Source organism: Paenibacillus sp. J22FR83 (assembly GCF_059691955.1).
Window position 1 is genome coordinate 1 of sequence record NZ_JCAUAM010000018.1, and the last position, 57671, is coordinate 57671.

A 57671-nucleotide genomic window follows, 5' to 3' on the forward strand; every position below is an offset into this window, starting at 1 on the left:
GGGAGAAGTGGCAGCTGCGTTGTTGGCAAGCCATGCGAGTGTAAAGGCGGATGGTGGTACGATTGCAGTGCCGGTAACAGCGTGGGTAGACACGGATGGCTACAATGCATCAGTTGCGGGGAGCTATACATTTACGGCAACGTTGGGTAGTTTGCCGGCGAATACGACTAATACAAATGGCGTTATAGCGACAGTTGAAGTAGTTGTGTCGCCAGTGATTACAAACATCACCGCATTTGATGCGATCACGGATGTAGCTGCTGGGACTGCGGGAGCGGCAACCTATGCGAATGCGAGTGAAGTGACGGCAGCATTGTTGGCAAGTCATGCGAGTGTAACGGCGGATGGTGGGACGATTGCGGTGCCAGTAACGGCGTGGGTAGACACGGACAGTTACAATGCAGCTGTAGCTGGGAGCTATACATTTACGGCAACGTTGGGTAGTTTGCCAGCGAATACAACTAATACAAACAGTTTGACAGCGACAGTAGAAGTAGTTGTGTCGCCAGTGATTACAAATATCACAGCATTTGATGCGATAGGAGATGTAGCGGCAGGTACGGCCGGCTCGGTAAGCTATGCAAATGCGGGAGAAGTGACAGCTGCATTGTTGGCAAGTCATACGAGTGTAACCGCAAACGGCGGCACAATCACAGTACCGGTAACGTCGTGGGTAGACACGGATGGCTACAATGCATCGGTTGCGGGTAGTTATACATTTACGGCAACTTTGGGCAGCTTGCCTGCTAACACAACCAATACAAATGCCCTGACCGCGACAGTTGAAGCAATTGTGTCGCCAGTGATTACAAATATCACAGCATTTGATGCTATAGGAGATGTAGCTGCTGGTACGGCCGGGGCGGCAGCTTTTGCAAATGCAGAAGAAGTAACAACGGCATTGCTAGCAAGCCATGCAACAGTAGCCGCAAACGGCGGCACAATCACGGTGCCGGTAACCGCATGGCTAGATACGGACAGCTACAACGCCTCCGTTGCCGGTAGCTACACCTTCACGGCAACGTTAGGCAGCTTGCCTGCTAACACAACTAATACAAGTGGATTAACAGCGACAGTTGAAGTAGTTGTATCGCCATTAATTACAAACATCACCGTATTCGACGCCATTGGGGATATATCAGCCGGAACTGTAGGCTCAGCAACCTACGCGAATGAGGCAGAAGTAACAACGGCATTGCTAGCAAGCCATGCAACATTAACCGCAAACGGTGGAACGATTACGGTGCCGATAACGTCATGGCTAGATACGGACAGCTACAACGCCTCCGTTGCCGGTAGCTACACCTTCACGGCAACGTTAGGCAGCTTGCCTGCTAACACAACTAATTCAAGTGGATTAACAGCGACAGTTGAAGTAGTTGTATCGCCATTAATTACAAACATCACCGTATTCGACGCCATTGGGGATATATCAGCCGGAACTGTAGGCTCAGCAACCTACGCGAATGAGACAGCAGTAACAACGGCATTGCTAGCAAGCCATGCAACAGTAACCGCAAACGGTGGAACGATTACGGTGCCGATAACGTCATGGCTAGATACGGACAGCTACAACGCCTCCGTTGCCGGTAGCTACACCTTCACGGCAACGTTAGGCAGCTTGCCTGCTAACATAACCAATACAAGCGGATTAACTGCGACTGTTGAAGTAGTTGTGTCTCCAGTAATTACAAACATCACTGCATTCGATGCCATTGGGAATATTTCAGCTGGAACTGTAGGCTCAGCAACCTACGCAAATGCGGCAGCAGTAACAACGGCATTGCTAGCAAGCCATGCAACAGTAACCGCAAACGGTGGAACGATTACAGTGCCGGTGACCGCATGGCTAGATACGGACAGCTACAACGCCTCCGTAGCAGGTAGCTACACCTTCACGGCAACGCTAGGCAGCTTGCCAGCTAACACAACCAATACACGCAGCCTCACAGCGACAGTCGAAGTTGTCGTAGCAGCTCAACTTCCTCCATCGGGTGGCAGTGAAGGTGGCGGGAATTCAACTTCACCTATAACCACTGACAACCCCGTAACCTCAACAGATGGTACATTAACGCTTCCTGTTGGCAGAAGAGGTATTGTTAGCTTGGGTAATGAGGCCATTGTCTCAATTCCGGCCGATGCTACAGACCAATTACTGCAATTAACAATAACTAAAGTGTTAGAAACGCAGCAGTTGTTGACGAATAAAACTACACTAGCTAGTCCGATTTTTGAGATTTTGAAAAACTTCGCGGAGAACTTCAAAAAACCGGTTACCTTGACGTTTGCTTTTGATAGAGCCAAATTGAGTAGTAACCAAACAGTAGTTGTACGCTACTATGACGAAGTGAAGAAGGAATGGGTAGAGGTTCCTGGCGGCAAAATCAATGAGGATCGCATTACTGTAGAAGTGAATCACTTCACGAAATATGGCGTATTCATTGTTAACACGAATCTAACCAATAACCTAACGGATATTGCTGGACACTGGGCAGAAACAAACATTAAACAAGCGATAAGTAGTGGAATCGTTGTTGGTTATCCGAATGGAACGTTTGCACCGGATCAAACAGTAACGCGTGAGGAATTTGCTGTGATGGCGATGAATGCCTTACAAATGAAAGGTGAAGGAGTAACGCTCACTTTCACAGATACAGCGAATGTTGGAAATTGGGCGAAGCAGGCAGTTGCGCAAGCTGTACAATCAGGTATGATTCAAGGCTATGAAGATGGTACTTTCCGCCCAAGCGTAAAGATTACGCGGAGTGAGATGGCGGTTATCATTGCGAAGGCAATGAGTCAGTCGATTCCGGCAACCATCACGACCGGCTTCGCCGATGACAAGCATATTCCTGCATGGGCCAAGGCAAGTGTTGCTTACGTGAAGCAAACAGGTGTTATGCAAGGAGGGGGCAATCATCTATTCGCTCCTCAAGACTATGCAACAAGAGCAGAGGCGGTAACCGTGCTGCTGAATATGCTGGCGTATAAAAGCAAGTAAAGGCTTGGAAATCACAAAACCGATGCCCTCCTAGTTGGGGAGCATCGGTTTCTTTTGCATTCATTGATATTAATCACATGAAGTCACAAACGTCTGTACCATTTTATATTACCATAATATGACTATAATATGACTTTGCACACCTGTTTTTATGATGATGAAAAGCTATAATAAATCCTGATCAAGAAAACAAAGAATTGTCAATTTTAGGTTATTTATTGCAAATTAATTCCAAGTAAGATGAAAGAGTGAGTAGTAAGAGTGTAAGCATTAAAGCTGGTGATAGGGGAGAAGTGAGCATGTCCAAATTAACTGAGTTTTCAATGAAAAATGTGGCAGCGATTTTCATCGTCATGCTGCTGTTGGTTGTAGGAGGAACCTATTCTACTACCACATTAAAGGTAGAAAGTATGCCTGACATTACATTTCCGGTTGTCATTATTAGTACGACTTACGTAGCACCTCCAAAGGATGTCCTTGATGAAATTACGAAACCGCTCGAGAAGGCTGTTGCAGGCTTGGACGGACTCAAGACTTTAAGTTCCGGATCGCAAGACAATTACTCTCAGATTATTTTGGAATTAGACCAAGATAAGAAGCCGGAAGATGTGAAGAAAGATGTGGAGAGCTTGATTTCCAATGTTAAGCTGCCACAAGGCTCTGAGAAGCCTAAAGTATTAACAGCGGGTTTTGCTTCTGAACCTGTCTATTATTTGGCAGTTTACGGTGAAGCAGGGATGAACCAAACTGAGCTGGATAAAGCTTACAAAGATACGATTCTTCCCGGCTTTAATGGGCTGAAGGGTATCGACCATGTAGACTCCGTAGGGAATCAGGATGCAGTACTTACCATTAAGCTCGATGCGCCTGCGATCAATAATTATGGTTTAACGCCATCCGACGTTTCAAGCTTGATCAAAGCCTCATTGGTATCTAGCCCAGCAGGTACGGTAGATTTCAATGGAAATACACAAATGGTTCGTGTCAAAGGTGAGCTTGATACCATTTATAACTTAGATAATTTAAAAATTACAACGAATTCAGGCGACACCTTACTTCTCAAACAAATTGCCAAAGTGGAAGCGATCAGCGAATCCAAGTTCATCGCCAGATTAGATGATCTGCCAGCCATTGGCGTATTGCTTTACAAAACGAAAGCCGCGAACGCTGTTGAATTTGCAGATAGTGCGGATAAGTTGATGACTGACTGGGGCCAAACGCTGCCTGGCGTGAAATTCCACAAAATCTATAATTCGGCCAACGATATTAAAGATTCCATCCACGGAATGGTGCAAGAGGGCGGATTAGGTGCCATACTTGCTTCCTTAATGATTTTGCTTTTCCTACGTAATGCTCGTATGACAATCATTGTACTCGTATCAATTCCTCTCTCGATTCTTGTTACCTTATTATTCATGGGCCCACTAGGTATTTCCTTAAACATCATGACATTAGGTGGAATGGCCATAGCAGTCGGGCGTGTCGTGGACGACAGTATCGTCGTTATTGAGAATATCTATAGTCAGCTTCAGAAAGCGCAAGATCGCAATGAATCGGTTATTAAATTAGCAACGAAACAAGTTTCAAGTGCAATTACCTCTTCTACCATTACAACAGTCGGTGTATTCGGTCCTATTGGATTCGTAAGCGGCGTTGTTGGAGAAGTATTCCGTCCTTTTGCAATAACACTTGTCGTAGCGTTAATGTCCTCTTTACTCGTTGCCTTAACCGTAATTCCAATGCTAGCGAAGATTATGGTGCTCAAAAGCAAGAAACTTGCAAGTCACGACGAGAATCACGTTGGGCCTATGGGAGTGAAATATAAGAAGGCACTGATCTGGTCGTTGAACAACCGCATCAAGACATTGTTGCTGGCTGGCGTTGCCCTTGTGATCTCAATCATCATTACTGTTCCTAATTTAGCGGTAGCTTTCATGCCGGATAGTGAAGCGGTCAAACAAGGTGTGATTGAGATTAAAATGCCGCGCGAAACCTCCATTGAAATGATGAATGAGAAGTCCAAAGAACTGGAGAAAGCGTTAAAGGTACATACAGACGAAGCTGGCAAACCTGCATTCAAGTACATTGAATCATTGGTTGGCTATAACCAAAGCAGCGATCGATTTGCTTATCGAGCCATGATGTTCTTCGAACTAACAGCTGAAACGAATGCGAATGAGGATGTCAAAACGTATAAGGAAGACATGTTGAAACTGATGCCAGACGGGTCAGATGCCAATATTACACTCTTTACTGGAGGACCTCCCACCGCTACAGGAGCTGATTTCTCATACTCACTAAAAGGGGATGACCAGCTTTACTTGAAGCAAGCGTCCCAGTTGGTCAAAGACAAAATGAAGGAATTCCCTGAGCTGAATGATATTAAAGACAGTTTGAGCGATTCCAAAACGGAAGTCGAGATCGTTGTCAATCAAAATAAAGCGCGATTGTATGGTCTCTCAAGTGCTCAAATTTTGCAATCAGTCAACGCTTGGATAGCCGAAGAGAAGTTAGGAGATTTGAAATTCAATAACATTACTTACGCCACGAAAGTTATGTTGAATCCGATGTACAAAAATTCGGTGGACAAAATGGGTACTTTTTTAATCAAGACGCCTACTGGTCAAACCATACAGTTAAATGAAGTAGCACGTGTTGAACAGATTGAAGCCCCTAACAGCATTAGCCGTGAGGATCAAGAGCAAATTGTGAGTGTTAGTGCCAAAATTAATGCTACGGATAAAGGTGGCGTCAGCAAGAAAATTACGGAGGAACTGGCTAAGTTAGAACTTCCTTCTGGCGTCACTCGTGAAGTAAAGGGTGTATCCGACGATATTCAAAAGAGTTTCATGCAAATGTTTATGGCCATCATTGCTTCGATTTTCATTGTTTACATGGTAATGGTTATCGCCTTTGGTAACGCAAGAGCACCACTTGCTATTCTGTTTTCACTGCCATTAGCAGCGATTGGGGGCCTTCTAGGACTATTGTTAACGGGCGAATCGATCAATGTAACGTCACTAATCGGCTTCCTGATGCTGATCGGTATCGTGGTAACCAATGCAATTGTACTTGTAGACCGCGTACAGCAGCTAAGAGAGCAAGATTACTCGATTCGTGACGCACTGATTGAAGCTGGGATTACGAGATTGAGACCTATTATCATGACTGCGGGCGCAACGATACTGGCACTTATGCCGTTAGGACTTGGATTATCCAAAGGAACGATTATTTCCAAAGGTTTAGCTGTTGTCGTTATTGGCGGCCTTACAACTTCAACACTGTTAACGCTCGTAATCGTACCTATTATGTATGAGATCCTATTTAAGAAAAGAGAAGGCGGTTTCTTCAAGAGAAATCGTAAGCCGAAAGCCACACATTCCGAGCAAGCTGCATCTGCACGATAACTATCTAAATAGGGGAAAAGGGGAAAAGGACTATGAAACGTCAGTTGTTTATGATCAAACAGAGTACCAAGATATTCGGTGTTCTCGCGCTTAGCGCGGCGATAGCCGTGGGATGTTCCGCATCTCCAGCGGTAAGTCCTGCAGCAACAACAGCCACTGAACAAGGGGCGAAAGTAGTGAAAACAGCCAAAGTCGCGAAACAAAAGATTGGTGAACCGATTGAACAAGTGGGTGATGTAGTATCATCCGTTCAATTAGACATTATCGCCAAGTCAGGTGGCGAAGTCATTGAAATTTTGAAGAAACGTGGAGATATCGTGGAGAAGGGGGAAGTGCTTTTCAGATTAGATCCGACGGATGTGCAGATACAAAAAGATTTAAATGACGTAAGTATTAGAGGAGCACAGGCTGGACTTACGGAGGCAAAACAGAAGATTTCGAACGGGATTGAAGATGCCAAAGATGGTGTTTCTAAATTAGAAACCGCCGTTAGTGATTTGGAGAAAGCTTATAACACGGCTCGCAATGAATACGATCTAGGAACAGCCACAAAATCTCAACTAGAAAAGGCGGAGACGGCGCTTAGTAATACTAAGAAAGATTTAGCCAGCGCTCGTAGATCACTAAAGACATTACAAGAGACGAACTCATTGGCGCAAGCGGAATCCGGTTTGGAAACGGCGCAAGTCAGTGCCAAGAGTATCGATAGAGCCCTTAGCAATCTGGAGGTAAAAGCACCAGCTTCCGGTAAATTGACGGATTTAAATATTACAGTCGGTCAGACCTTAGCGCCAGGCGGACGTGTAGGGGAAGTGCAACAAACGAATCCCGTTAAAATCAAATCTCAATTAAGTGAAGAGGCAGCTAACCTTGTTAGAGGAAAGAGTGAACTGACTTTCTACATTCCAGGTGTAACGACGAAAGCAGGGGCTAAGGTAACCTACTTATCCGATGTTATTAACGGTCAATCCAAAGCGTATGATCTGGAGCTAGAAGTTCCGAATCCGGATGGCAAGTTGAAACCAGGATCTAAGGCACAAGTAGAACTAACCAAAGATGATGATCAAAACGTACCTGTCATACCAAGCTTAAGCATCGTTCGTGAAGGTGGAAATAACTTTGTCTTTGTCCTGAATGGCGAAACGGTACAAAAGCGTAAACTTGAACTTGGTCGATTGAATGAGACGAATCAGGAAGTTATTTCTGGGGTCAAAGAAGGAGAGATTCTGGTCATCTCTGGACAACATCAACTGAAAGATCAAGACAAAGTTAAAGTAGGGAACTAATCATATCAAATACGTTTGAGGAGGAGCAATAAGTGAATAAGAAGATGAAAAGATCTCTAGCAACGCTTGTTCTATCAGCTGCCCTATTATCAGCACTATCTTTACCTGCAATGGCTGCGGATAGTGAGAACTTAGCAGCAGTTACTTCTGCAAGTTCGAATGTCAGCTATTCGCTTTCAAATAAAATCGAGGTTGAAGTCAAAAGCATTATAAATGAGCACCAATCGGACCAAACCAAACTCGGTACAGTCATTCGCATTAAAAATACGAGTGATCGAATCACACGCGTTCCTGATTTTGAACTACGCGGCCTCATGTCAGATGGCATTGCATATACACTGCAACCAAGTGCTAAGAACGTGAAATCGATTCAACCCAAGAGCCAGGTGGAACTCAGCTACTTGTCGAGCGTTGATCGCAGTGACGAAGTTGCGCTTACAAGCCTCGATTTTATCGAAGTGAATATGGACGTGTATCCGAAAGCAGAAACCACACTGCTTACAATACCTGTAGATACAGGTGACGTATGGAGTGGCAGTGATGGTATCATAACGAATTCATCTGCAATTCTTAAATGGGGAGAAACTTTCACGTTACCTTCGCTGCGTTCGCCTCTTGGCTTCACTCCTGTAGATATGCATAAGGAAATTACAGTCAAAGGCGTGTCTACGGTTGTTCAAATTAGAGTGAACAATCCTACCAAAGAGCGTCAAACTGTACCTAACTTTGGGATCGATGGGAAATCAGAATCGAAAGTCTATTCTGGAAGTCGTGCTGAAGCCGCAGTTACACTAGATCCAGGAGAGAAGAAATACATCCACATTGTCATTCCAACAGATCTGGATACGGAATTTACAAGCTTGAATGTCGTTACACCAGAGAGTTTTGCCGTGTCAGTGGGTGAAGGCAAGTCCTTGGAAGACACCTACCGGGTAGGACGTGTCAACATTCTTCTTCCTACTGGTGCTGCGACGCAAGGAGTCATCCCGGTACCCGAATATACATTAGGCACGCCAGTTAGACTCGACGCAACGAATAAATTCGTTCCTTCGAATGTCGATCTTTCTTTAGTTGAATTACATGTAACTAGCAATGAAGATGATGGCTTCAATACGGCCGTCGCCAAGTTTAAATTGACGAACAACAGCGAACGTCCGATACCGATTCCAGCGATACAGACGGAGCTTGTTAGTGCAGATGGTTATGCGTATGGCGGAAGAAGACAGGGAGCTACAGCACTGACCGTTGTTCCGAATGCTTCGTATGTCGTTAGTTATTCGTATGCACTCCCAGCTTCAGAGACAGGCGAAGGTCTCAAAATGAACCTTTACAGCCAACAATCAAATGGAGAAGTAACTTATAAATCACTGCTCGCCTCGGCAAAGGTACCTGTTCAGAAGAACGATGTGACGGGTAAAACTCTTAACGTGTATCCATATGAAATTACGATTAAAGATTGGTCAATAACAGCGATTTTCCAAGCTACTATGATTTATGATTATAAATTGAAACTAGATCTGAACATTAAAGCAGATAAAAATGTTACGGTTGATAGGTTTAATAGTATGCTCTCATTCGAATTATTCGATAATGTTGGCAATCCGATTGGAAAATCAGTTGAAGCCTTGTCGGGTGAAGGTCGTTTGTACAGCGGTACCAACACAATAGATTTAAATGCGAGATCCAACCAACTGGATTTCCCGATTCAGGTCAAAGTATTTGAGACTTTCACGAATGAAAATGGTGAATCCGTTAAGCGGTTGTTGACCACGTTCAAGCAATAGATATCAATAACAAAACCGATGTCTCCTCAACCAGGAAACATCGGTTTTGCTTTATTTTGAAGGAAAATTAGCGAGAAAATGAAAAATGTTGTTATAATATCGTTTAAGGCTAGGTCACTTATAAACAAAGGGGTAAATGAGATGCTGTCCTGGATTCGAAATGTACTTATGATTAATCGCAGCTTCAGGGTGAAACTTATTCTCAGTATATCCATTATTATTTTATTGGCATTTTGCTTGACCGGATATTTAACGTATCGCTATAATTTAAACCTGTTCGAGGAAGAGATCAGCAAGCAATTTACAAGCACGAATGAAGAAGCGTTAGCGAAGTTGGACCTCAAGGTACAAGAAGTGGTGCGTATTTCGCAAACGGTTGTGTTCAATCCATCCATCGAAAAGTTAATTTCCCGCATTAATTTAAATGAGAGTTCGGATGCCTTTGATCGCTATTATGATAAAAAGCAAATCGAGGATCAGGTTTATCAGCTCAAATCGGATGCACCTTACATTACGGGGATGTATTTATATGACTTAAATGGAAACGCTTCCTATTTCAGTTATACGACTTCTGCGATTAATGCTCCAGATGAAAATGTATATAAAGTGATTCGTTCCAAAATTAATGACACCTCTGGCGACCTCATTTGGATTAGTCTTCCGATGGCCTCTTCTATTGAGCCTAGTGGATATAGAAATACGATTATCGTGGCTCGGTTTATGAAAAATAGTAGTTTAACGACATACGGTGTACTTGTGATGGCTTTCGACGAATCCTTCTTCTCAGGTTCACTTAAGGAGCTGACCAAAGCAGGTCAGGGTCAAGTGTATTTGTTTAATAGGAATAGAGAATTGTTATTTACGAATTCGCCTGTTCCTAACGGACAATTAGAACTGCTTCAGAATATGGAGCAAACACAGATGATGGAGCATCATTTATACGTGCAAGGCGAATCGGAAGTAACCAATTTCAAGCTTGTGAGTGGTACTTCGTTAACAGAAATTCAGTCTAGAAGTCGTGATGTGTTCAAAATGATCGTGTACTCAGGATTGGTTAGTATTCTACTTGCCAGCGTTTTGATTGTCCTTTCCACGGGTAACTTACTTCGTCCGCTCAAGGATTTAATGCTTGGACTACGTAAGGTTCGCTCTGGTGATTTCGATGCACGCATTGAAATTCGAACCCACGACGAGTTAGCTTATATGGGAGAAAGTTTTAATGCGATGGCCGAACAGGTCGGACGATTAATCAAAGAAGTTTATCTTACGCAGTTAAGTGAGAAAGAAGCGGAGCTTAAAGCATTACAGGCGCAATTGAATCCTCATTTTCTGCACAACATGTTCAATGAAATTTATTGGAAGCTATATCTGCAAGATCAAACCGAGACTGCCGACTTAATCGCTGCCGTTTCGGAGATGCTCAAATATTCCTTGATGCCTGTTCGAACGCTGACGACGGTGAGGGAAGAATTCCAGCAGATTCGCAACTATTTGAAAATACAGAAAGAACTGTTTGAAACGGATTTGGAAACTATCATTCAAGTGGATGAGGATGTCATGGATGTTCAAGTAATGCGCTCGCTGCTTCAACCCTTGGTTGAAAATGTCTTCATGCATGCTTTTCGCAACATGGTTTCCCATAAAGTATTGATCATCAAGGCTAGCAGCCGCGCCGACTTCCTCGAGATTGATGTTACCGATAACGGGTGTGGCATGGATGAGAAGTCTATTGCACAAATATTGGGGGTCCAGGGCTCATCGTTGCCTTATCGTACGGACGGAAGAGAAAGTCTAGGTGTACGAAGTGTTGTGAGAAGGATTGAGTTGGTGTATGGGCCTCCATTCCGAATGGAAATCGCTAGCGTCCTAGGAAGCGGAACGAATATGAGGCTTATTCTGCCTCTTCTACCCCATGATGAAAGGAGATCACTCGAATGAGAAGCGGAAGAGTGTTGATTGTCGAAGATCAGCCCAATTTTAGAAAAGGGTTAATTAAAATGCTGCAAAGTGGCGATTTAGGTTGGCAAGTGGTCGGCGAAGCAGGTAATGGGCAAGATGCCTTGGTACTGCTTGAAGAGCTGCAACCCGATTTGGTTTTGACGGATATTCGGATGCCTATCATGGATGGTATCGAATTCGTTGGACATTTGCGGAAAAATTATCCGGATATGATTGTCATTATTTTGACCGGATTCAAAAATTTCGAATACGCTCAAGCCGCAGTAAGGCTCGGTGCTTTAGATATTCTAATCAAGCCGTGCACGGAAGATGATGTTCGGCAAATCATGAACAAAGCGTCCGAGCGGTTCTATGAGAAGTATGCGCAGCAGCAGAAACAACTTCTGCAAAGACAGCTGCAACAAGATCAAGAGCTTCGTGCGGTATTACTGGATCTTCCTTATGAAATGGGCATATTGCCAGGATTGAATCAAACATTGTCTGGTAAAGAATTATGGTTTCTGCATATGAATAACGAAGATCTAGCGAATAAATCGAATGGCAAAAGAGACATGAGCTTGTTGCAATTTGCTTTCTCCAACATTGTAGAAGAGCTAGTGAAAGGAGCGGGTCTGGAAGCTCGCCTCTTATTAGTGGAGCACGACACGTTCCTCTTATTGGCTGAATGGCACCAGGTGGATGAAACGCTGCAAGATAGTATTCAAACGGCTTCCTTTGAATATTTGAAAATTCGTACAAGCTTAGTCTCAATGGGGCTAGCGCCTCCCGCAATTGAGTTGGCACAACTGTATCTGGTAACGAAAGAGGCAATCTCCGATCCGATTAGACTTCCTACAGTAAGTGGAAATGAAGCAGGATCGGGCATCATGCTCTCGCTTAACCAAGCAAGGGTCAGGGAGATGGAAGTTCAGCTCATGTCGGCTATTCTAGTGGGACAAGAAGACAGTTTACTTGTCTTGTTGAACCGCGTGATTCATGAGCTAAGTCTCACATCGCCGGAAGAGATGCGACTCGGCGCATTGTCACTTTCTATCGCGTTGCACGGAACCATTCAGAAGCAATTCGATCCTGAGGATCAGAATTCGCTGGCTAGGTTGCCGAACGAAATGCCGCAGAACCAGTGGACCCCGAAGGAGGTCCTGGATTGGGCACAAGAGCAAGTGAAGCACTTCCTGCTTCAGTTTAATCAATGGCAGGCGTCCAAGAGTGATAATGTGGTCGAACGAGCCATTAAATATATCGAAGAGCATTACAATGAGGAATGCCGCTTGACGGATGTGGCCACACACATTCATTTAAATCCAAGCTACTTTAGTGTTGTTTTCAAGAAAGCCACAGGAGAAAGTTTTACACGCTTCGTCACTCGCGTCCGTATGGATAAAGCGGCATTACTCTTGAGGAATACGGATATGAAAATATTCGAAATTGCTTGCGCCATCGGGTTTGATGAACCGAATTATTTTACGAATGTATTCAAGCAACAGTTTCTTATGTCGCCGAAGGAATACAGAAGCAGTAAATGATGTGAAAAAACTTGCTCATCGTGAGCAAGTTTTTTTGTTGGGAGAGATAGTCGAAAAAGTCGACTATCTCTGCAGGCGCCACCGGCAATCACCCGTAGCAGCGAATCTCATAAATGGCTGCTGAGGAATCTCCATTCGTCGCCGTGACTGTCAAACGAATACGATCACTCTGGATCGGTTGATCCAACGTATGCTTAACTAATCGTTGGTAGTTCCCTTCAATTTTTACAATGGCAACCCATTGTTCTTGGATATACGCCTCTATTGTATAGTCTTTGGGACATTGCGGATCCCGATAGAATGGCTCATAGCGATGATATTCTTGCAGCAAATGCCCTGGGAACGTGGCATGAATTTCACGAATCGTTTGTGAATCACTCCACTGCAGCTGCACATATTGTGGCAGTGGTTGCGTAGGATCAGACATCCACATATTGGTGAATTGGTGAGGACGGGTCACACCGCTAACAACATTGTCTGCACCATAGCTTTGTTGAGCTGGGGTGATCCGGTAGCTAAGCGTGCCGCCATCATTGAGATAGCGGCGCATTTTCCCGCTGCCCATATCGAAAGCAGAGATATGGCCTGGCAGGATATGGTTAGCCGAATGCCATTCCACCGATGGATTAACACCTAGTTGGAGCTGAATGTAACGATTGCCAACCGCAGGATCATGCCAATTCAGCGGCCATTCCACCCATATGCGCTGACCAACGGGCACCGTCAATGTCGTTTCTGCATAAACGACGCCTGTGTCTGTTCGATAATCCCAAATGTGATCGACCGGAATTATTTTCGCTGACAGCTGCTGGGGAAGATCCGAGTTGTTACTTAAACAAACGGAAATGGTTGCAATACGTCCATTCTCAATAGCAATCCATTGCCCGCGCTTGTAAGTAAGCGGCTCCGCTTTATGCTTTCTAGCTTCCTGCTCAGCTCTCGAACGGAAGCCGAATGTGAAATCGCGGCTTTCAGGTCCGACACCATGGATTGCGGCTGTACTACTGGCACTAGTCGTTGCTTGTTTGGCCAGATCTTCAGTATCTTCATTCTTATAATTTGGAAGGAAACAGCCATCGCGGAGCAGCGTTTGCTGTACATTGACAATATGTTCCCCTGACATGTCAGACAGGTTTACTTGATTTCTGAGCGCATAAGCAGCACCTGTGCCTGCCGCTTGCCCCATCAAGGCTGTCGTTGACATCACTCGGACAGTACCGAGTGCAGCGTGGGTAACGCTGACATTACGCCCCGCCATCATCAAGTTAGTGATATCTTTGCTAACCATGATACGGAAGGGAATTCCGTAAGGTCCGCAGTAACTTTTTTGGGCATATTCGCTAGTTTCGTTATAGCCTTCAGCACTTGCTGGTTCTGCGGTTGGAGCCAGAAGTCCACCAGGCGTGTGAAGATCGACGAACCAGCCGCCATAAGCAATTTCATCTTCGAAGACGGTACGTTTTTGAATGTCGTGTTCGGTCATGAAGTAGCGGCCCATAATTCGACGGCTCTCTCGCTTACCTGGAACTTGACCGATCCAATCAAGTGCAAGATTAGCCGTTTGTTCTTTCAGGAGCGGGTCGCGGTTCTTCATCCAATCCCAAATACCAAGAGTATGTCGCGTCAGTTCGTGACGGATTTGTTCATTGTCATAAACGGTGTTGTAAGGAACACCGATCTCAATCCACCAGTAGCCGGATTCTGAGTCGTAGAAAGTGCGGCCTTGTTTATAGAAATAGTCCGCATCTTCGTGTTGAATGGCCCAGTCAGGTGCTTTAAACGGCACGGGACGTCCCATATCTTTGGCACGGAAATGGATGGAGTTGCCCATAGTATCGGAACTGGCAACAAGTGGAGCATGAGGTTCATTGAACTCATCTCGACCTTCGGAACCCCAACGCCATTCGCAGCCTGCCATGTCCGCAATGACACCGTCACCTGTGCAGTCGATGAAGATATCTCCTTTGATTTCAAGCTCCGTCTCCGCATTGGCGATGACGGCCTTAATTGAAGTGAGTTTGCCGTCGGTGACTTGAGCGCTGTTGACAGTGGTATTCAAATGGAAACTCAGATTCGGCGTTTTGACAGCCATGTCATACATAACCATATCCCAAACACTATTCGTCCAACCGTTTTCGCGAATTTTCTCATGATTGACGGCACGTTCTTCAATAAGCAGCTCCGAGATAATACCTGTTTCTCTGCCATAGGCATGAAAAGCAGCGGCACCATGGGGGGTTACCCGAATTTCTGACGAGCTGTTGCCGCCAAAAACGGGTCTATCTTGAATCAAACACGTCTTCGCCCCTTGTCTTGCCGACGCGACAGCGGCACAAAAACCGGCAAGTCCTCCGCCGCTAACGACAACGTCAAATGCTTGTTGAATAGATTTCATTGTAGTAGTCTCCTTTAAATTTACTCGAGTAAATTTCTTTCTTGAGCACATTGTAGCATCCCTTTTATTGCTTGCCAAGCGTTTTTTGCGTATAATTTACACGAGTAGAAATATCGGAGGGGAACATGGGATGGCTAGTCGTCAAGAAGTAGCAGAACGTGCAGGAGTCTCTGTTGCTGTCGTATCATATGTGTTAAACGGCAAGAGCAACGTCAAGACGGAGACGCGAGTAAGAGTGCTAGCAGCTATGAAAGAATTAGGTTATGAGCCTAATCTTCTAGCACGAAGTTTAAAGACGAAGAAGACGGGACAATTGGCAGTATTGGTTAACTATCTCGGAAATCCTTTCGAGGCCGGCTTATTATTGCATATTGAATCTGCTGCGAGAGAAGAATCGTACCTAGTGTTCTTCCAGAGCTATACACCGGAAACGGAAGAGCAATTAATATCATCACTGCGAGGACGGGTAGATGGTATTATCCTACTTGGACAACAGCTAATGGCGGAGACATATGACCGGATTATGGAATGGGAAGTTCCTATCTTATCTGTGACCCAGAGCCCGAACGCCCAAGAACGGGGCATACCCTTTGTGGATATAGACTGGACTGATCTATACAGGCAGGCTATTCAACATTTGAAGGACAAAGGGCATACAAGAATCGGATACATGACGGACACCGATTCATCATCATATCATGTCAATAGGCTGCGCTATTTTCAGGAGGCTATGTTGGCAGAAGGATTGGAATTGCAAGAAGAGGCTTTGCTCAGCGGTCACGGGCGATTAGAGAATGCATCGGAGATCTTCCAAAAGTTTGTGGACAACCACCGGGCAGGATTGCCATTCAGCGCAATGATCTGCTCCAATGATTTGATGGCAGCAGGTATTCTAGATACATGTAAGAAGAATGGCATTCTGATTCCAGATCAACTAGCTATTCTAGGTTCAGAGAATATTCTAATGACGACGCTGACCGAGCCCAAATTGAGCGTTATCCATTACCCGAGGAACGAGGTAGGGAAACATACGATGGAGATGATGAAGGAATTAATGGAGAAGAGGCAGGTCGCTTCGCGAACACTTACTGGACACCTAAGGATTCGGAGCTCGAGTTGAACGCACTGAATACATGGGGGTGAAAAAAAAGGATTGCGAGTGAATTGGAAATATTGTATGATCGGATTAAGCGCTTAACCCATTCAGGGGCGAGCGCTTAACATTTAGCGGATTAAGCGCTTAACCTCTGAACGGAAGGGAGATTTACATGCGAACAATTCGACTTACAATGGCACAAGCTTTGCTTCGCTTTCTAGACCAGCAATACATTTCTATCGATGGACAGGAGACTAAATTTGTTCAAGGTGTCATGGGAATATTCGGCCATGGCAATGTAACTGGGATTGGAGAAGCGTTGGAGTATAGCGCGGGTGACCTTACGTATATACAAGGCAAGAATGAGCAAGGGATGGTCCACGCTGCAACCGCTTACGCGAAACAGAAGAACCGCAAGCAAATCTATGCCTGCACGACATCAATTGGGCCAGGTGCACTGAATATGGTAACGGCTGCGGCAACGGCGACTGTCAACCGCATTCCGGTGCTGCTGCTGCCGGGAGATAATTTTGCTTCGAGACAACCGGACCCCGTCCTGCAGCAGCTTGAGATAACTAGCGATTACACCGTATCAGCAACAGACGCTTTCAAGTCGGTGAGCAAATACTGGGATCGAATCGTTCGTCCTGAGCAATTGATCAGCGCAGCAACTCAAGCAATGCGCGTGCTTACAGATCCCGCCGAGACAGGAGCGGTGACCTTAGCGCTGCCCCAAGATGTGCAGGCGGAGGCGTATGATTATCCGGAAGCTTTTTTTGATAAGAAGGTTCATTATATAGATCGCCGCCCAGCGGCGCAGGAAGCTGTTCAAAGAGCAGCAGCTGTAATCTTAGGCAAGAAACGCCCGTTGCTTATTGCTGGCGGCGGCGTTCTTTACTCGGAAGTGACGAAGGAACTTGCAGAGTTCGCGGAAGCGTTCAGCATCCCCGTTGCCGAAACGCAAGCTGGGAAGAGCTCTATGGCTTGGAACCATCCGCTGTATGCGGGTGCGATTGGTGTAACAGGTGCACTCGCTGCGAACAAGCTGGCGAAACAGGCTGATTTGATTATCGGTGTAGGCACGCGGTATTCCGATTTCACGACAGCGTCCAAATCAGCCTTTGCCCATGACGAAGTGCAATTCATTAATATCAATATTAGCGGTTTTGATTCCACGAAGCTTGGCGGTATTTCGATTACGGCTGATGCGAAGGAAGCGCTGCACTTGCTGCGCGAAACACTGTCTTTCCTAGATTATTCAAGCGAGTATGAGACGGGCTACATAGCAACTTTGAAAGACGAATGGGATCGTGAAGTGGATCGTTTGTACAATGCTGAGTGTGACGAAGGTTTTGCTCAGACGAAGGCACTTGGTGTTATTAACGAAACGATTGACCCTTCCTCCGTGGTCGTATGTGCGGCGGGAAGTCTTCCAGGTGATTTGCACCGCCTTTGGAGATCAACAGAACCCAAAACATACCACATGGAATACGGCTTCTCTTGTATGGGATATGAAGTCAGTGGGGCCTTCGGGACAGCGTTGGCAGAGCCGAATCGTGAGGTGTATGCGATTGTCGGAGACGGCAGCTATTTAATGCTTCACTCGGAATTAGTGACGAGTTTGCAAGAGGGTCAGAAATTCACGATTTTGCTATTTGATAACCACGGCTTCCAATGCATTCATAATCTACAGCGCAGTCAAGGGAGCGAAGGCTTCGGGAATGAATTCCGTTATCGGGAAACAGGGACACGCAGGCTGACAGGAAGCTATATGCCCATTGATTTCGCAGCACATGCGCGCAGCTTGGGAGCGAAATCGTACAAAGCAACCAATCCCGAAGAGCTTAAGTCAGCATTGCTCCAAGCGAAAGCAGAAACAGTGACGACGTTGATTGAAATTCCCGTTGTACCTGGCACGAACACAGGCGGTTATGAGTCTTGGTGGAATGTTGGTGTACCTGAGGTTTCGGAGAGTGCCAAAGTGTTGGCAGCACATAAAGAAATGAAGAAAAACATACAAGCGGCAAAATCCATATAAATTAGAAGAGGTGGCCTAACGATGGAAGAACTACCGTTTAAGCTAGGCATTCATCCGATTAATTGGGTGGGAGAGGACGTCAAGGAACATGGCGCTGATACGACATTTGAACAGATCGTAGATGAGATTCAGAAGTTAGGATTGACGGGTACAGAGATGGGGCGCAAATATCCAACCGATATCAATGTGCTCAAAAAAGAACTAGCGGACCGCGGCATCTCTCTCGTATCCCAATGGAAATCCGTCCTGTTCTCGGATCCCGCCTATCGAGAAGAAGAATTGGAAGCGTATCGCAAACACGCGCAATTTCTGAAGGAAATGGGCAGCACGGTTATTTCTACAGCGGAAGTTGGCGGCTCGCTCCATTTTGACCCGCGTCGGACGCCGAACGAGAAGGAAGTGCTTCGCCTTGATGAAGCAGGCTGGCAGAGTTTAGCGGAAGGTCTAAATCGCGCGGGTGCAATTGCGCAAGAATATGGGCTGAAGCTGACCTATCATCATCACGGCGGAACAGTAGTTGAATCACCGGAAGAGATCGATCGATTAATGGAGCTAACGGATCCATCCTTGGTCTACTTGCTGTTTGATACGGGACACACCTACTACGGTGGTGGAGATCCATTGTCGGTATTGCGCAAACATTACAACCGAATTGCTTATATGCATTTGAAAGATATTCGTCAGGATGTATTAGATGAAGCGCGCGCTGAGCAGGTAGATTTCGTAACTTGTATCCGCAAAGGTGTGTTTACCGTACCAGGGGATGGCTGCCTTGATTTTGCCCCGATTTTCAAAGAGTTATTGGATCGTGACTACAGAGGATGGGCGATGCTCGAAGGCGAGCAAGACCCTGCCACACATAATGCGTACGAATATGCATCAAACGCGCTGAACTATATTCATTCTTTATTAATCAAAGAAAGCAGGTAACGAGGCCATGACATATGTGACGTTTCCAGAAGCGAAAGAGCTTGATTTTGTAGCCATCGGCAGATTATGCATCGACTTAAATGCGAACGAAATTCACCGCCCCATGGAAGAGACGATGACGTTCACGAAATATGTTGGCGGGTCGCCAGCGAATATTACGATCGGCATGTCCCGATTAGGGATGAAGACAGCTTTTATCGGCAAAATCGCAAATGATCAAATGGGCCGTTTCATCGCTTCCTATCTAGAGCGCAATGCGATCGATACCAGCAATGTTGTAACAGATCGCACGGGAGCTGTGACAGGGTTAGCTTTTACAGAAATTAAGAGCCCGACGGACTGTAGTATCCTCATGTATCGCGATAATGTGGCTGATTTGAAATTAACGCCTGATGAGGTTCAGGAATCTCTGATCGCAGGTGCGAAAGTGTTGCTGATTTCCGGGACAGCTTTGGCACAAAGTCCATCACGCGAAGCGGTATTTCAAGCACTGAACTATGCGAAAAAGCATGGAGCAATCATCGTATTTGATCTCGATTATCGTCCCTACACATGGACATCTCCTGAGGAGACGGCTGTGTACTATAATCTAGCCGCTGAGAAATGCGATATCATTCTGGGTACGCGCGAAGAGTTCGATATGATGGAGAAATTCGAGCATAATCCGGAGAAAGATGATCACATCACGGCTGCCAAATGGTTCGATTATTCCGCCAAAATTGTCATTATCAAGCATGGTAAAGAGGGTTCTATCGCGTACACACAGGATGGTGTCGGTCATCGTGCGAAGAGCTTCCCGGCGAAGGTGGTTAAAACTTTTGGAGCTGGTGATTCGTATGCGGCAGGCTTTATCTATGGCGTTATGCAAGGATGGACGCTGGAAAAAAGCATGGAGTACGGAAGCGCAGCTGCTTGTATCGTTATTTCCAGCCATAGCTGTTCGGATGCCATGCCAACTGCTGCTGCTGTGGATGATTACATTGAACGCTGCAATCGCGGAGAAATCACGGCCTCATAATATCGAATCTACCTTAAAGGAGCGAAATCCTAATGACACATACATTGAAAAACTGGATTGGCGGCGAATGGGTCGCATCATCCGCAACACAAACAGAGCCCGTATATAATCCTGCAACAGAAGAGATTCTTGCCTATATTCCAATTTCGACCAAAGAAGAAGTCGATCAAGCCGTTCGCAATTCGCAAGAAGCTTTCCAATCATGGAGCCGCACGCCAGTACCGAAGAGAGCAAGAGTCTTATTCAAATACCAACAGCTTCTCGTTGATCACTGGGAAGAGCTTGCCCGCATCGTGACGCAAGAGAACGGTAAAAGCTACTCCGAAGCTTATGGCGAAGTACTTCGCGGTATCGAATGTGTGGAGTTCGCCGCTGGCGCGCCGACATTGATGATGGGCAAACAGCTGCCAGACATTGCGTCCAATCTGGAGTCTGGCATGTACCGCTATCCAATCGGTGTTATTGGCGGCATCACGCCGTTCAACTTCCCGATGATGGTGCCTTGCTGGATGTTCCCACTTGCGATTGCTTGCGGCAACACGTTCGTATTGAAACCATCGGAGCGTACGCCTCACTTGGCGAACCGCCTTGCTGAATTGTTCCACGAAGCTGGATTACCAGCAGGTGTTCTGAATATCGTTCATGGTGCGCATGATGTGGTGAATGGTCTTCTCGAGCACAAAGAGATTAAAGCCATCTCCTTCGTTGGCTCCCAGCCAGTAGCGGAGTATGTATACAAAACAGCAGCTGCGAACGGGAAACGCGTTCAAGCTCTTGCAGGTGCGAAGAATCACTCCATCGTTATGCCGGATGCGAATTTGTCCATTGCGGTGAAAGAAATCACGAATGCGGCTTTCGGTTCTGCGGGCGAGCGCTGTATGGCATGTTCCGTCGTGGTAGCTGTAGGCGATGTAGCGGATACGTTAGTCAGCAAACTTCTTGAAGCGGCAGATGCCATTACGATTGGCAACGGCAATGATGAAGGTGTGTTCTTAGGTCCTGTCATTCGCGGATCGCATAAGGAACGTACATTGAAGTATATCGAAATTGGTGAAAATGAAGGTGCCATTATGGTGCGCGATGGTCGTAAGGACGCTGCGGCTGGGCAAGCTGGCTACTTCGTAGGACCGACAATTTTCGATGGCGTACAATGTGAGATGAAAATTTGGGAAGATGAAATTTTTGCTCCTGTTCTATCGATCGTTCGCGTGGCTACTTTGGAAGAAGCGATTGAACTTTCCAACCGTTCGGAATTCGCGAATGGCGCTTGTCTCTTCACACAAGATGGCAGCAATGTGCGTCAATTCCGTGAAACTATTGATGCGGGGATGCTTGGTGTCAATCTGGGTGTACCAGCTCCAATGGCATTCTTCCCGTTCTCGGGTTGGAAGAAATCCTTCTATGGCGATTTGCATGCCAATGGTACGGATGGCGTGGAATTCTATACGCGTAAAAAGATGGTAACCGCTCGCTGGTAACAGCGAGTTTCCGCTAGAAAGGAGCGATTGGCATGGCACTCGTCTCGATGAAAAACATGCTCCAGACGGCATTAGAAGGGAAATATGCTGTTGGGCAATTTAATTTAAACAATCTTGAATTCACACAGGCGATCTTACAAGCGGCTCAGCTCGAACAAGCGCCAGTTATTCTTGGTGTAAGCGAGGCTTACATTCCTTATATGGGCGGATTGCCCTGTATCGCTGGCATGGTGAAAGCCTTGATCGAGCACTACGGGATTACAGTGCCCGTAGCTCTTCATTTGGACCATGGCAGTTCGTACGAAGTATGTATCAAAGCGATCCACGCTGGATTTACCTCCGTGATGATCGATGCTTCGCATCATTCCCTCGAGCATAATATCGAAGTTACGCGTCAAGTGACGCAAGCTGCGCATGTGCTTGGTGTATCTGTGGAGTCTGAACTTGGTCGAATCACAGGACGCGAAGATGATCTGGTCGTAGATGACGCAGATGGGATGTATGCAGTAGCTGAGGATTGCGTGACGATGGTCCGGGAAACAGGCATCGATTGCTTGGCACCTGCGCTGGGATCGGTCCATGGTCCCTATCGTGGACAACCCAAGCTTGGTTTTGAACGGATGGCTGAAATTAAGGAACTGACAGGTGTACCCCTCGTGCTTCATGGGGGAAGCGGTTTGCCGGATGACGAAATTCGTCAAGCCATTGCCTGCGGCACAGCCAAAATCAATGTGAATACAGATAATCAGATCGCTTGTACCGCGACGATTCGTACTTTTTTGAATGATCATCCAGATGCCTACGATCCTCGGAACTATTTAATTCCAGCAAGAGAAGCGATTATCGCGTCGGTAAGGTCCAAAATTCAGTTATTCGGCAGTTCAGGTAAAGCAGGAGGTCATGTAGGATGAAAAAAGTAAGAATTGGCATTATCGGCGCTGGCCGAATTGGTAAAATTCACGCGGACAATTTACTGCGGAACCCGCAAGTTGAGATTGTGGCCGTAAGTGATCTGTTTGCAGGTCCAGAGCTGGAAGCATGGGCCGCAGCGCGTAATATTTCACTCGTCACAAAGGATAGCAACGAACTTATTCATCATTCCGATATTGATGCGATTTTCATTTGTTCCTCCACAGATACGCATGTTCCTTTGATTAGTCAAGCCGCACGCGCGGGTAAACATATTTTCTGCGAAAAACCGATTTCCATGGAGATTACGCAAACACAATCAGCCATTGATGAAGTAAATAAAGCAGGTGTGAAGCTGCAAATTGGTTTTAACCGTCGCTTTGATCATAATTTCAAACGTGTTCAAGAAGTCGTGCAAAGTGGTGGGATCGGCGATCCGCATATCATCAAAATTACTTCCCGTGACCCGAACCCACCTCCGATTGAGTATGTCAAAGTTTCTGGCGGTATCTTCATGGATATGATGATTCATGATTTCGATATGGCACGATTCGTTTCGGGCAGCGAGGTCGAGGAAGTGTATGCCCTGGGGAATGTTCTGATTAACCCTGATATTGGCCAGCATGGCGATGTGGACACAGCGGTTGTTACTCTTCGTTTCGCAAATGGTGCATTAGGTGTAATCGATAACAGTCGTCAAGCTGTCTATGGTTACGATCAACGTGTAGAAGTGTTTGGTAACAAAGGCAGTGTTGTCGTTGCGAATGATCACCCGAACACGGCTGTCATTTCCACCGCTGATTCCATTGTGAGTGATAAACCGCTTCATTTCTTCCTCGAGCGTTATCAAGCTGCTTACGTTGAAGAAACTCACATGTTTATTGATGCGATTGTGAACGATAAAGCTGTTCCTGTAAGTGGAGATGACGGCGTACAAGCCGAGCGCATTGCATTAGCTGCGAAATTATCTTCACGTTTGGGCAGACCTGTGAAAGTTAGCGAAGCTTTGGAGTTGCTCAAGGAAACCGCGGTATCCTAGGAAGGGGAGGGAGACGTTACGATGTCCAAATTAATTGTAACACCTGCATCTTCTCCGAATGAAGAAGGCAGCCTTTTACAAGTGACGCCGGAATCGGCAGGATGGCAGTATGTTGCTTTCGAGGTTGTCCAGCTGGCTGAAGGCGAGTCTTTGCGACGTGAAACTCTCGATCAGGAGGTATGCCTCGTATTGTTGAGCGGCAAAGCCGATGTGCGTACGAAGGAGGAGCAATGGCTCGGAATTGGTCAGCGTATGAGCGTGTTTGAGCAAATCCCTCCGTATTCCGTTTATGTGGCGAGCAACGATAGTTATGAAGTAACGGCGTTAACCTCGCTAGAGCTTGCTGTTTGCTCAGCTCCAGGGGCCGGGAACCACCGTTCACGCTTGATTGCTCCTGCGCAAGTAGGCGTTGAGACACGTGGATATGGGAACATCGAGCGTTATATTCATAATATTTTACCTGAAAGTGAGCCTGCAGATAGTTTGCTTGTTGTTGAAGTATTTACACCGAATGGCCATTGGTCCAGTTATCCGCCGCACAAGCATGATCGTGATGCCCTCCCTGATGAGTCCTTTCTGGAAGAAACGTATTATTTCCGTGTCCAGCCAGAACAAGGATTTGCGATTCAGCGGGTCTATACGGATGATCGTTCACTCGATGAGACGTTAGTTGTTAAAAGCGGCGAAGCCGTGCTAGTTCCGCGTGGTTATCACCCCGTGTCAGCGCCTCCTGGCTATGATGTGTACTATTTAAATGTCATGGCCGGACCTACGCGGATATGGAAATTTCATAATGACCCCGACCATGCTTGGATCATGACGAAGCCGAGCGAGTCGTAAGACGGTTGCAAGTTCTGGGAAGCCCCGTCATAATGGGGGAATAACTGTATTCTTCAAGAAAAATGGGGTAGTACGATGAAAGCGACCATTTACGATGTGGCTCGAGAAGCTGGTGTATCGATAGCAGCGGTTTCGCAAGTCATGAACGGTAAAGGGAAAATAAGCGAAGAACGACGCATTGAAATTCTGAAAGTGATGGAGAAGCTCAATTACCAGCCGAGTGTCATCGCATCAGCACTTACGGGGAAGAAGACCTATACGTTAGGCTTGCTTGTCCCTGATATCTCCAATCCCTTTTTTGCGGAAATTGCTAGGGCTGTGGAGGACCAAGGTCACAATTTGGGATACAGTCTCGTCATCTGCTCCACCGATAATAAAGATGAACGTGTAGAACGCTATCTGAACTTGCTTCAGCAGAAAAGTGTAGATGGGATGATTATCGGGACTGGGATGGATAATAAGGACATGCTTACACCACTCATGGAACGCTCGATTCCCGTTGTCATGATTGCGCGGGAGATGTCGGACTTGGCTGTACATACCGTTGTTGTTGACGATTTCGTTGGCGGCACGTTATCTGCTAAGCATCTCTTGGAACTTGGACATACTCGCATGGCGATACTTGCCGAACACACCAAAGTTAGAAGTAGTCGTGAACGGGTAAAAGGTTTCATGACTACGCTTGCGGAAGCCGGTATCGAGATCCCCGTAGCAAGTGTTCGTAATTGTAGTTATACCGTAGAAGATGGCAAACGCGAAGCGATTGAACTTCTAGTGAAACCTGCAGGCGATAGGCCGACTGCGCTTTTCTGTTGTAATGATATGCTTGCGATCGGCGCTTTGCAGGCGGCGAAGCAACTAAAGCTTCGTGTTCCTGAGGATATCTCTGTCGTCGGTTTCGATAATACGATCCTAGCTTCGGTAACGGATCCTCCACTTACTACGATTGCGCAGCCGATTGAGCCGATGGGCAAGCAAGTCGTCGATCTGCTCATTCTCGAACTGAAGAAGAAATCACAAGCCAAGCAACGCATCGTTATGCGTCCAGAACTCATCATCAGGCAATCCACAGCAGCTCCGGCAAGGTAATCGTATATGGAAGCGAAGACTGCTTTCCCTTAGGGGAAGCAGTTTTTTATTTCTATAATTATGTGGAAAAAAGCGCTAGAAATGACCCAATGATTTTATAGTTTCTTCTATAATATTTTAAGGGTTTTACGCGTGAAAACTTATATTATAGGGTTATAAGATTAATGCGAAGGAGTGAAGCAAACATGAATGGGAATATTATTAAAACTCCTGATATCCAGATAACTCAAAGTGAATTAGCTGCTTTGCGACTAAGACGACGAAGAAGGCTGAAACAGAACATTCCTTTGTTTATCATGTTGATACCTGTAATTGCTTACTATGTTTTATTTAAATACTGGCCTATGGGCGGACTTGTGATCGCTTTCAAAAACTACAATTTTGCAGATGGCATTTTAAACAGTCCTTGGGTAGGTTTGAAAAACTTTCACATATTATTCTCAAGCTCGAATACGCTCCAGATATTGTGGAATACGTTTTGGTTGAGTTTTCTAAGCTTAGTGTTTGGATTTCCAATGCCGATATTCCTTGCTATTTTACTGAATGAAGTTAGGAAATCTTGGTTCAAACGTTGGGTTCAAACGATAGTCTACCTACCGCATTTCTTCTCCTGGGTTATTGTTTCCGGGATCGTATTGTCGCTATTCGCAACGGATTATGGTTCGATTAATAAGGTGCTTGGCTTGTTTGGTATCGAACCCATTAACTTCCTCTATGAGTCTAACTCATGGTTAGCGATATTTGTAGGATCAGGAATATGGAAGGAAATGGGATTTAGCACAATTATTTATCTAGCTGCGCTAACGACCATCGATCCTTCGCTTTACGAATCAGCTGCTATGGATGGGGCTGCCAAATGGCGTCAAATGTGGCACGTAACAATTCCGGGCATTCGTCACACGATTATCTTATTGCTTATCTTAGCGATGGGTAAAATTATGGAAGTAGGTTTTGACCAAGTCTATAACCTACAGAACGCAGGAGTTTCGGATGTGTCAGAAGTTATTAGTACGTATATTTATAAAATTGGATTAGGCAATGCACAGTTTAGTTTAACGACGGCAATGGGATTTTTTGAATCCATCATCAGTTGCAGTCTTGTACTGATCGCAAATCGAATCGCTAAGAAATTTGATCAAGCACTCTTCTAGCATCACCTATACATCAGGTTCAACATCCGTGGAAGGAGGATTAGTATGAAAGCAACAAACGGCGAAAAAATATTCTATGCCATCAATTATCTAGTACTCGCGTTAATCGCCCTAACTTGTATTCTGCCATTTATTCATATCATCGCACTATCGCTAAGCGAGCGTTCGGCTGTGGAATCAGGTCATGTCTTCTTCTGGCCAGTTGGCTTAGAGTTCACGGCTTACAAAATCTTTTTCCTCGCCAGCCCTGCTTGGAGCGCTTTTAAGAATAGTGTCATCATCACGGTAATTGGTGTCGTTTTAAGTTTAATGGGCACCATACTGGCTGCGTATCCATTATCGAGAAACTATCTGATTGGCAGACGTTATCTAGTTCTTGGAATGGTCTTCACCATGCTGTTCTCCGGAGGGTTAATTCCAACCTATCTCGTGATTAAGAACATGCACCTTATTGATTCCTACTGGGCATTATGGCTTTCCGGATTCATCAGTACTTACAACATGCTGCTTATGAAAAGCTATTTCGAGAATATTCCATCTGAAGTGCAGGAAGCTGCACGAATCGATGGCTGTAATGATACTTCATTGCTTATTCGGGTCATCTTACCACTCTCTCTTCCCATGCTGGCTACGCTCGCGTTATTCTATGGGATAGGCTTCTGGAATTCCTTTATGAACGTGCTCATGTACATTAATAAGAGTGAGATGCAGAACTTAACCGTAGTTGTTCAAGGCATGCTGCAGAAAAATGACTTATTAAACTCGCCTACGCTGAATTTGGAGGAACAAGCAACCGTTGCTACGGAGATGGTAAAGGCTGTTGGTGTTGTCGTCATGGTTGTACCGATGCTTGTCGTGTATCCATTCCTGCAGAAGTATTTTGTCAAAGGCGTTATGCTTGGATCTGTTAAAGGTTAATACAACAGGTGTTCCCGTTTCTCAAAACGTTACAATAAAAAAATTTGTAGGGGGAAAAAGCACATGGAAAATAAGAAATTATTGCTTGGAGTTTCAGTAGGGGTTGTTGCTTTAGGGGCAACATTAGTAGGTTGTAGCAGCGACAAGAAAGTAGAAGAAGCATCTAAAGCGCCTGCTTCTTCGAGCGCACCTGCTGCATCAACACCAGCTAAGCGCGGAGATGTTTCTGTCACCATCTATGACCGTGGCGGTGTACCGGCTTCAGAAGGTACTTACGAAGAGAATCGTTGGACCAAATTCATTAATCAAAATGGTCCAGCCAATGCTAAGCAAGTTCCCATCCTTCGCAGCGATTCTACTAAAAAATTGAATGTCCTTTTTGCTTCCGGTTCTGCCCCGGATATTATTAACGAGTACAATACACCATTCAGAGGCAGTTTGTATGATCAAAAACAATTGATGCCGATCGACAACATTTTACAATACATGCCTGAATATTCGAAATTACTTACCCAATATCCACAACTGAAAAAAGCAGGAACCAAAGCAGACGGCAAGTTGTATGAGATTGGTAAAGTAAAAGAAGCGGTTGCAGCGCATGTCCTCTACATTCGCACGGACTGGTTGAAAAAGCTGAATCTTAACATGCCGACAACAACAGAAGAATTATACGCAGTGGCGAAGGCGTTTGTTGATCAAGATCCAGATGGCAATGGCAAAAAAGATACGTACGGTATGAACATGAGCACTTATTCGGAGCAAGCAATTAATGAAATTTTTGGTGAAAGTTCATCAGCAACGCTATTGGCTTGGGATATTAAAGACGGCAAAGTTGTTCGTGCATGGGATAAAGAACAAGCTTCCCTTACGTTCAAGAAGAGTCTCTATGATGCTGGCATCGTAGACAAGGATTATATCAATGATAAAGACGGCAATAAGGCTAAACAAGATTTCTTGAATGGAAAAATGGGTATTTTCGTTAAATTCTCCCAAGATCTTGATCTAACTACTTTCAAAAAGAATAACCCTACTGGAGAAGTTGCACCTTTAGGATACCCGAAATCACCTATGGGTACATTCACAGGTGCATTCGATAACCCTGTTCAAATGACAACTGTTGTGAACGCGAAGGCGAAGGATCCAGAAGCGGTAGGCCGCTATCTTGACTTCATGATGAAACCGGATACGGCTCGTAAAATGATCTTCGGCGACGAAGGTACTCACTGGAAGAAAGCAGCTAACGGTTGCCCACAAGTGATTGATCCGGAAAAATCCAAAAATGAAGTTGCTTACGCATTGGATTACGCAATGTTCTTCTCCTCTGGCGTTGATAAATGTAATTACGTATTGAGCGGTCTATCTAATCCAGATTTGTTGCCTGAACAAAAAGCATACTTACAATTGTTCCAAGCTGCTCAGAAGATTTACTTCGATCCAGCAAGAGAATATCCAGGGATTACTTTAGGAGATCATATGCCGGTATTCCCAGCTGATCTTAATGTTATTAATACTACGATTCTTAAAGAGAAAAACGATGTATTCGTTAAAGCGATTCTTAGCGGCTCTAAATATTCGGCAGAACAAGCAATTACGGATTCTAAAGCGGCTTGGGATAAAGCAGGCGGCAAACAGCTTGAAGACTTCATGAACAAATGGTATGCAGAGAATAAAGATACAGCTTTCCTAGCGAAAGATGCGAAAGAAATTGTCAAACAACAAATGGAATTTGTGAAGTAATCGTTTCTTAGAGGAGCTGGATTTCGATACGGAGTATCTGCATATGCAGGTCTCTCGTCGAAGTCCAGCATCTTCTTTAAATAGGCAAATATTAACTTTACATCGTGGGGGGAACCATCAGTGAATAAAGTGAAAGTAGCCATCATTGGTTGTGGTGGAATTGCAATCGGGAAGCATTTACCTAGCTTGAGCAAAATAGAAGAGGTTGAAATTATCGGATTCTTCGATATTCGTCGGGAGAGTGCACTTCATGCGGCTGAGAGATTTGGCGCGCCTGGAGCCATCGTCTACGATGATTTCCGCGAATTACTCGCAGATCCAGCGATTGACGTCGTTCACATATGTACACCGAATGACACGCATGCGGAAATCTCAATTGCTGCAATGGAAGCAGGCAAGCATGTGATGTGCGAGAAGCCGATGGCGAAAACAGCAGCAGATGCGCGCCGTATGGTGGAAGTTGCTAAACGTACAGGTAAAAAGTTAACAATTGGCTATAACAATCGCTTCCGCGCTGACAGCCAACATTTGAAACGACTCGTCGAAGACGGAGATTTGGGCGAGATTTATTTGGCAAAAGCACACGCTGTTCGCAGACGTGGTGTTCCCACTTGGGGCGTATTCTTGGATGAAGACAAACAGGGCGGCGGGCCGCTGATTGATATTGGTACACATGCACTCGATTTAACGCTGTGGTTAATGAATAACTATGAACCTAAGGTGGTGCTGGGCACCGCTTATCATAAACTTTCACGCAAGGAAAATGCGGCCAATTCTTGGGGGCCATGGGATCCCGAGAAGTTTAAGGTCGAAGACTCAGCATTTGCTATGATCGTCATGAAAAATGGCGCAACCGTTATGGTAGAAGCGAGCTGGGCACTCAACACGCTCGATACGAAGGAAGCGAAAACGACGCTTTGCGGTACCGAAGGCGGTGCAGATATGCAGGATGGCTTACGTATAAATGGCGAAAAACATAGCCGTCTCTATGTGAATCACATGCAATTCGAAGCAAAAGGCGCAGATTTCTACGAAGGTAAGAAAGAATCGATGCAGGATAAAGAAATCCGCTTATGGATTCATGCGATTATCAACGATACAGAGCCACTTGTAACGCCAGAACAATCCTGTGTCGTTTCAGAGATTCTAGAAGCGATCTATGAATCGAATCGAACGGGAAAAGCTGTCTATTTTGACTAATAATATAGGTAGAGAGGCAGTTGAACGATGATAAAAGTAGCGATGTTAAGTTTCTGGCACGTCCATGCCAAAGATTATGCACGACTAGCTGCCGAACATGGGGATACCGAAATCGTCGCTGTTTGGGATGAAATTGGGGAGCGAGGACGAGAGAAAGCCGAAGAACTCGGTGTTCCTTTTTACGGAAACTTGGATGAACTTCTAAGAAATCCTGAAATTGACGCAGTTATTGTAGGTACGCCAACGAATCGGCATCATGAGGTCATTATCGCTGCCGCAAGAGCAGGTAAGCATATTTTTACAGAAAAAGTTGTAGCTACTACTACGAAAGAATGCCAAGACATACTTGCCGTAGTCGAGGATGCAGGTGTTAAGCTAACCGTGTCCTTACCGCGTCTTTATATGGGCTTCGCACAAGCAGCATTAACTTGCATTCGCGACGGTCTCCTAGGAACGATAACGACTGTACGAATTCGGCTTGCACATAATGGTGCGCTGCGTACGGAGAAGCATCCCAACGGAGCACTTCCTTCCCACTTTTTCAACTTAGAGCAATGCGGGGGTGGAGCACTGATGGATCTAGGTTGTCATCCGATGTACTTAGCTCGTTTGTTTCTGGGATTACCGGAAAGTGTGAGTGCAAGCTTCGGTTACATTACTGAACGCGAAGTCGAAGATAGTGCGGTAGTTACATTACGTTATCCAAGTGGCGCACTGGGCATAGTGGAAGCGGGATTCGTAAATAGCTATTCGCAATTTGATATGGAGATTCAAGGAACAGACGGTAACCTTATGTATGCCCGAACGGATGATAAATTACGCATTCGAAGCTCCAAATTGTCAGGAGAAGGAACGACAGGTTGGCAAGAAGTGACTGATTTACCCAAGCTGCCTACCGCTTTCGAACAATGGGTAACTCATATTCATGAAGGAACGACGGCGACAGAGAATATTGAGCTTGCTTATGATTTAACCCGCTTAATGGAAGCGTCGACTTTATCGGCACGACATGGTGCTGTCATGAAGCTGAGCGATCTTTCAGAATAAAACCAGGAGGAAGAGACATGATCGATAAAGGGGAATATTCGTTTTCAACGTGTTGGAACATTAAGAAGCATACTGTGGGACGCAACATGATCGAGGAAATTAAAGAGCTGGGCTTTCGCAATGTCGAGCTTAACTATAATGTGACAGAAGAAATGATGACAACGATTGAACCGATGATTGAAAGGGGCGAAATTGGCGTATCCAGTGTACACAACGTATTCCCATTCATCAACGATAAGGATTATGATACCGATTCCGTCATGCTGGGGTTTGATGATGAAACGAAGCGTAAGCGTTCAGTCGAGCTGCTAATCCGATCCATGGAATATGCGAATCGCTATGGAGCCAAAGCGGTGGTTGTGCATCCAGGTGAAGTACCTTTTGACTATAATATTGATGTGGATTTAAAAAAGCTGTATCGAGATCACGGCAAGGATTCACCGGAGTATCAGAAATTGTGGAGCGTTATGATTGAAAGACGAGATCGATTGAGCCCTTTGTATACGCAAAGGATTCAAGAAAGTTTGGAGATTGTAAGCGAGCATGCGGTTCGACAAGGCTGGAATGTCGCGATCGGCATTGAAACTCGCTCGAGATCGTACCAGATGCCTTCCTTGATGGAGGCTAAGACGATCTGTGAAAACCTGGCGGGCAGTCCTGTGTACCTATGGTACGATATCGGCCATGCGATGATGATGGACCGAATGGGCTTATACGATAATCTCAAAGAACTGCAAGAAGTGCAGAAATATATTTATGGTGTACACATCCATGAAACGCTGGAACTTGCCGATCACTGGTGTCCCTATGTTCACAGCAAGGACTTGAACTATTTCGATCATTTCCTTGGTGCGATCGATTATGCCAAAGTGAAAGTATATGAACTCAAAGCGCTGTGCGAGCCGAATGAAATTCATGAGAGTCACAACCTCATCACCAGTAAAATTGCAGCTAGGAAAGGGTAAGGTGATTTACATGGATGCCATTTATAATCGGTTAGTTAGCTTAAATGATGAATTAACGGAAGCTACGCTTCAAGGGCAGATTCATGATCCGCAATCCAAATATGTTGGTGGTATTGTCGATGAAACGGGCATTGCCCGAGCTAATCACATGAGTACACCGCGTATCCTAGCAGGATGGGCTTCTGCGTTGGTAAACGCGGATTCTCGTTATTATCACGATAGCGTTCTATTGACCGCCTTAGATAAAGCAGTCACGTTCATGCTGAATAGACAACATGCGGATGGAACGGTTTCACTCGGTTCTACGAATTATAATTCTCCACCGGATACGGCGTTCGTAGTCGGCGGTGTAACACAAATGTACCAATTGCTGAACAAACACGACTGGGCAGAACTTAAGCCTGTGACAGCTAAGCTGAAGCTCTTCTTGGAGCGCACGATACCAGCCATGTTGACTGGCGGTTGTCATACACCGAATCATCGCTGGGTCATTACAGCAGCGCTCTCGTTGTTGCATGAGATTTTCCCGCAACCGGCGCTTCTAGCCCGAGCGGAAGATTGGTTGGCCGAAGGTTTGGATATTACCGAGGACGGGGAATGGACAGAACGCAGTAACGGGATCTATAACGCAGTAAGTAATATTGCGCTGTATCATACGGGGCGTTTGATGAACCGACCTGAGCTGATCGAATGTGTCCGAAGCAATCTTCGGATGATGATGTACTTAATTCACCCGTCGGGCGAAGTGGTTACGGATTACTCTGGACGTCAAGATTTCGGTCAGACAGCTACGATGGCGAACTATTTCCCGATTTATCGCTTAATGGCGGCGTATGACCAGGATCCGACCTTTGCTGCAATGGCTGATTATGCAGGATCCTTCATCACAGGTTTCTACGAAGGTGTGAATAACCATCCTCTGCTGAATATGCTCGTGTACCCAGAGGCAGATAGTTCACAGTTGGAAAGAGCGCCGCTGCTAGATCGGTATGTGAAAGTGATCAATGCCGAGCACCCGATGCAGGAACATCTGCAGCAAATTGATGGAGTTGGCCATCATATGCACATTCAACATAGCAGCATGCATCTCGCTTTCGGAGCTCCGTTGGTTCGGATACGAGAAGGAGAGCAAAGTGTAACGATCATGTCGCAGACGCCGTCCTTCTTCTCATTGCGCCATGGGAAAGCAAGGTTACTAGGAGTCAAACTTGCAACATCGTTCTCACCAGGTATTGTAAAGTTTACGAATCTTATTGCAAGCGAGGCCGGATACAAGTTGGATACGGTATTGGAAAAAGGCTACAACGGGCCGATTCCACGTCATTTGCTTCCTGCGGGGACGGAAGGTTCAACACTCAGCCCTTGGTATTTGTTGCCGCATCAGCATCGGCCGATGACCCATGTGCAGAAGCTAGACCTGCAAGCAGAAGTTATGTCCGGAGATTCGGAATGGACGATCCATGTATCGTCTGATGAGCGTGAGGATGTCTTCACGCAGCTGACCTTCATTTTTGGAAATGATGGTGTGGTGAGCGGGGCGGATTTGCTAGCAGGGGAAGAAGGCAAGTATTTCTTGCGAAGCGGTTCTATGAAGTATGAAGCAGACGGAGATGTGATTGAAATTTCATCAGGCGCTTATGAGCATATTCTGCCTAGCGTTCGTGAAGATCACCATCCATCTGGATGTCAGTATGTCCATGTCAACTTGGTAACACCTTATGATCGGACATTCAAGATCCGTCTACGATAGAAAGGAAGTTTATGATGACGACCTATTTCAATGAACAAGAGAGTATTCAAACCCGTTTGGGGAATGATCATAAACAAACATTGAAAGTGCTTGCTGATCGCTATATTGGTGCGAACCCACCTGTACCCTTCGCATTCCGAGCATTCAGTCGTGGCGGTGTATTGCAAAACGATAAAGGAATGTTTGATCTCGACTTGGGCCGCAGATTTCCTGAGGCAAAGCCCGGTCAATTCTCCTATGCCTATGCTTTAGTTTGGAGTGATGGCGAACGGAATCTAGATGTATTATTCCAGTGCTTAGGTCCGATTCAGTTTTATTTCAATGATGAGCTGACGTATCGTTCAACGGTTATTGACGAGATTAAGCCGGATGCGACAGTGAAGTTAAATCTGGATTTCGTCAAAGGATGGAATCGTCTCTTTATTAAAGCGAAGCATACGGCAGCTGGATTCGGCTGCTTATTCGGTTCCGACGAGGCGAAAGTGCGTATTCTGAACGTGCTAGCTCCATTTGCAGAACGCAAAGGACAAGCGGGCTGGGTGTTTTCTTCGCCCATCGACCACGATATTTTTGATGGGCGTTCCTTACCGGACGCGATGTCCTCTGAGAAGAACAATAGCTTGAGTTGGCTGCCCCGTCGTGAATGGGAGGAAAGTGAGCTTTCCTTGCCTGCCTGTGAACGACTATTTGGGAGACAGCCTGGTAAACAGGCTTATGCATGGACGCAGTTGAACAACGTCAAGCGAGGACATGAAATTTGCCTAATGAAGGGAAATGCTGCTGGAGCGTTAACCGTTTGGCTGGAAGGCAAGATGGTGCTGGAACTAGCGGAGGCAGGTGAATTTCAAGTTGAGGTGCCGCTTTCTTATGGTCAATATCAACTCCTCGTTCGGAGTTGTTGCGGAAATAATGGTTGGGGATTCACGATGGAAGTTTCCATCGGTGACGAGGTTGTCCCGTTCAGTTTACCGAAGCAGGTTCATGGAGCTGCAGACCCTTGGCTGTACTTAGGGCCATTGTCTGCTAACGTTTCCTTCTCTTACGAGGATTTGGTACAGACGGATCGCGTGTATACCGTTGACATGAATGCCGAAGAGCAAACCTATTGGCGCTTGGATCGTCCAGACACATGGATTCGCCCTTACTATGAGAATGCGATGCTGAGCAATAAATGGACCGTTGGCAATGTGACGAATTATGCACGTTGGGATTACCCGCTTGGTGTTACGATTTATGGGTTGTTGCAAACGGGGCGCTTATTAGAGCGACCTGACATTAACCAGTATGCACGGGACCATGTTCGAAGCTGCACAGACATGTTCACCTATTCCTTATGGGATCGTGAACAGTATGGGTTCCCTGCCATCAATCAACAATTGGTTATGATGAAAATGCTGGACAACTGCGGTTCCTTTGGCTCCGCGATGTTGGAGGCATATCAAGAAGATGAGGCTTCCAAGTTTATGCCGATTGCCAACAGAATTGCCGATTTTATATTATACGGCTTGGAACGTAAGGAAGACGGTGCGTTTTATCGAATCTGCGCAGATGAGTACTCAGAAAATACGATGTGGGCAGATGATCTATACATGAGCACTCCGTTTCTGTGCCGATACGCTCGAATCACGGGTGTATCGGATGCTCTCGATGAAGCTGCGAAGCAATTCTTGCTGTTTCGCAAGTATTTGTATATGCCGGAAGAACGCATTATGTCGCATGTGTTCGATTTTAAATATGGCATGGCGACGGGCATTCCTTGGGGCCGTGGCAATGGTTGGACACTCTTTTCGTTAACAGAGGTACTGGAAGCCTTGCCTGCATCCCATGAAGCGCGACCGGCGCTTGTGGAGTTCTTCAATGAGCTGTGTGGTGGATATGCTGATCTGCAAGCGGAAAGCGGGCTGTGGCATCAAGTGTTGAATGACACAGATGCTTATGAAGAAGCTTCTTGTACAGCGATGTTCGCCTATTCATTTGCAAGAGGTGTTCGCTTTGGTTGGCTCAAAGAACCACAACGCTTTATTGAAGCGGCCTTGAAAGCGTGGGATGGTCTCACTCGTATTGCGATCGATGCGCAAGGGAATGTGCATGGTGTATGCAGTGGTTCCCGATATGCATTTACAGCTGACTACTATAAGAAGGATCTGCTCACTGTCAAAAATGACAATCATGGCGTAGGCATTATGATGCTTGCGGGTTCGGAAGTCGTGAAGTTGAATCAATGGCTGGCGGACTCACTTCAGGAATCCCAATGATAGCTGCTGCCGATAGTGCTTGGCACATTAGTCATTTGGATTTAGTTATTCGTATGGTGTTAGCCGTCATTCTAGGCGGTTTGATCGGTCTTGAAAGGGAATGGAACAATCATGCGGCAGGCTTTCGGACGCATATTCTAGTTTGCTTAGGATCAGCGACCATTATGCTGCTATCCGAATATGGATTCTCTGAATTTGTGAATGAACCCAATGTCCGTATCGATCCTTCACGCTTAGCTGCACAAGTGGTCAGCGGCATTGGCTTTCTAGGCGCAGGCGCCATTTTGCGAAATGGCAATGTCATCAAGGGTTTGACAACAGCTGCATCCGTGTGGCTTGTTGCGGCTATTGGCTTAAGCGTCGGAGCAGGATTTATTACCGGAGCGCTGGTTTGTACCTTTTTAGTCCTCATCAGCCTGTATGTCCTAAATAAGTTGGAGAAGCATATCATCAGGCACCGACGCACACATGAAGTCGAAATTATGATTAATGAGCATCCTGGCTTCCTCAGTTCGCTAACCGCTCGCTTTGGGGAACAGGGCATACAGGTGATGCATCTCAAGATGATGCCAGAGAGTGCTCCTTCGCCAATAGTAGGAAAAGCAGGAGAAAGCCCTGTCATGCACCTGGTGTTTAGTTTGCGATGTCCGAAGCATGAGAAGCTGATTGTGGCCTATGAACAAATTTGTGCGCTTGATATCGTTGTCAGCATGGAAGCTTCCAACTTCGTCTTTCGTAAACAAGTAGCGTAGAATGTGGCAGATTACGGTGAAATGTGATAATGGGTGAGAGGTTCAGGTTAAGCCAAGAGATGGAGTTTCATCTCTTGGCTATTAGTGCGTTCCTGCTGCAGCAAACAATTTGGGGAAGCCATATTAGTCCGAAATTTCCGAATTAAAATGAAGATTACTGGTGGGAAATCGCTAATAGTCCTCATTTGCCCAACTAATTAGTCAATTCCCACGTGCTAAGGGTAGTTTAATCGATTTAGTTGGATATTTAGGACTAATTGAGCCGTCACATACTTAAAATCATAATGAATTAAACAAAGTGAGCACATCGGATTTAAAGTATTAATATCTAGTGTATAACAGAGGTGGATTGTCTGTGTAAACCCATTTCATAAAACGTTTATTCCATTTTGGAGTTAAGTGGGGTATAATTGAGTTACCATACAAATGGGCTAAAGGAGGAATCCACATGCGAAAGCATCACTTACATCTTTGTTTGGATATATTCTGGACATTTCTCAAGATCGGACCATCCACATTTGGCGGAGGATATGCCATGATACCCGTCATTGAGCGGGAAGTGGTCGAAAAGCGAGAATGGGTTAAACAAGACGAGATTTCCAATATCATATCCATAGCAGGTTCTGCTCCCGGCGGAATCGGGATAAATGCATCGGCATTTATTGGTTATCGAATGGCGGGTATATCTGGTGCATCGGCAGCCGTCATCGGCATTGCTTTACCAACATTTCTAATTGCGTTAACACTTAGTATTTTCTTGATTTTCATGCAGGGGGATCCGAAAGTCGTGGCCGCGTTCAAAGGCATTCATGGCGCCATTATTGGGCTCATCGCGTTAGCTGCATACAACATGGCACGTTCGGCGATTTTTGATAAAACAACGTTAGTTACGGCAATTAGTACGGTAGCAATTCTGTTGCTGCTTCCCATTAACCCGCTCTTTATGATTCTCATCGGATTATTTATTGGATTTGTTTTTGTCAAAGTGAAAGAAACCTTTGGCTTCCAAATTAGCTTGGAAAAAGGCAAAGAACCTGTACACACCTCCTATAATGGCTACACCTACTACGATTATTACATCGCGGATGGGATATGAGAGGGGTGGCGATGTAGATGGTGTTATGGGAACTCTTTATTACTTTTTTGAAAATAGGATTCATGTCATTCGGCGGCGGCTATGCGATGATCCCGATTATTCAGCATGAGGTCGAGCAGCATAAATGGATGACGACAGAGCATTTTGCTCAGAGTGTAGCTGCGGCAGGGATGTCGCCTGGACCCATTGCAACGAATACAGCGACTATAATTGGCTACAAAGCAGATGGAATTCTTGGTGCAGTGATTGCAACGATTGGCATGGTATTACCTTCACTAGTTATTGTTATTATCATTTCTTCTTTCTTTTATAAAATAGTTCAAAGTAAAGCGGTGCACACCACGTTTTATGGGTTGAGACCGATTGTGACAGGATTAATTGCCTATGCGGCCATCCATTTTGGCTTCTCGGATCGTACACAACAGCTATTTTCGTGGCAAGTTTTGTTTACGATAGGAATCGCGGCTGGCGTGTTTATTGTTGTCCATAAGTATAAATGGCATCCACTTGCCACGATTGTATTGTCGGCACTCGTCGGAATTGCTATATTTAGTTAACTGCATATAACACGAAAGTGAGAGGACGACAGTTATGGAAACGAATAAACCAACATGCTGCTCAGCCAGCCGCGCGTCATCCAATCAACCATCGGCAAATTCGGAAGCGATAACTTCCGTTGAGATACAAGAAGCAGCTGAGCTAGCAGTTCCATTTGGCAAAGAAGGTATGGTATACATTCCAGGCGGGAAATTTCTAATGGGAACAGATGACCGAGAGGGTTTCCCTGCGGATGGCGAAGGGCCGGTACGCGAAATTAACGTAAAGCCCTTCTACATAGACGCTTGTGCAGTTACGAATGCAGAATTCAAGCAATTTGTTGATGCGACGAATTACCAAACAGAGGCGGAATCCTTCGGCTGGTCGTTTGTTTTTCATTTGTTCGTGTCCGAGGCAACGGCAGCCCAAGTGCAGAATAAAGTCCAACAAACCCCATGGTGGTGGGTGGTTGAGGGGGCTGATTGGCTGCATCCCGAGGGGCCGGATTCCCATGTTGAAGATCGCTGGGATCACCCGGTTATCCATGTGTCATGGAGCGACGCGGTGGCATATTGCAAATGGGCAGGCAAACGTCTACTGACGGAAGCCGAATGGGAATTTGCCGCTCGCGGCGGACTGACCCAGAAGCGTTATCCTTGGGGAGACGAGCTTAAGCCAGGCGGAAAGCATATGTGTAACATTTGGCAAGGGAAGTTTCCTGACAAAAACAATCAAAGTGACGGGTATGCAGGAACTGCGCCTGTCAAAGCGTTCGAACCCAATGCATTTGGCTTGTATAACGTGTCAGGCAACGTGTGGGAGTGGTGCTCCGATTGGTTCAGCCCGAATTATCATGTGAAGGGCTCTAGGGACAACCCTGTCGGCCCTCCATCCGGAGACACGCGCGTACTACGTGGCGGCTCATATTTGTGCCATCGCTCCTATTGCAATCGCTACCGAGTTGCGGCACGCAGTAAAAATACACCAGACAGCTCAACCGGCAACATAGGGTTTCGTTGCGCGGCGGATGCCAAGTAGTTGAAATGATAAGCCATCTATTCATAGCGAATAGGTGGCTTATTGCCGTGTATGAGAGTGGTGATGGTTGTGGTGATAGTTTAACTGTAAAAAGTACAGCTAATTTCCTGGGAAATCAGTTGAAATTAGAGTTAGATGGAAAAAATACATCTAATCTACCTGATAATTCTACTTTTACAGGATTATCATGAAATTAACATCATATTTTCCATCTATTTCAATAAAATTAGCTAATTTAGCCGAAATAGATGGAGTTTTTCCATCTATTCGTGGTGCGTGGTGGTAGAGTGAGTCGTTCGAGAGAGAAGGTAGCTAACTAAAGTTTGAATTACCATGGTCTTGCCCTTATGATAGAAGGAGACATTCCATGCATGGAAGCAAATGATGATCGGTGATATTCCAATGCATCGGAAGTCATCTCCAAACTTTTGATAATCTTATGGCTAACTGTCTATGATTTATCAGAATAGGGGTTCTCCAGCGAAGGCGGCTCATATGGTCTGAGGGTTTGAAACATAAGGGGGGAATGACATGACGAAGAAACTAGGGATTAGCTCGTTAATTCTATCGGCAATCGCATTAATAAGTGCGCTTATGATTCCATTTTTCGTTCATACCGGAGGCGGGATGGCCAAGTGGATTGCGGGGTTGCTTATTTTCAGCGAGGTGACCTTCTGGACGGGGGGCATTCTATTGGGCAAAGAGGTTGCTAAGAAATACAGGAGCTACCTTAACCCGAAAAACTGGAAACGGAAGAACGCGCCAAAACAGTCAGATCAGGCGTCCATCAAACAAGACGACGTATAAGAAGCAGTGTTCCTAACTCAGGAATACTGCTTCTTTTTTGTCTCCCTCCTTAAGAGGCAGATGATACTGTGCTCGTCAGCTCTTTCCGGAAAATCTCGACGAGACTCTCTGTCGCCAAGCTGAAGGTGCTGGCATTCATTTTGCGAAGTAAGCCTGTGACTAAACCAGAATCCAAATCATCAATTGCTTTAAGAACCGTGCCAGGCGGCGTTGGTGTTGCAGAAATGACAGGAACAACGGCGATGCCGAAATTAGCTTGCACATAATATTTGAGCGCAGCCATATTGCCAATCTCCATGCCGGAGTAGGGGCTGCCGCCATTTTCGAGCAAGGCATTCTCAAGTTTTTGGCGATAAGGGCACTGAGAGTTCGTGATCAGCAAATGCTCATGCTGCAAATCCTGCAGACGAATAGTCGGCTTTGAAGCTAATGAATGCGTTTCTGGAACGAGCAGTGCGAGCCTTTCGCTGAAAAAAGGTTCAAAGGAATGCTCTAATCCCGTATTAGGCGTCGAGCAAATGGCCATATCGATGCTCCCCTCATGGAGCATTTGGCCGAGCACAGTCGTGTTGCCAATGTGAATGGAAATCTTCACTTTGGGATGCTGGCGCAGGAAGGGACCAAGCAGCTGTGGCAGCCGATAACTAGCTGTGGGTTCCATGACGCCGAGTCGTATGATTCCTGCATCCCCTTTGACAAGTTCATCCATAGAAGCCTGTAGATAATCGTAATCCTTCAGCAGTAGATCGGCATTCTGATGAAATAATCGGCCAGCCTCCGTTAATGTAAGCTTTTTTCCACGCTCCAAAAGTTTAACGCCTAGATCACTTTCGAGCTTCTGTATATGCATCGTTACGGTTGATTGACCGTATTGCAACTCCTCCGCCGCACGCTGAAAGCTACCGAGCCTGATAATAGTTTGAAAGGTTTTGATATTGCGAATATCCATAGGATCCCCAGTCCTCTCCTAAGATTTGGTTCATCAATTGTGAAGTAAACGATCGGAATTTTCAATTTTACAAAGTCTTACAACTATCATATCATGAATTCTTATTAATCCAAGTGTTTTACTTGTATATTCATAAAAAGTGAATCAGAGGTTCATCTTTTTGAATTGTACAAGAGAGAGTTCCTGATTTATGATAAATACCATTAAGTGCATCGGAATAATCATATATAAACAAACGGAGGCTGATTCGAATGGCAAAAGGGAAAAAAATTAAACTAGGTGCAATGATTCACGGAGTAGGCGGAGGTTGGGAAGATTGGAAACACCCGGATGCGATTACGGATGCGAGCACCAACTTTCAATTCTATAAACATCAAGCGCAAACAGCGGAAGCGGGGAAATTTGATTTTGCTTTCATCGCAGATAGCGTTCATATTACGGAAAAATCAAGCCCGCATTACTTGAATCGGTTTGAACCACTGACCATTCTATCCGCACTTGCAGCCGTGACGAAACGGATCGGCCTTGTGGCGACCGTGACTGTCAGCTACAGTGAGCCTTTTACGGTGGCTAGGCAATTCGCTTCACTCGACTTGATCAGCAAAGGGCGCGCAGGTTGGAACGTGGTCACTTCCTGGCTATCAGGCAGTGCGAACAATTACAGCAAAGAAGAGCATCCGCCGCATGAGAAGCGTTACCGCATTGCGCAAGAGCATGTGGATGTGGTGAAAGGTTTATGGGATTCCTGGGAAGATGATGCGTTCACGCGGAATAAAGAGACAGGACAGTTTTTTGACCCGGAGAAGCTCCATACGTTGAATCACAAAGGTGAGTTCTTCTCGGTGCAGGGTCCATTGAACATCGCCCGTTCGAAACAAGGGCAGCCGGTTATTTTCCAAGCGGGAACATCGGAGGATGGCCGCAACTTTGCTTCGAAGAATGCAGACGCGATCTTCGTTGGGCACGAGAATATTGAGGAAGCCAAGGCTTATTATGCGGATATCAAACGCAGGGCGGTATCCTTCGGTCGTAACGCCGACGATGTCTCGATCCTTCCTGGCATTCGGCCCATCATCGGTCGCACGGAAGAAGAAGCAGAGCGTAAGTACCTCGAAACGGTTAATCTTGTATCCATTGATAAAGCGATTATAGCGCTAGGTCGTCCGTTCAATGATTTTGATTTTAGCGTGTATCCGTTAGATGAACCGTTCCCAGACCTTGGGGATTTGGGGGCTAACAGCCAGCAAGGCGGATCAACGAAGATTAAACGATTGGCCAAAGAGCATAATCTGACTTTGCGCGAAGTTGCGCTCCGTTTTGCAACACCGAAAGGAAATTTCGTGGGGACTCCGGAGAAGATCGCCGATACGATTCAGCAATGGGTGGAAGAAGGAGCGTCCGACGGATTCATTATTGGCGTGGGAATACCGGGAGCCCTGCAGGATTTCGTGGAGCTGGTCGTGCCTATTTTACAAGAACGCGGCTTATATCGTACGGAATACGAACATGACACATTGCGTGGTCATTTAGGTTTGGAAGTACCGGTTAATCGCAATAGCAAAGCCAAAGTGCTGAACGTATAAGGGGGAGAAACACATGTCCAATTCAAGAAAGCTTAAACTCGGAGCCACGATTACAGGTGTAGGTACATCCAAATATACTTGGCGGAATCCTGAAATACCGGGAGATGCCAGTGTTGATTTTGATTATTATGCCGGGCAGGCGTTACAAGCAGAGGAAGGCAAGTTTGATTTTGTTTTTATCGTGGATAGCACGTATATTACGGAAAAATCAGCTCCGCATTATCTAAACCGGCTAGAGCCACTGACGGTTCTATCCGCACTTGGAGCCGTAACCTCGAAGATTGGTCTGGTGGGGACGCTAACGGCGTCTTTCACACAACCATTCACAGTGGCAAGGCAGTTCGCTTCGCTGGATCATATCAGCGCGGGACGTGCAGGCTGGAATGTTGTAACGACGGGTCTTGAAGGTGCTGCTCGCAATTACAGCAGGGATGAGCATTATGCCCATGATGAGCGCTACCGGATCGCAGAGGAGCATTTGGAAGTTGTGCGCGGGCTGTGGGATTCGTGGGAAGATGATGCATTCACGCGGAATCAAACAACGGGCGAGTTCTTCGATCCGAGCAAGCTGCATGCGCTGAATCATAAAGGGAAGCATTTCTCTGTACAGGGGCCACTGAATATTGCCCGTTCCCAGCAAGGTCAGCCTGTGATTTTCCAAGCAGGCGGGTCGGATGATGGCCGAAATCTAGCAGCGAAGAGTGCCAATGCCATTTTTACAGGACATGAATCGATTAAGGAAGCGAAAGCTTTTTATCAAGATATTAAGGCACGTGCGGCTGCTTATGGCAGGGCGAGCGAGGAAATCCTCGTGTTCCCAGGCATTAGTCCAATCATTGGTCGGACAGAAGAAGAAGCAGAGAGCAAATATCAGGCGATTGCAGGGTTAGTGACGTTGGAGGATGCGCTTGATCAGTTAGGTCGACCATTTACTTATCACGATTTCAAGCAATACCCGCTGGATGAGCCGTTCCCGGATCTCGGCGATCTTGGCAGCAATAGCTACCGCAGTTCGACAGACCGTATTAAGCGGATTGCCAAAGAAGAGAATTTGACACTGCGTCAAACCGCATTGCGTTTTGCAACACCTAGAAGCTCTTTCGTGGGTACGCCTGAACAAATCGCAGATACCGTTCAACAGTGGTTTGAAGAAGGCGCAGCTGATGGCTTTATTATTCATACAGGCATACCGAGTGTGCTAAAAGATTTCGTAGAGCTTGTCGTGCCGATTCTTCAGGAGCGCGGTATTTATAGAGAAGAATACGAAAGTGAAACGTTGCGGGGTAATCTTGGCCTCGAAATCCCAGTAAACCGATATACAAAACAGAGAATAGCTCAAGCATAAGCTTAAAGGGAGAGAATGATATGAAAAAGAGGATCGGATCTATCGTCAGCGGTTTACTCATTACTGCTTTCATCGTAACAGGCTGCGGGGAAGCCTCGAAGGAAGGGGCGTCCAAGGAAGGCGCATCTCAAGAAGCGGGTACAGTAACCCCAGGCGGTGAGCTAGTGTGGGCACTTGCAGGTACGGTGACTTCAGACAGCTTGGACGCTCACAAAGCAGGCTTCGCCCCAACGACGAGAGTCATGCGTTCTATCTACGACAGCTTAGTCGTGGAGCTGCCTGATCACACGATTAAGCCGTGGTTAGCCACATCTTGGGAGCTATCCGCAGACAAGAAGAGTTATACGTTCCATCTGCGTAAGGATGTAAAATTCCATGATGGCACGCCGTTTAATGCCGAAGCTGTGAAATTTAATTTTGATCGGATTATTGATCCAGCGACCAAAGCGTCCATCGCATTGAACGAGCTTGGCTCGTATCAATCGACGGAAGTTATCGATGAATTCACTGTGAAGGTGAATTTCAAGACGACCTTCGCGCCGTTCCTGAGCAACGCTGCCAAAGTCGATTTGGGCTTCGTTTCTCCGACAGCTGTGAAGAAGTACGGGGATGCATTCCCGCAAAATCCAGTGGGCACGGGACCCTTTAAGTTGAAGAAAATTACACCTAGCTCACAAGTTGAACTGGAGAAAAATCCAGACTACAACTGGGGCCCTTCCAACGCGAAGCATCAAGGTCCTGCCTATTTAGATAAATTAACCGTGAAATATGTGGAAGAAGAAGCCACCCGTGTCAGCGTTCTGCAAAGCAAACAAGTACAAGTGGCAGACATTATTCCTCCGCAGAATCTCGTGGCATTGAAGGCGGATCGTAATTTTAATGTTCAGGAAACCGAACTGCTGCAGGCCAACTATACACTCTATTTAAATATTCAGAAGGCACCTTGGAATGATCTGAAAATACGGCAAGCGTTCCGCTCGGCCTTGGATATCGACTCGGCTGTGAAGACCATTTACTTAGGCACTTCGAAGCAAGGCTGGTCGCCGCTTTCTCCAGAACAGTTTGCCTATTCACCGAGCAGGGAGAATGCCTACAAGCTAGATGCAGCCAAGTCTAATCAAACGCTGGAAGAGGCAGGTTGGATCAAGGGAGCGGATGGTTACCGTTCCAAAGACGGGAAACGACTCACGGTCGAAGTGATTGATACACAAGGGAATCGTGAGAAGCGGCTTGATTTGATCGCGATATTCACACAGCAGCTGAAACAAGTAGGGATCGAGCTGAAAGTGATTTCCTTGCCTAGTGGTACATACACGGATCGCCGGAATAAAGGGGATTATGACCTGATTGCGGGCAGTCAATTCTCGGGAGATCCCGATGTGCTCAGACAGCTTTACTCGACCAAAGGTCCTTCTAAGGCTAATAATATTGCCAAAACGAATGATCCTAAATTAGATGAGTTCTTGGAGCAGGGCTATCTGGAAACAGATCCTGAGAAACGGAAAACGATCTATAAAGACGCACAAGAGTACATTATTGATAATGTTTACGGAATTCCTGCGTATGTGTTCAACTACTCTGTTGCTTCCACGAAAGAAGTGAAAGGGATTACGTTCGATTCGCCAGCCTGGCCAGTATTCTATGATGCTTGGATTCAAAAATAAGATCACGAGGGGGAGTCACAGATGGTGAAGTATATCTTGAACAGGCTCATCGTGTCCATTCCAGTCATTCTAGGTTCGTTGACGCTTGTTTTCTTAATCATTCACTGGCTTCCCGGTGATCCGGCCCAGATGATTGCAGGTGAGGATGCCTCACCTGAGCGCATCGACTATTTAAGAAAGCAGTTTGGCTTAGATCAGCCGCTTTGGCAGCAATATGCTGTGTATTTGTGGAAAAGCATTCGGGGGGATTTTGGCCATTCTTTCGCCAACAGTCAACCCGTGATCGATCGACTGCTGGCTCAGCTGCCGGCCACGCTTTCCTTGGCGCTATTGAGTACTATTTTTGCCATTATCGTCGGTTTCATTCTGGGTGTGTTATCAGCAGTTTATAAGAATCGGGTGTTGGACTACATCGTTCGCGTTATTAGTTTACTTGGTGTTTCTATGCCCAAGTTTTGGCTTGGCATTCTGCTTATTCTTGTCTTTTCGGTGCATTTTCAACTCTTACCCGCTATTGGGAATGGCAGCTTTAAACAGTTGATTCTACCGTCATTCGCATTAGGGGTGACAGGTGCAGGGATGTTGACTCGGATGGTGCGGAATAGTGTGTTAGAAGTTATTCATGAACCTTTTGTCGTGACACTGCGGGCGAAAGGATTGTCCGAAAGAATCGTGCTCTACAAGCACGTGCTTCGGAATGCTTTGCTGCCTGCGGTTACGATTCTTGGTTTGTTAGTTGGAGAGATGCTCTCGGGAGCTGTTGTGACGGAAACGGTCTTCTCTAGGCAAGGCTTAGGGAAGTTAGTGGTAGACGCGATCAATCAGAAAGATATTCCAGTGATTCAGGCGGCAATTCTGATTACAGGACTTTTTAATATTGTGGTTAACTTGATGGTGGATGTGTCTTATTCCTATGTGGATCCGCGTGTCCGTAAGTCAGCATAACGATGAAAGGAGTTGGCGTTCATGCTATTTAACACGGTAACAACAGAAAGGCTGTTAAGGAAGAGGCAGGAGCTTCTGAACTTCCGATTTCGGTTAAGAAAGCTTAATTTATCCAAGGCACTGCTAAGCTTGTCGCTGTTTATTTTGGCTTTTCTAATCTTGTGTGCTATCGTTCCCTCCTGGATTGCGCCTTACTCACCAACGGAAATGCTGACGGATAAACTCTTGAAATCGCCAAGTTTATCGCATCCGCTTGGAACCGACCAATTCGGTCGGGATGTATGGACACTCGTCATCTATGGCAGCAGACAATCGCTAGTTATGGGAGTCGTATCCGTCGTGATTGGCGGTTGTATTGGGACACTATTCGGACTGATGGCAGGATATTGGGGCGGCGTTGTCGATTCGTTATTTATGCGTTTCAACGATATTCTCATGACGATTCCGGGCATTTTGTTGGCGATCGCGATTTCAGTTGCCCTCGGACCTAGTTTCTTCAACGTCATATTGGCTATAAGCGTGGCTACGATTCCTGGTAAAGCAAGGGTCGTGCGCAGTCAAGTGATCTCCATTCGCAATCGGCCTTTCATTGATGCAGCGCGTGCGGTAGGGACATCACATCTCGAAATTATGCTGCGTCATATTCTGCCGAATTGCTTCTCTCCGTTACTCGTCATGATGACGATCGGTGTCGGGAGCTCGATTCTAGTAGGAACAGGGTTAAGTTTCCTTGGACTTGGTGTGGTGAAAGAAATCCCGGATTGGGGTTATATGCTCTCCCAAGGACGCAGCTATATGACAGTTGCTTGGTGGGTGGCTACGTTTCCAGGTTTGGCTATTACGTTGCTGGTGATTGTAGTTAATCTGATTGGTGACGAAATTCGTGATCGCATGGATCCAAAGAAATCGAGGGCATAGCGTATGAAACCATTACTCGAAATTGATGCATTGTCCGTTGATTTTCAAACAGCCAGCGGTTCACTCAATGCCATAAACAAGATTAGTTTACAGATCGGAACAGGAGAAATTGTGTGCTTGGTCGGGGAGTCAGGGAGTGGAAAGACGATTACGTCCTTGTCGATTATGCATCTGATTAACTATGATGGCGGCTATGTTTCACACGGAGATATTAAGCTCGATGGGCAAAGTCTAGTGGGGCTGTCACAAAAGGAAATTAGCGATCTGCGTGGGAAAAAAATCGCGATGATCTTCCAAGAGCCGATGACTGCGCTTGATCCGATCTTCACCATTGGCAGCCAAATCATCGAAGTCATCATTCGTCATGAGCGAATTTCGAAGCTGGGGGCCAAAGAAAAGGCGATATCCTTACTGCGCAGAGTGGGCATTCCAGAACCGGAAATTCGGATGGGGCAATATCCGTACGAGCTTTCGGGCGGTATGCGCCAAAGGGCGATGATTGCCATGGCACTAGCCTGCGGACCTGAGCTGCTTATTGCTGACGAACCTACGACAGCGTTGGATGTTACGATCCAAGCGCAAATCTTGAGCTTGCTCCGTGAGCTGAAAGATGAATTCCAGATGTCCATTCTGCTCATTACCCATGATCTCGGGATTGCAGCTGAAATGGCCGACCGTGTCGTGGTTATGTATGCGGGAAAGGTTGTTGAGCAGTCGCCAGTACATCAATTGTTCGAAAATCCAGCCCATCCCTACACACAAGGTCTCCTGCATTCCATTGTTACCCTGGATAATGTTCGTGGTTTGAAGTTGTATACGATTAAAGGCACGATTCCCAGCTTGTCTAATTTGCCGACCGGCTGCCGTTTCCATCCCCGTTGCCCCTACGCAACGGATCGGTGTTTGAGTGAAGATCCACCCCTGCAGGAGTTGCATGGTCGTGAGGTTGCGTGCTGGAATGCGGAGCGGATTGATCATTTGGCGGCTGAGTTCTTCGGGGATGCGGTAACGACTACGCCTGTCGAACTGCCTGGCAGTGTGGGGCTTCGTGATGATGCATGGGCACTGGAGATGGAGCCGCCGTTGCTTCAAGTGAAGAATGTGAAGAAATATTTCCCGATCCGCCAAGGATGGTTTGGGCGAGGCCGCTCTTCCATTAAAGCGGTTGATGATGTGTCCTTTGACATCCGCAAAGGGGAAACCTTCGGCCTTGTCGGGGAATCCGGATGTGGCAAATCCACGCTAGGCAGAGTCCTTCTTCAGTTGGAGAAAGCAACGGCGGGCTCTATTCAATTTGAAGGCAGAGATCTCATTCAAGCGGGTGCGAAGGATTGGAAAGATACGAGAAGAGATATGCAGATTGTGTTCCAGGATCCCTATGGTTCCATTAATCCTCGCTGGAAAGTGGGAGATATCATTGGTGAACCATTCTGGGTGCACGAGTCTTTGCGTGGATCCGCCAAACGAGCCAAAGTAGAGTCGGTTATGGAACTCGTTGGCTTGAATCCATCATGGTATGATCGGTTGCCGCATGAATTCTCAGGCGGGCAGCGCCAACGAATTGGGATTGCTCGGGCGATTGCGCTGAATCCGAAGTTTATCCTAGCTGATGAAGCGGTTTCCGCTTTGGATGTTTCTGTTCAGTCTCAGATTGTAAATCTCATGCAAGATATTCAGCAACGCATGAATTTAACGTATTTGTTCATCGCACATGGCCTTAATATTGTTCGTTATATTTCAGATCGTATTGGTGTTATGTATTTAGGCAAATTAGTTGAAATTGCACCAACAGATGAGCTGTTCAGGCATCCTGCACATCATTATACGAAGGCGCTTCTGTCCGCCATTCCAGTGCCGGATCCCAAGCGGAAGCGCAGTTTCGTGCCTTTGGAAGGCGAAATGCCGTCACCTGCAAGACCGCCATCAGGCTGCCGTTTTCATACGAGATGCCCAGCTGCGACGGCACTGTGCCGTGAGGTAGTGCCAGAGCTAGCGCCGATTGCGCCTGGTCATTATGCAGCATGTCATTACCCTTTGTAAGAAATGGAATTTTATTGGAAAAAGGAGTGGGGTACGTGCCATCCAAGTTAATATCCATACAAGAGGCGGTTGCACAGATACCGGATGGTACGAAACTTGCCGTTAGCGGCAATATGGAGATGTCTCCGATGGCCCTCATTCGTGAAATCGTCCGTGCGAAGCGGCGTGAGTTATACCTCGTTTGTGTCGGGGCTGCGGCAGTGAACGCGGATCTTTTGATCGGAGCTGGTGTTGTCTCGACCGTTGAATTTTCACAAATTTCGATGGGGGAGTATGGGTTTGGGCTGAACTTCAGGCGCAAATTCGAGCAAGGTGCGATAACCGGATTAGAGCATGCTTGTCCGACGCTAACGGCAGCACTTGGGGCAGGTGCTTCTGGTATCCCCTTCACCCCAGTGCGAGGGTTGATCGGAACGGGTTATATGCAAATCAGATCGGATTTTCATGAGATCAAGAATCCGTACAATGCGGAGGAGAGCATTGCCATTGTGCCGGCGATTCGACCAGACGTAGCGATTTTCCACGGGTACAAGGGGGATACACATGGCAATGTGATTGCTCATCCAGCGCAGAACAATCGACTGCTCGCCCAAGCTTCCGTGAAGGCGTTCGCTACGGTGGAGGAGATCGTGTCACCTGAGGAACTGCTTCGTGAAGTCAACCATAGTGTAGCCTTCATCCCATCGCTGTTTCTCAACGGTGTCGTTCATGCACGTGGTGGTGCTCTGCCCACGGCTTGTCCAGGCTATTATGAGGCTGATGACGTAGAAATTTCCAATTATATGGAAGCTTCAAATTCAGATGCTGCATTCGAAGAGTATGTGAAGAGCTTCATACACACATAGTGGGGGAGGAATCGTATGAGTCGTATCGAGCAAGGGAGCTTGTCTTCGTATTCCATGGAGGAAGCGATGATATGTTACTTGGCAAGAGAGCTGCACAACCATGAGGTTATCGGAGTCGGAAATAACTCACCTATCCCAGCTGCGGCTGCACTGCTTGCCAAAGCGACGCATGCGAAGCAAGCCTCCGTTTATATTCTTGGGCAGTGTGATTGGCCGTTCCAAGGTACGAAAGAATTTTTTGACCTTATGCAGCGAGGCGAAATGGATGTATTCTTTCTCAGCGGTGCTCAAATCGACAGCTATGGACGCATCAATCTGCATACGATCGGCGACTATGGCAAGCCCAAGGTGAGACTCCCTGGAGGAGCGGGATCAGGGGTTGTTTATTTTACATGCAAACGCATTTTCTTATGGAAAACGGACCATGGGCCCAAAGGATTTCCAGAAACACTCGATTTCGTAACCTCAATACCTTCTTCAGGAAGGGGCATCTATCATCAAACCGGATTAGTTGGCGTATTTACCCCCCTAGGTGTATTGAAACCTATTGGACCTGAGCGCAGATTAAAGCTAGCTGCAACCGTGCCTGGTGTGAAGCCTGCTGAGGTACAGGGGAGAACGGGGTTTGATCTTGGGTTGAATATGGGAGGGGATGCTTCGATTCCAAATCTCGAACCTCCAACTGTAGCAGAATTAACGACACTTCGTTTTGAGGTAAGCCGTGAATTACGGCGTATATATCCGTTGTTTGCGAAGCAGCATTTTGGCGTGTATTTGCAAAGTGCCGCAGTTCAATCATAGAAAGAGGGATGTAGATGAGCGAAAATAAACCCTTTCATCAGTTGGAAGTAGACATTACAGAAATACTGGCTAGTCATCAGGATTATCGTACCATTATTGATCACGTACGGCCGCATTTGCAACAATTGTTGACCACTGATGGCTTATTGCCTGCAGACTTGCAAGTGCCTCTTCCTAATAAGTACGCGCAGTATTTGCTGTATAGGCCGGAGAACGAGTCCTTCGCCGTCATTGCCTTCGTATGGGGAGCGGGGCAAGTTGCTCCGGTTCACGATCATCTCGTATGGGGATTAGTCGGTGTATACCGCGGTTCCGTTGTGGAGAAGCGCTACCGACGTGAAGATCACGGCGAAGATGCCGAGCCACGCTATACGATTCGCGAGGTATCGGAGGTCACAGCGTCCCAAGGAGATATCTCATTTGTATATCCACCGGATTATGACATTCATGGTGTTGCGAATCCATTTGATGAGGCAGCCATTACGATCCATATATATGGGACGGATATTGGGAAACAGCCTAGGCATATCCATGATGTTGCCACTGGGAAAGCTCGTGATGTGATAACGAAGCATGATAATGTAAGTCCTATTTTTAGCTAATGACAGGGTAGTCACGCTAATTACTCTCATAAAGAGGAGCGGAACACATATGAGCAATAACAATCAGGGTCCTCTTGCAGGCATCAAAGTTATAGAATTTGGACAAATAGCGGCAGGTCCTTTTGCAGGAATGTTGTTTGCTGATCTGGGCGCGGATGTGGTCAAGGTAGAACGGCCTGATGTGGGGGACAGTATGCGAGAATGGCCGCCATTCATGACGAACGAAGAAGGAGAGGGCTATAGTTCCAATTTCAGTTCGTTGAATCGGAATAAACGCAGTATAGCGATTGATTTCAAAGCGCCAGCGGATCTTGAACGATTGCGTGAGTTATGTGTGCAAGCTGATGTCATCGTGGAAAATTATCGGCCAGGCGTACTGGCGAAATTCGGCCTTAACTATGAGCAATTAGTGGAAAACAACCCGAAGCTCGTGTATTGTTCCATTTCTGGCTACGGACAAAAGGGTGCTTACGCGCAAAAAGGTGCCTTCGACGTGACTATTCAAGCTATTAGCGGATTGATGAGTGTGACGGGAGAAGAGGATGGCGCACCTGTCAAATGCGGAGTTCCTGTAGCAGACTTCGTAGCAGGGCTCTATGGCGCTTATACGGTCGTTGCGGCGGTTCATCAAGCATCGCGAAGCGGGAAAGGCAGTTACATTGACTGCTCCATGCTAGCAAGTGTGCTGGGTATATCCGCTTTGCAGACAAGCGAGTATTATGGCAATGGGGTGGCACCGAAGCGCTTGGGCAGCGCGCATCCGCGCAATGCCCCTTATCAAGGTTATCACGGGAGTGATAAGCCATTCGTAATCGCTGCCGGCAATGAAAAGTTGTGGCGCGAGGTGGTGGATGCTGTGGAGTTGCCGGCGCTCGCTGACGATCCGCGGTTTCAGAACCAGACGTTGCGCGCGAAGCATCAGAAGGAACTGGCTCTGCTTCTGCAGGAAGCATTCAGTCGGAGAACTGCGGCAGAATGGCTTGATATTTTTGATGGACGAGGTGTGCCTTGTGCACCAATTAATACGTTTGAAGACATCTTGCACGATCCTGCGGTGAAGGAAAGTGGCTTGATTCACGAGTTAACGCTTCCGAATCATACGCAAACTATGACCGTAGGTTATCCCGTTAAGCTAACGGATTATGAGTTTCAGATTTATCGCAAACCGCCGCTTAAGGGTGAGCATACAGAAGAAATTTTTCAAGAATGGGGTGTTTAGATCGTGAGTGAGACAACAAGGCTTTATATTGATAGTTACCTGGCAACTTCGGAAAGAATTAGACACCTTATAAACCAGCTTTCACATGAACAGTTGGTATGGAAGCCTGCGCCTGAGAAGTGGAGCATTAAAGAAGTTGTAGCCCATCTCGTAGATGCGAGCTTTGTGCATGCCATCCGTATTCGTAAAATTGTAGCTGAAAATGGCAAAGAGTTTCTCCTCTACGATCAGGATGCATGGGTTGCGGAGTCGCGAGCGAACCAGACGGAATTGAGTGATATTCTGCTTGCGTTTGATGCGATACTTGCCTATAATGCGCTGTTCTATGGACGTTTGACAGAAGAGCAGTGGGAACGTAAGGGGAATAATAACGGCAAAGAAATCTCTGTCGCCGATTTGTTTCACGGCTTTATTCGTCACGTAGAAACGCATTTACTGCAAATTGGGCGTAATTTGGATGCGTTAGGTGTGACGTACAAGTCAGTAAACAATGTGTAGAATGCCGATAGGAAGACGGATAGAAAGACCGATAGGGGCATTTTCTGTGACAACAGAGAGGTGCCTTTTTTCTTTTGCCCGCATTTCGGTTATACTAACAGGTGCAGAAGAGAAAGGGGCGGTACGATGTTTACAATTACAACCTACACCGTAGAATTAGTTCGAGATCCTTTTGGGATTTTGACAGGACAACGCTATGAATTTATCATCGATATTGACGTTGAGGAAGATGATGAGCTATATTCCGAGAGCGGTCTATATATCCGAGCGATCTACAATGTAACCGAAGAAACGTCAGCACTTATGAAATACGAGTTGTACGAGAAAACGACCGAACTTTATCTGGATTTTGACCTAGAAGACGATGAAGTTGCCGTCGTGGAAGCGTTCTGTAAAGAGCATTATTTGGAAGGTAATGAATGAGGGGGAGCGAAGTTAGCTCTTCCTTTTTTTGTTATAAGATCACTACATGCGGCGAATAGATGGATTTCCTACAGTTAATTCTGTTGGAATTCCGTGATATCAGCGGATAAATGGATTTTATACAGTTAATTTTACGCATATGGCGCCAATGTGTGTTTGGGGATAGAATTTACTACTTAAATTCTATTTAAATGGAATATAGCTGGGAATTCGACTGAATAGCTGTATATTTTCCAGTTATTCTCTGTTGCTGAAACTATATCAACCCAAAGCTACTCAATACGCCAAACAAGCCAATCTCTAAAACAAACTCATCTACTCAACTAACGAAAGCCACCATCACACGCATCTACTCCAGCTCATTCAACACATCATGCTACCAGCTTCCTACTAAACGCAAAAACCTGCTCAATGGCAGGTTTTGCATGTCACATACTATGCAATTGTGAAAGTGACTTGAGTTAGCCTTGCAGAATAGTCTCAATGCTGCTCAGAACATCATCTGTCAATTGAATGCCGCTTGCGTTGCAATTCTCAACAACCTGCTCCGGTCGGCTTGCACCAACAAGTGCGCTCGATACGTTGTTTTGGCGCAGGATCCAAGCGATGGCCAATTGGGATACTTTGATCCCTAATTCATCGGCGATGCCGGATAATTGAGCTACCTTGTGCAAGGAAGTTTCATTCAGCTGCTTTTCATCCCAGTTTTTGCTGCTAGCCCGGCTATCGGCGGCGATTGGCTGGCCTGCACGATATTTGCCTGTTAAGAGTCCCTGTGCCAGAGGCGAGAATACCACTTGACCGAAACCTTTCGTTTCACCGAGAGGGATGATATCTTTTTCGATATAGCGGTTGAACATATTGTACACAGGCTGATTCACGATTAGTTTATCGAGCAAAAGCCGATCCGCGATGGCGTAAGCCTCCACGATTTGCGCAGGAGTCCACTCACTCACGCCGATATATAGCACTTTGCCTTGCGTAACGAGATCATCCAACGCTCGCAGCGTTTCTTCCAGCGGTGTTTCCGGGTCAAAACGGTGACAATAATACACATCCACATAGTCTGTATTCAGACGACGAAGACTCGCTTCTGCTTGTTCTTTAATATGCTTACGGGAAAGACCGCGATCGTTAGGACCTTCACCCATTTTACCGAATACTTTAGTAGCTAGTACATAAGAATCCCTCGGATAGGCGGCTAGCACTTTCCCCATCACTTGCTCGGCTTCACCACGCTCATACACATTAGCTGTATCGAAAAAGTTTACACCTAGATCATAGGCTTGCTCAATGGAACGAACCGCAGGATCTTCTCCGACATACCCACCATAGGTGAGCCAACTGCCTAGACTGATTTCACTCACTTTAAGTCCACTATTGCCCAGTTTACGATATTGCATGCTGAAATGCCTCCTACTCTAATATGGAATGTGTACCTATCGCGCATTGCGCATGTACATTCCTATTATAAAGAATTCAGGAGAGATACGTAAGGACTGAAGAGAAGGTAAGTAACTTACCTCCAGGTGGTGATGCCCGAGAATTACGTTCTAGGTATTTCCTCCGACCAGCTTTCGGATGATTCGGGAAATGGCTATATTAAAAGGTAGGAGCAGGTGGTTCGTCTATTTTCATACGGAGTAAACTATAAGGCTTCTGCCGCAGGTCATTTCCATAATGAAATCTTGCCTGCCGATGTAATTGGTTCACGATGAAATATAAGTATTGATCTGGACCAATCGAAAAAGTATCCGGCCATAAAATTCTAGGATCATGTGCGATCGTTTCCATGATGCCATTCGGCAATATCTTTCGAATACTGTTGTTTTCGTAATCTCCAGCATAAACGGTTCCTTCTGCACCAGTGATCATGCCATCTGAAGCACCTTTTTCTCCCCAATACTTTACGTTATTCTGTAAATTCTTATCCGGTATCGTTCGGTCTCTTAGGATTTCCGTTGAAATCGAGTACAGATGTCGACTGGAGAGTGGACAGAAATATAAAATCTTGCCGTCCGGGGAAATTGCTATTCCATCAGAGGCCAATCTAAAGGGTGAAGTAGATCCATCTTTGTTTCGATTCATCAAGATTTCACCTTCAACTTTCGGTAAAAGAAAGAGATCTGGTGATGTTGAATTTGCCCCGTTTAACCGTCTCCAGGCATAACCTGTTTCTAAATCAACGACAATAATGGCACCCGGTCCTCGGGAAGACGAATCCGTTATATAAGCATAACCTTCTTTGCCAACACGAAAATCAAATCGGACATCATTCAGATAAGTAGTTGGCAGGACAACATCCTCAGTAAATGTAAATACGCTTCTTATGGTATTCGTATTTAAATCTACAGCGACTAACTTCGCCCCCCCTTTGATGGGTTCTGAGAAATTAGGAGCCCCCGTATCCAGTACCCAAAGCGTTCCCTTACCATCAGCAACGACACTTTGGACACTAATGAAGGACGTTGTGATATTCGATTGGCTTATCCAATTAGCGTCTAAACTAGGATAAGGCTGTAATGTACCGAGAACGATTTCAGCCACCGTAAATTTAACATCGTCTCCCCATCTTGGAAAACAAATAAAAATGCGCCCAGTTTCAGAAACAGTAACGCCTGTAGGCATGGCCCCGTAAAATAAAAAAACCGCTTCAAACTTACCGAAATACTTTTCACTCGGTAACATCATTTGTATAAAATCCTCCTCTACAGGTTCGAACTACTATCTCCTATATATGACTGAATGTGGCTCAAATGCCTGGATAATAAAATATATTATTATCCGACTGCCG

The 57671-nt window shown here is 46.1% G+C and carries 45 protein-coding genes; 41 read left to right on the plus strand and 4 right to left on the minus strand.

Annotation, left to right across the window (positions count from 1 at the left end):
• From AC58PV_RS27520 to AC58PV_RS27545, 6 genes are all read left to right on the plus strand, one after another.
• A partial coding sequence (locus tag AC58PV_RS27520; protein WP_497435889.1) for an S-layer homology domain-containing protein occupies positions 1-3001 on the plus strand: 3001 nt, incomplete at its 5' end.
• Positions 3002-3300: 299 nt separating this feature from the next.
• On the plus strand, positions 3301-6408 hold the full coding sequence (locus tag AC58PV_RS27525) for an efflux RND transporter permease subunit (RefSeq protein WP_497435890.1): 3108 nt from the start codon (positions 3301-3303) through the stop codon (positions 6406-6408).
• Between the two features lie 32 nt (positions 6409-6440).
• Positions 6441-7694 carry an efflux RND transporter periplasmic adaptor subunit gene (locus AC58PV_RS27530; RefSeq protein WP_497435891.1) on the plus strand — a complete coding sequence of 418 codons (1254 nt, stop codon included), beginning with the start codon at positions 6441-6443 and terminating at the stop codon, positions 7692-7694.
• Between the two features lie 32 nt (positions 7695-7726).
• Entirely contained in the window at positions 7727-9478 is a 1752-nt protein-coding gene (locus AC58PV_RS27535; RefSeq protein WP_497435892.1) for a hypothetical protein, read from the plus strand.
• A 141-nt stretch (positions 9479-9619) separates the two neighbouring features.
• Positions 9620-11416, plus strand: coding sequence for a sensor histidine kinase (locus AC58PV_RS27540; protein WP_497435894.1), 1797 nt, complete (start codon positions 9620-9622; stop codon positions 11414-11416).
• Complete coding sequence (locus tag AC58PV_RS27545; RefSeq protein ID WP_497435895.1) at positions 11413-12960, plus strand: response regulator transcription factor; 1548 nt, start codon at positions 11413-11415, stop codon at positions 12958-12960. The genes AC58PV_RS27540 and AC58PV_RS27545 overlap by 4 nt, the downstream gene beginning before the upstream one ends.
• Positions 12961-13048: 88 nt before the next feature.
• Here the strand turns inward: AC58PV_RS27545 and AC58PV_RS27550 are convergent, their stop codons facing one another.
• Positions 13049-15355 carry an FAD-dependent oxidoreductase gene (locus tag AC58PV_RS27550; RefSeq protein ID WP_497435896.1) on the minus strand — a complete coding sequence of 769 codons (2307 nt, stop codon included), beginning with the start codon at positions 15353-15355 and terminating at the stop codon, positions 13049-13051.
• Between the two features lie 130 nt (positions 15356-15485).
• Here AC58PV_RS27550 and AC58PV_RS27555 point away from each other — a divergent pair, with 130 nt between their 5' ends.
• The 23 genes from AC58PV_RS27555 to AC58PV_RS27665 all read left to right on the plus strand — a co-directional run bounded on the left by AC58PV_RS27555 (position 15486) and on the right by AC58PV_RS27665 (position 41045).
• Complete coding sequence (locus tag AC58PV_RS27555) at positions 15486-16475, plus strand: LacI family DNA-binding transcriptional regulator (RefSeq protein WP_497435898.1); 990 nt, start codon at positions 15486-15488, stop codon at positions 16473-16475.
• A 148-nt stretch (positions 16476-16623) separates the two neighbouring features.
• The gene (gene iolD, locus AC58PV_RS27560) at positions 16624-18489 is read left to right on the plus strand and encodes a 3D-(3,5/4)-trihydroxycyclohexane-1,2-dione acylhydrolase (decyclizing) (RefSeq protein ID WP_497435899.1); all 1866 of its coding nucleotides are present in this window, start codon (positions 16624-16626) and stop codon (positions 18487-18489) included.
• Positions 18490-18510: 21 nt separating this feature from the next.
• Positions 18511-19419: a myo-inosose-2 dehydratase gene (gene iolE, locus AC58PV_RS27565; RefSeq protein ID WP_497435900.1), complete on the plus strand. Its 909-nt coding sequence runs from the start codon at positions 18511-18513 to the stop codon at positions 19417-19419.
• A 7-nt stretch (positions 19420-19426) separates the two neighbouring features.
• Entirely contained in the window at positions 19427-20437 is a 1011-nt protein-coding gene (gene iolC / locus AC58PV_RS27570) for a 5-dehydro-2-deoxygluconokinase (RefSeq protein WP_497435902.1), read from the plus strand.
• 32 nt (positions 20438-20469) lie between these two features.
• Positions 20470-21915: a CoA-acylating methylmalonate-semialdehyde dehydrogenase gene (locus AC58PV_RS27575; protein WP_497435903.1), complete on the plus strand. Its 1446-nt coding sequence runs from the start codon at positions 20470-20472 to the stop codon at positions 21913-21915.
• A gap of 32 nt (positions 21916-21947) precedes the next feature.
• On the plus strand, positions 21948-22826 hold the full coding sequence (gene fba, locus AC58PV_RS27580) for a class II fructose-1,6-bisphosphate aldolase (RefSeq protein ID WP_497435904.1): 879 nt from the start codon (positions 21948-21950) through the stop codon (positions 22824-22826).
• Positions 22823-23863 (plus strand): inositol 2-dehydrogenase, encoded by a 1041-nt coding sequence (iolG, locus tag AC58PV_RS27585; RefSeq protein ID WP_497435906.1) that lies wholly within the window; start codon positions 22823-22825, stop codon positions 23861-23863. Before fba ends, iolG begins: the two co-directional genes overlap by 4 nt.
• Positions 23864-23884: 21 nt before the next feature.
• The gene (iolB, locus tag AC58PV_RS27590) at positions 23885-24703 is read left to right on the plus strand and encodes a 5-deoxy-glucuronate isomerase (protein ID WP_497435907.1); all 819 of its coding nucleotides are present in this window, start codon (positions 23885-23887) and stop codon (positions 24701-24703) included.
• 75 nt (positions 24704-24778) lie between these two features.
• Positions 24779-25792, plus strand: coding sequence for a LacI family DNA-binding transcriptional regulator (locus tag AC58PV_RS27595; protein ID WP_497435908.1), 1014 nt, complete (start codon positions 24779-24781; stop codon positions 25790-25792).
• A gap of 185 nt (positions 25793-25977) precedes the next feature.
• Positions 25978-26943, plus strand: a complete 966-nt coding sequence (locus AC58PV_RS27600; RefSeq protein WP_497435909.1) for an ABC transporter permease — start codon at positions 25978-25980, stop codon at positions 26941-26943.
• Positions 26944-26988: 45 nt separating this feature from the next.
• Positions 26989-27861 carry a carbohydrate ABC transporter permease gene (locus AC58PV_RS27605; RefSeq protein ID WP_497435911.1) on the plus strand — a complete coding sequence of 291 codons (873 nt, stop codon included), beginning with the start codon at positions 26989-26991 and terminating at the stop codon, positions 27859-27861.
• Positions 27862-27924: 63 nt separating this feature from the next.
• The gene (locus AC58PV_RS27610; RefSeq protein WP_497435912.1) at positions 27925-29598 is read left to right on the plus strand and encodes a type 2 periplasmic-binding domain-containing protein; all 1674 of its coding nucleotides are present in this window, start codon (positions 27925-27927) and stop codon (positions 29596-29598) included.
• A gap of 120 nt (positions 29599-29718) precedes the next feature.
• On the plus strand, positions 29719-30798 hold the full coding sequence (locus AC58PV_RS27615; protein ID WP_497435913.1) for a Gfo/Idh/MocA family protein: 1080 nt from the start codon (positions 29719-29721) through the stop codon (positions 30796-30798).
• Positions 30799-30825: 27 nt separating this feature from the next.
• Entirely contained in the window at positions 30826-31845 is a 1020-nt protein-coding gene (locus AC58PV_RS27620; protein ID WP_497435915.1) for a Gfo/Idh/MocA family protein, read from the plus strand.
• 17 nt (positions 31846-31862) lie between these two features.
• A complete protein-coding gene (locus AC58PV_RS27625) occupies positions 31863-32810 on the plus strand; it encodes a sugar phosphate isomerase/epimerase family protein (RefSeq protein ID WP_497435916.1) in 948 nt (315 codons plus the stop codon).
• Between the two features lie 10 nt (positions 32811-32820).
• Positions 32821-34560 carry a hypothetical protein gene (locus AC58PV_RS27630; RefSeq protein ID WP_497435917.1) on the plus strand — a complete coding sequence of 580 codons (1740 nt, stop codon included), beginning with the start codon at positions 32821-32823 and terminating at the stop codon, positions 34558-34560.
• 11 nt (positions 34561-34571) lie between these two features.
• Positions 34572-36815, plus strand: a complete 2244-nt coding sequence (locus tag AC58PV_RS27635; RefSeq protein WP_497435918.1) for a glycoside hydrolase family 88/105 protein — start codon at positions 34572-34574, stop codon at positions 36813-36815.
• On the plus strand, positions 36782-37567 hold the full coding sequence (locus AC58PV_RS27640) for an MgtC/SapB family protein (protein WP_497435919.1): 786 nt from the start codon (positions 36782-36784) through the stop codon (positions 37565-37567). Before AC58PV_RS27635 ends, AC58PV_RS27640 begins: the two co-directional genes overlap by 34 nt.
• 448 nt (positions 37568-38015) lie before the next feature.
• Entirely contained in the window at positions 38016-38663 is a 648-nt protein-coding gene (locus AC58PV_RS27645; RefSeq protein ID WP_497435921.1) for a chromate transporter, read from the plus strand.
• Between the two features lie 17 nt (positions 38664-38680).
• Complete coding sequence (locus AC58PV_RS27650; RefSeq protein WP_497435922.1) at positions 38681-39220, plus strand: chromate transporter; 540 nt, start codon at positions 38681-38683, stop codon at positions 39218-39220.
• A 34-nt stretch (positions 39221-39254) separates the two neighbouring features.
• Positions 39255-40238: a formylglycine-generating enzyme family protein gene (locus AC58PV_RS27655; RefSeq protein WP_497435923.1), complete on the plus strand. Its 984-nt coding sequence runs from the start codon at positions 39255-39257 to the stop codon at positions 40236-40238.
• A gap of 47 nt (positions 40239-40285) precedes the next feature.
• Complete coding sequence (locus tag AC58PV_RS27660; protein ID WP_497435924.1) at positions 40286-40429, plus strand: hypothetical protein; 144 nt, start codon at positions 40286-40288, stop codon at positions 40427-40429.
• Positions 40430-40769: 340 nt separating this feature from the next.
• On the plus strand, positions 40770-41045 hold the full coding sequence (locus AC58PV_RS27665) for a transporter suffix domain-containing protein (protein WP_497435926.1): 276 nt from the start codon (positions 40770-40772) through the stop codon (positions 41043-41045).
• A 49-nt stretch (positions 41046-41094) separates the two neighbouring features.
• Here the strand turns inward: AC58PV_RS27665 and AC58PV_RS27670 are convergent, their stop codons facing one another.
• Positions 41095-41994 carry a LysR family transcriptional regulator gene (locus tag AC58PV_RS27670; protein ID WP_497435927.1) on the minus strand — a complete coding sequence of 300 codons (900 nt, stop codon included), beginning with the start codon at positions 41992-41994 and terminating at the stop codon, positions 41095-41097.
• Between the two features lie 251 nt (positions 41995-42245).
• Here AC58PV_RS27670 and AC58PV_RS27675 point away from each other — a divergent pair, with 251 nt between their 5' ends.
• The 12 genes from AC58PV_RS27675 to AC58PV_RS27730 all read left to right on the plus strand — a co-directional run bounded on the left by AC58PV_RS27675 (position 42246) and on the right by AC58PV_RS27730 (position 54877).
• Positions 42246-43577, plus strand: a complete 1332-nt coding sequence (locus AC58PV_RS27675; protein ID WP_497435928.1) for an LLM class flavin-dependent oxidoreductase — start codon at positions 42246-42248, stop codon at positions 43575-43577.
• A gap of 13 nt (positions 43578-43590) precedes the next feature.
• Positions 43591-44922, plus strand: a complete 1332-nt coding sequence (locus AC58PV_RS27680) for an LLM class flavin-dependent oxidoreductase (protein ID WP_497435929.1) — start codon at positions 43591-43593, stop codon at positions 44920-44922.
• A gap of 20 nt (positions 44923-44942) precedes the next feature.
• Positions 44943-46586, plus strand: coding sequence for an ABC transporter substrate-binding protein (locus AC58PV_RS27685; protein ID WP_497435931.1), 1644 nt, complete (start codon positions 44943-44945; stop codon positions 46584-46586).
• Between the two features lie 21 nt (positions 46587-46607).
• Positions 46608-47531, plus strand: coding sequence for an ABC transporter permease (locus AC58PV_RS27690; RefSeq protein ID WP_497435932.1), 924 nt, complete (start codon positions 46608-46610; stop codon positions 47529-47531).
• Between the two features lie 21 nt (positions 47532-47552).
• Complete coding sequence (locus AC58PV_RS27695; RefSeq protein ID WP_497435933.1) at positions 47553-48449, plus strand: ABC transporter permease; 897 nt, start codon at positions 47553-47555, stop codon at positions 48447-48449.
• Positions 48450-48452: 3 nt separating this feature from the next.
• Complete coding sequence (locus AC58PV_RS27700; RefSeq protein WP_497435934.1) at positions 48453-50489, plus strand: ABC transporter ATP-binding protein; 2037 nt, start codon at positions 48453-48455, stop codon at positions 50487-50489.
• 35 nt (positions 50490-50524) lie between these two features.
• The gene (locus AC58PV_RS27705) at positions 50525-51334 is read left to right on the plus strand and encodes a CoA transferase subunit A (RefSeq protein WP_497435935.1); all 810 of its coding nucleotides are present in this window, start codon (positions 50525-50527) and stop codon (positions 51332-51334) included.
• A 15-nt stretch (positions 51335-51349) separates the two neighbouring features.
• Entirely contained in the window at positions 51350-52135 is a 786-nt protein-coding gene (locus AC58PV_RS27710; RefSeq protein WP_497435936.1) for a CoA-transferase, read from the plus strand.
• A 14-nt stretch (positions 52136-52149) separates the two neighbouring features.
• A complete protein-coding gene (locus AC58PV_RS27715) occupies positions 52150-52737 on the plus strand; it encodes a cysteine dioxygenase family protein (RefSeq protein WP_497435938.1) in 588 nt (195 codons plus the stop codon).
• 49 nt (positions 52738-52786) lie between these two features.
• Positions 52787-53956 carry a CaiB/BaiF CoA transferase family protein gene (locus tag AC58PV_RS27720; protein ID WP_497435939.1) on the plus strand — a complete coding sequence of 390 codons (1170 nt, stop codon included), beginning with the start codon at positions 52787-52789 and terminating at the stop codon, positions 53954-53956.
• 3 nt (positions 53957-53959) lie between these two features.
• The gene (locus tag AC58PV_RS27725; protein ID WP_497435940.1) at positions 53960-54454 is read left to right on the plus strand and encodes a DinB family protein; all 495 of its coding nucleotides are present in this window, start codon (positions 53960-53962) and stop codon (positions 54452-54454) included.
• 126 nt (positions 54455-54580) lie between these two features.
• Positions 54581-54877 carry a DUF6509 family protein gene (locus tag AC58PV_RS27730; RefSeq protein ID WP_497435941.1) on the plus strand — a complete coding sequence of 99 codons (297 nt, stop codon included), beginning with the start codon at positions 54581-54583 and terminating at the stop codon, positions 54875-54877.
• Between the two features lie 461 nt (positions 54878-55338).
• Here the strand turns inward: AC58PV_RS27730 and AC58PV_RS27735 are convergent, their stop codons facing one another.
• Positions 55339-56280, minus strand: a complete 942-nt coding sequence (locus AC58PV_RS27735; RefSeq protein ID WP_497435943.1) for an aldo/keto reductase family protein — start codon at positions 56278-56280, stop codon at positions 55339-55341.
• A 199-nt stretch (positions 56281-56479) separates the two neighbouring features.
• Complete coding sequence (locus tag AC58PV_RS27740; protein WP_497436027.1) at positions 56480-57574, minus strand: L-dopachrome tautomerase-related protein; 1095 nt, start codon at positions 57572-57574, stop codon at positions 56480-56482.
• Positions 57575-57671: the final 97 nt, after the last annotated feature.

What these genes read in the sequence shown, in the direction of transcription:
- AC58PV_RS27595 (WP_497435908.1), top strand. Translation starts at nt 24,779, where the DNA reads ATGAAAGCGACCATTTACGATGTGGCTCGAGAAGCTGGTGTATCGATA.
- AC58PV_RS27650 (WP_497435922.1), top strand. Translation starts at nt 38,681, where the DNA reads ATGGTGTTATGGGAACTCTTTATTACTTTTTTGAAAATAGGATTCATG.
- AC58PV_RS27670 (WP_497435927.1), bottom strand. Translation starts at nt 41,994, where the DNA reads ATGGATATTCGCAATATCAAAACCTTTCAAACTATTATCAGGCTCGGT.
- AC58PV_RS27655 (WP_497435923.1), top strand. Translation starts at nt 39,255, where the DNA reads ATGGAAACGAATAAACCAACATGCTGCTCAGCCAGCCGCGCGTCATCC.
- AC58PV_RS27545 (WP_497435895.1), top strand. Translation starts at nt 11,413, where the DNA reads ATGAGAAGCGGAAGAGTGTTGATTGTCGAAGATCAGCCCAATTTTAGA.
- iolD (WP_497435899.1), top strand. Translation starts at nt 16,624, where the DNA reads ATGCGAACAATTCGACTTACAATGGCACAAGCTTTGCTTCGCTTTCTA.
- AC58PV_RS27645 (WP_497435921.1), top strand. Translation starts at nt 38,016, where the DNA reads ATGCGAAAGCATCACTTACATCTTTGTTTGGATATATTCTGGACATTT.
- AC58PV_RS27605 (WP_497435911.1), top strand. Translation starts at nt 26,989, where the DNA reads ATGAAAGCAACAAACGGCGAAAAAATATTCTATGCCATCAATTATCTA.
- AC58PV_RS27685 (WP_497435931.1), top strand. Translation starts at nt 44,943, where the DNA reads ATGAAAAAGAGGATCGGATCTATCGTCAGCGGTTTACTCATTACTGCT.
- AC58PV_RS27695 (WP_497435933.1), top strand. Translation starts at nt 47,553, where the DNA reads ATGCTATTTAACACGGTAACAACAGAAAGGCTGTTAAGGAAGAGGCAG.
- iolG (WP_497435906.1), top strand. Translation starts at nt 22,823, where the DNA reads ATGAAAAAAGTAAGAATTGGCATTATCGGCGCTGGCCGAATTGGTAAA.
- AC58PV_RS27575 (WP_497435903.1), top strand. Translation starts at nt 20,470, where the DNA reads ATGACACATACATTGAAAAACTGGATTGGCGGCGAATGGGTCGCATCA.
- AC58PV_RS27710 (WP_497435936.1), top strand. Translation starts at nt 51,350, where the DNA reads ATGAGTCGTATCGAGCAAGGGAGCTTGTCTTCGTATTCCATGGAGGAA.
- AC58PV_RS27665 (WP_497435926.1), top strand. Translation starts at nt 40,770, where the DNA reads ATGACGAAGAAACTAGGGATTAGCTCGTTAATTCTATCGGCAATCGCA.
- AC58PV_RS27675 (WP_497435928.1), top strand. Translation starts at nt 42,246, where the DNA reads ATGGCAAAAGGGAAAAAAATTAAACTAGGTGCAATGATTCACGGAGTA.
- AC58PV_RS27550 (WP_497435896.1), bottom strand. Translation starts at nt 15,355, where the DNA reads ATGAAATCTATTCAACAAGCATTTGACGTTGTCGTTAGCGGCGGAGGA.
- AC58PV_RS27610 (WP_497435912.1), top strand. Translation starts at nt 27,925, where the DNA reads ATGGAAAATAAGAAATTATTGCTTGGAGTTTCAGTAGGGGTTGTTGCT.
- AC58PV_RS27540 (WP_497435894.1), top strand. Translation starts at nt 9,620, where the DNA reads ATGCTGTCCTGGATTCGAAATGTACTTATGATTAATCGCAGCTTCAGG.
- AC58PV_RS27690 (WP_497435932.1), top strand. Translation starts at nt 46,608, where the DNA reads ATGGTGAAGTATATCTTGAACAGGCTCATCGTGTCCATTCCAGTCATT.
- AC58PV_RS27530 (WP_497435891.1), top strand. Translation starts at nt 6,441, where the DNA reads ATGAAACGTCAGTTGTTTATGATCAAACAGAGTACCAAGATATTCGGT.
- iolB (WP_497435907.1), top strand. Translation starts at nt 23,885, where the DNA reads ATGTCCAAATTAATTGTAACACCTGCATCTTCTCCGAATGAAGAAGGC.
- iolC (WP_497435902.1), top strand. Translation starts at nt 19,427, where the DNA reads ATGACATATGTGACGTTTCCAGAAGCGAAAGAGCTTGATTTTGTAGCC.
- fba (WP_497435904.1), top strand. Translation starts at nt 21,948, where the DNA reads ATGGCACTCGTCTCGATGAAAAACATGCTCCAGACGGCATTAGAAGGG.
- AC58PV_RS27620 (WP_497435915.1), top strand. Translation starts at nt 30,826, where the DNA reads ATGATAAAAGTAGCGATGTTAAGTTTCTGGCACGTCCATGCCAAAGAT.
- AC58PV_RS27680 (WP_497435929.1), top strand. Translation starts at nt 43,591, where the DNA reads ATGTCCAATTCAAGAAAGCTTAAACTCGGAGCCACGATTACAGGTGTA.
- AC58PV_RS27600 (WP_497435909.1), top strand. Translation starts at nt 25,978, where the DNA reads ATGAATGGGAATATTATTAAAACTCCTGATATCCAGATAACTCAAAGT.
- AC58PV_RS27735 (WP_497435943.1), bottom strand. Translation starts at nt 56,280, where the DNA reads ATGCAATATCGTAAACTGGGCAATAGTGGACTTAAAGTGAGTGAAATC.
- AC58PV_RS27555 (WP_497435898.1), top strand. Translation starts at nt 15,486, where the DNA reads ATGGCTAGTCGTCAAGAAGTAGCAGAACGTGCAGGAGTCTCTGTTGCT.
- AC58PV_RS27730 (WP_497435941.1), top strand. Translation starts at nt 54,581, where the DNA reads ATGTTTACAATTACAACCTACACCGTAGAATTAGTTCGAGATCCTTTT.
- iolE (WP_497435900.1), top strand. Translation starts at nt 18,511, where the DNA reads ATGGAAGAACTACCGTTTAAGCTAGGCATTCATCCGATTAATTGGGTG.
- AC58PV_RS27525 (WP_497435890.1), top strand. Translation starts at nt 3,301, where the DNA reads ATGTCCAAATTAACTGAGTTTTCAATGAAAAATGTGGCAGCGATTTTC.
- AC58PV_RS27715 (WP_497435938.1), top strand. Translation starts at nt 52,150, where the DNA reads ATGAGCGAAAATAAACCCTTTCATCAGTTGGAAGTAGACATTACAGAA.
- AC58PV_RS27630 (WP_497435917.1), top strand. Translation starts at nt 32,821, where the DNA reads ATGGATGCCATTTATAATCGGTTAGTTAGCTTAAATGATGAATTAACG.
- AC58PV_RS27720 (WP_497435939.1), top strand. Translation starts at nt 52,787, where the DNA reads ATGAGCAATAACAATCAGGGTCCTCTTGCAGGCATCAAAGTTATAGAA.
- AC58PV_RS27640 (WP_497435919.1), top strand. Translation starts at nt 36,782, where the DNA reads ATGGCTGGCGGACTCACTTCAGGAATCCCAATGATAGCTGCTGCCGAT.
- AC58PV_RS27625 (WP_497435916.1), top strand. Translation starts at nt 31,863, where the DNA reads ATGATCGATAAAGGGGAATATTCGTTTTCAACGTGTTGGAACATTAAG.
- AC58PV_RS27635 (WP_497435918.1), top strand. Translation starts at nt 34,572, where the DNA reads ATGATGACGACCTATTTCAATGAACAAGAGAGTATTCAAACCCGTTTG.
- AC58PV_RS27700 (WP_497435934.1), top strand. Translation starts at nt 48,453, where the DNA reads ATGAAACCATTACTCGAAATTGATGCATTGTCCGTTGATTTTCAAACA.